This window comes from Neorhizobium galegae bv. orientalis str. HAMBI 540, assembly GCF_000731315.1.
Lineage (GTDB): Bacteria > Pseudomonadota > Alphaproteobacteria > Rhizobiales > Rhizobiaceae > Neorhizobium > Neorhizobium galegae.
This window is the reverse complement of the sequence record NZ_HG938353.1, coordinates 1,283,567-1,339,102: the sequence shown is the minus strand read 5'-3', so window position 1 is coordinate 1,339,102 and position 55,536 is coordinate 1,283,567. Positions and strand designations below refer to the sequence as shown.

At 60.8% G+C, this 55,536-nt stretch carries 59 protein-coding genes (2 of these 59 only partly in view); 14 read left to right on the top strand and 45 right to left on the bottom strand.

The window, feature by feature from the left end:
* The 33 genes from RG540_RS06870 to wrbA form a co-directional block, all read right to left on the bottom strand.
* On the bottom strand, positions 1 to 331 hold the beginning of the coding sequence (locus RG540_RS06870; protein ID WP_038585993.1) for a phage tail fiber domain-containing protein. The gene continues 2,117 nt to the left of window position 1, outside the view; 331 of the gene's 2,448 nt are visible here — the first part of the coding sequence; its start codon is at positions 329 to 331; the stop codon falls past the left edge of the window.
* Between the two features lie 78 nt (positions 332 to 409).
* A complete protein-coding gene (locus RG540_RS32750; RefSeq protein WP_162182797.1) occupies positions 410 to 4,171 on the bottom strand; it encodes a hypothetical protein in 3,762 nt (1,253 codons plus the stop codon).
* Positions 4,172 to 4,216: 45 nt separating this feature from the next.
* On the bottom strand, positions 4,217 to 6,505 hold the full coding sequence (locus tag RG540_RS06860) for a hypothetical protein (protein WP_038585988.1): 2,289 nt from the start codon (positions 6,503 to 6,505) through the stop codon (positions 4,217 to 4,219).
* Between the two features lie 2 nt (positions 6,506 to 6,507).
* Positions 6,508 to 6,975: a virion core protein, T7 gp14 family gene (locus RG540_RS06855; RefSeq protein ID WP_157884596.1), complete on the bottom strand. Its 468-nt coding sequence runs from the start codon at positions 6,973 to 6,975 to the stop codon at positions 6,508 to 6,510.
* A 63-nt stretch (positions 6,976 to 7,038) separates the two neighbouring features.
* Entirely contained in the window at positions 7,039 to 7,503 is a 465-nt protein-coding gene (locus tag RG540_RS06850; RefSeq protein ID WP_051909256.1) for a hypothetical protein, read from the bottom strand.
* 1 nt (position 7,504) lies between these two features.
* Positions 7,505 to 9,871, bottom strand: a complete 2,367-nt coding sequence (locus RG540_RS06845) for a phage nozzle protein (protein ID WP_038585984.1) — start codon at positions 9,869 to 9,871, stop codon at positions 7,505 to 7,507.
* Positions 9,868 to 10,449: a tail protein gene (locus tag RG540_RS06840; RefSeq protein ID WP_038585982.1), complete on the bottom strand. Its 582-nt coding sequence runs from the start codon at positions 10,447 to 10,449 to the stop codon at positions 9,868 to 9,870. Before RG540_RS06840 ends, RG540_RS06845 begins: the two co-directional genes overlap by 4 nt.
* Positions 10,450 to 10,543: 94 nt before the next feature.
* On the bottom strand, positions 10,544 to 11,515 hold the full coding sequence (locus tag RG540_RS06835; protein WP_038593205.1) for a phage capsid protein: 972 nt from the start codon (positions 11,513 to 11,515) through the stop codon (positions 10,544 to 10,546).
* Between the two features lie 315 nt (positions 11,516 to 11,830).
* On the bottom strand, positions 11,831 to 12,064 hold the full coding sequence (locus tag RG540_RS32325) for a hypothetical protein (RefSeq protein WP_157884595.1): 234 nt from the start codon (positions 12,062 to 12,064) through the stop codon (positions 11,831 to 11,833).
* Positions 12,064 to 12,264 carry a hypothetical protein gene (locus RG540_RS06825; RefSeq protein WP_038585976.1) on the bottom strand — a complete coding sequence of 67 codons (201 nt, stop codon included), beginning with the start codon at positions 12,262 to 12,264 and terminating at the stop codon, positions 12,064 to 12,066. Before RG540_RS06825 ends, RG540_RS32325 begins: the two co-directional genes overlap by 1 nt.
* 15 nt (positions 12,265 to 12,279) lie before the next feature.
* Positions 12,280 to 13,074, bottom strand: coding sequence for a capsid assembly protein (locus tag RG540_RS06820; protein ID WP_038585973.1), 795 nt, complete (start codon positions 13,072 to 13,074; stop codon positions 12,280 to 12,282).
* A gap of 227 nt (positions 13,075 to 13,301) precedes the next feature.
* A complete protein-coding gene (locus RG540_RS06810; protein ID WP_038585967.1) occupies positions 13,302 to 14,843 on the bottom strand; it encodes a portal protein in 1,542 nt (513 codons plus the stop codon).
* 10 nt (positions 14,844 to 14,853) lie between these two features.
* Positions 14,854 to 15,072, bottom strand: a complete 219-nt coding sequence (locus tag RG540_RS06805) for a hypothetical protein (protein ID WP_038585964.1) — start codon at positions 15,070 to 15,072, stop codon at positions 14,854 to 14,856.
* 221 nt (positions 15,073 to 15,293) lie between these two features.
* Positions 15,294 to 15,875: a deoxynucleotide monophosphate kinase family protein gene (locus RG540_RS31080; RefSeq protein WP_157884594.1), complete on the bottom strand. Its 582-nt coding sequence runs from the start codon at positions 15,873 to 15,875 to the stop codon at positions 15,294 to 15,296.
* On the bottom strand, positions 15,851 to 16,684 hold the full coding sequence (locus tag RG540_RS06790; RefSeq protein ID WP_038585958.1) for a hypothetical protein: 834 nt from the start codon (positions 16,682 to 16,684) through the stop codon (positions 15,851 to 15,853). Before RG540_RS06790 ends, RG540_RS31080 begins: the two co-directional genes overlap by 25 nt.
* On the bottom strand, positions 16,681 to 17,085 hold the full coding sequence (locus RG540_RS06785; protein WP_038585955.1) for a hypothetical protein: 405 nt from the start codon (positions 17,083 to 17,085) through the stop codon (positions 16,681 to 16,683). Before RG540_RS06785 ends, RG540_RS06790 begins: the two co-directional genes overlap by 4 nt.
* Complete coding sequence (locus tag RG540_RS06780; RefSeq protein WP_038585952.1) at positions 17,085 to 17,306, bottom strand: hypothetical protein; 222 nt, start codon at positions 17,304 to 17,306, stop codon at positions 17,085 to 17,087. Before RG540_RS06780 ends, RG540_RS06785 begins: the two co-directional genes overlap by 1 nt.
* A complete protein-coding gene (locus tag RG540_RS06775; protein ID WP_197560173.1) occupies positions 17,278 to 19,329 on the bottom strand; it encodes a DNA polymerase in 2,052 nt (683 codons plus the stop codon). Before RG540_RS06775 ends, RG540_RS06780 begins: the two co-directional genes overlap by 29 nt.
* A 54-nt stretch (positions 19,330 to 19,383) precedes the next feature.
* Positions 19,384 to 19,986 (bottom strand): hypothetical protein, encoded by a 603-nt coding sequence (locus RG540_RS06770; protein WP_038585949.1) that lies wholly within the window; start codon positions 19,984 to 19,986, stop codon positions 19,384 to 19,386.
* Between the two features lie 9 nt (positions 19,987 to 19,995).
* Positions 19,996 to 20,727, bottom strand: coding sequence for a hypothetical protein (locus RG540_RS06765; RefSeq protein WP_162182796.1), 732 nt, complete (start codon positions 20,725 to 20,727; stop codon positions 19,996 to 19,998).
* Between the two features lie 140 nt (positions 20,728 to 20,867).
* Positions 20,868 to 22,334, bottom strand: a complete 1,467-nt coding sequence (locus RG540_RS06760; protein ID WP_157884593.1) for a DnaB-like helicase C-terminal domain-containing protein — start codon at positions 22,332 to 22,334, stop codon at positions 20,868 to 20,870.
* Positions 22,335 to 22,509: 175 nt separating this feature from the next.
* A complete protein-coding gene (locus tag RG540_RS32320; RefSeq protein WP_157884592.1) occupies positions 22,510 to 22,653 on the bottom strand; it encodes a hypothetical protein in 144 nt (47 codons plus the stop codon).
* Positions 22,654 to 22,822: 169 nt separating this feature from the next.
* Positions 22,823 to 23,185 (bottom strand): hypothetical protein, encoded by a 363-nt coding sequence (locus RG540_RS06755; RefSeq protein ID WP_038585940.1) that lies wholly within the window; start codon positions 23,183 to 23,185, stop codon positions 22,823 to 22,825.
* 2 nt (positions 23,186 to 23,187) lie between these two features.
* Positions 23,188 to 23,400 (bottom strand): helix-turn-helix domain-containing protein, encoded by a 213-nt coding sequence (locus RG540_RS06750; protein ID WP_038585937.1) that lies wholly within the window; start codon positions 23,398 to 23,400, stop codon positions 23,188 to 23,190.
* A gap of 4 nt (positions 23,401 to 23,404) precedes the next feature.
* On the bottom strand, positions 23,405 to 23,587 hold the full coding sequence (locus RG540_RS06745) for a hypothetical protein (RefSeq protein ID WP_038585935.1): 183 nt from the start codon (positions 23,585 to 23,587) through the stop codon (positions 23,405 to 23,407).
* A gap of 103 nt (positions 23,588 to 23,690) precedes the next feature.
* A complete protein-coding gene (locus RG540_RS32315; RefSeq protein WP_157884591.1) occupies positions 23,691 to 24,341 on the bottom strand; it encodes an N-acetylmuramoyl-L-alanine amidase in 651 nt (216 codons plus the stop codon).
* Positions 24,338 to 24,754, bottom strand: a complete 417-nt coding sequence (locus RG540_RS06735) for a hypothetical protein (RefSeq protein ID WP_051909253.1) — start codon at positions 24,752 to 24,754, stop codon at positions 24,338 to 24,340. Before RG540_RS06735 ends, RG540_RS32315 begins: the two co-directional genes overlap by 4 nt.
* Before the next feature lie 2 nt (positions 24,755 to 24,756).
* Positions 24,757 to 25,431, bottom strand: a complete 675-nt coding sequence (locus RG540_RS06730; RefSeq protein ID WP_051909252.1) for an ssDNA-binding protein — start codon at positions 25,429 to 25,431, stop codon at positions 24,757 to 24,759.
* A gap of 547 nt (positions 25,432 to 25,978) precedes the next feature.
* Positions 25,979 to 26,212, bottom strand: coding sequence for a hypothetical protein (locus RG540_RS06720; RefSeq protein WP_038585931.1), 234 nt, complete (start codon positions 26,210 to 26,212; stop codon positions 25,979 to 25,981).
* The gene (locus tag RG540_RS06715) at positions 26,209 to 26,436 is read right to left on the bottom strand and encodes a hypothetical protein (protein ID WP_038585929.1); all 228 of its coding nucleotides are present in this window, start codon (positions 26,434 to 26,436) and stop codon (positions 26,209 to 26,211) included. The genes RG540_RS06720 and RG540_RS06715 overlap by 4 nt, the downstream gene beginning before the upstream one ends.
* A complete protein-coding gene (locus RG540_RS32310) occupies positions 26,433 to 26,579 on the bottom strand; it encodes a hypothetical protein (RefSeq protein ID WP_162182795.1) in 147 nt (48 codons plus the stop codon). The genes RG540_RS06715 and RG540_RS32310 overlap by 4 nt, the downstream gene beginning before the upstream one ends.
* Positions 26,580 to 26,659: 80 nt before the next feature.
* Positions 26,660 to 29,254 (bottom strand): DNA-directed RNA polymerase, encoded by a 2,595-nt coding sequence (locus RG540_RS06710; RefSeq protein WP_051909251.1) that lies wholly within the window; start codon positions 29,252 to 29,254, stop codon positions 26,660 to 26,662.
* 527 nt (positions 29,255 to 29,781) lie between these two features.
* Positions 29,782 to 30,381: an NAD(P)H:quinone oxidoreductase type IV gene (gene wrbA / locus RG540_RS06705; RefSeq protein ID WP_038585927.1), complete on the bottom strand. Its 600-nt coding sequence runs from the start codon at positions 30,379 to 30,381 to the stop codon at positions 29,782 to 29,784.
* Positions 30,382 to 30,629: 248 nt separating this feature from the next.
* On the opposite strand from wrbA, the gene RG540_RS06700 reads away from it, so the two are divergent.
* From RG540_RS06700 to RG540_RS06680, 5 genes are all read left to right on the top strand, one after another.
* Positions 30,630 to 31,415, top strand: a complete 786-nt coding sequence (locus RG540_RS06700) for a competence/damage-inducible protein A (RefSeq protein ID WP_038585924.1) — start codon at positions 30,630 to 30,632, stop codon at positions 31,413 to 31,415.
* 123 nt (positions 31,416 to 31,538) lie between these two features.
* Positions 31,539 to 32,378, top strand: coding sequence for a universal stress protein (locus RG540_RS06695; protein WP_038585921.1), 840 nt, complete (start codon positions 31,539 to 31,541; stop codon positions 32,376 to 32,378).
* 78 nt (positions 32,379 to 32,456) lie between these two features.
* Positions 32,457 to 32,954, top strand: coding sequence for a xanthine phosphoribosyltransferase (gpt, locus tag RG540_RS06690; protein WP_038593180.1), 498 nt, complete (start codon positions 32,457 to 32,459; stop codon positions 32,952 to 32,954).
* Between the two features lie 689 nt (positions 32,955 to 33,643).
* Positions 33,644 to 37,453 (top strand): vitamin B12-dependent ribonucleotide reductase, encoded by a 3,810-nt coding sequence (locus RG540_RS06685; protein WP_038585918.1) that lies wholly within the window; start codon positions 33,644 to 33,646, stop codon positions 37,451 to 37,453.
* A 465-nt stretch (positions 37,454 to 37,918) separates the two neighbouring features.
* On the top strand, positions 37,919 to 38,764 hold the full coding sequence (locus tag RG540_RS06680) for a class I SAM-dependent methyltransferase (RefSeq protein ID WP_038593176.1): 846 nt from the start codon (positions 37,919 to 37,921) through the stop codon (positions 38,762 to 38,764).
* A 250-nt stretch (positions 38,765 to 39,014) separates the two neighbouring features.
* On the opposite strand, the gene RG540_RS06675 is transcribed toward RG540_RS06680, so the two are convergent.
* The gene (locus RG540_RS06675; protein WP_038585915.1) at positions 39,015 to 39,599 is read right to left on the bottom strand and encodes a glutathione binding-like protein; all 585 of its coding nucleotides are present in this window, start codon (positions 39,597 to 39,599) and stop codon (positions 39,015 to 39,017) included.
* Between the two features lie 125 nt (positions 39,600 to 39,724).
* Here RG540_RS06675 and RG540_RS06670 point away from each other — a divergent pair, with 125 nt between their 5' ends.
* Positions 39,725 to 40,111, top strand: coding sequence for a winged helix-turn-helix transcriptional regulator (locus tag RG540_RS06670; RefSeq protein WP_038585912.1), 387 nt, complete (start codon positions 39,725 to 39,727; stop codon positions 40,109 to 40,111).
* Positions 40,112 to 40,579: 468 nt separating this feature from the next.
* Positions 40,580 to 41,212: a hypothetical protein gene (locus RG540_RS32305; RefSeq protein ID WP_038585909.1), complete on the top strand. Its 633-nt coding sequence runs from the start codon at positions 40,580 to 40,582 to the stop codon at positions 41,210 to 41,212.
* A gap of 114 nt (positions 41,213 to 41,326) precedes the next feature.
* Here RG540_RS32305 and RG540_RS06660 read toward each other — a convergent pair whose 3' ends face one another.
* From RG540_RS06660 to ftsZ, 4 genes are all read right to left on the bottom strand, one after another.
* Positions 41,327 to 41,956: an outer membrane protein gene (locus RG540_RS06660; protein ID WP_046601438.1), complete on the bottom strand. Its 630-nt coding sequence runs from the start codon at positions 41,954 to 41,956 to the stop codon at positions 41,327 to 41,329.
* A gap of 318 nt (positions 41,957 to 42,274) precedes the next feature.
* On the bottom strand, positions 42,275 to 42,976 hold the full coding sequence (locus tag RG540_RS06655) for a DUF1223 domain-containing protein (RefSeq protein ID WP_038585907.1): 702 nt from the start codon (positions 42,974 to 42,976) through the stop codon (positions 42,275 to 42,277).
* Between the two features lie 115 nt (positions 42,977 to 43,091).
* The gene (locus tag RG540_RS06650) at positions 43,092 to 43,877 is read right to left on the bottom strand and encodes a class I SAM-dependent methyltransferase (RefSeq protein WP_038585905.1); all 786 of its coding nucleotides are present in this window, start codon (positions 43,875 to 43,877) and stop codon (positions 43,092 to 43,094) included.
* A gap of 158 nt (positions 43,878 to 44,035) precedes the next feature.
* Positions 44,036 to 45,061, bottom strand: a complete 1,026-nt coding sequence (gene ftsZ / locus RG540_RS06645; protein ID WP_038585903.1) for a cell division protein FtsZ — start codon at positions 45,059 to 45,061, stop codon at positions 44,036 to 44,038.
* Between the two features lie 218 nt (positions 45,062 to 45,279).
* Between ftsZ and RG540_RS06640 the strand changes: the two genes are divergently transcribed.
* Together RG540_RS06640 and RG540_RS06635 are read left to right on the top strand one after the other, a co-directional pair.
* The gene (locus tag RG540_RS06640) at positions 45,280 to 45,498 is read left to right on the top strand and encodes a hypothetical protein (RefSeq protein WP_038542223.1); all 219 of its coding nucleotides are present in this window, start codon (positions 45,280 to 45,282) and stop codon (positions 45,496 to 45,498) included.
* Positions 45,499 to 45,578: 80 nt separating this feature from the next.
* Complete coding sequence (locus RG540_RS06635; RefSeq protein ID WP_038585901.1) at positions 45,579 to 46,580, top strand: ketopantoate reductase family protein; 1,002 nt, start codon at positions 45,579 to 45,581, stop codon at positions 46,578 to 46,580.
* Between the two features lie 94 nt (positions 46,581 to 46,674).
* Here RG540_RS06635 and RG540_RS06630 read toward each other — a convergent pair whose 3' ends face one another.
* Positions 46,675 to 47,616, bottom strand: a complete 942-nt coding sequence (locus RG540_RS06630) for an alpha/beta fold hydrolase (protein WP_038585899.1) — start codon at positions 47,614 to 47,616, stop codon at positions 46,675 to 46,677.
* A 333-nt stretch (positions 47,617 to 47,949) separates the two neighbouring features.
* On the opposite strand from RG540_RS06630, the gene RG540_RS06625 reads away from it, so the two are divergent.
* Positions 47,950 to 48,264 (top strand): DUF1883 domain-containing protein, encoded by a 315-nt coding sequence (locus RG540_RS06625; RefSeq protein ID WP_038585897.1) that lies wholly within the window; start codon positions 47,950 to 47,952, stop codon positions 48,262 to 48,264.
* An 18-nt stretch (positions 48,265 to 48,282) separates the two neighbouring features.
* Here the strand turns inward: RG540_RS06625 and RG540_RS06620 are convergent, their stop codons facing one another.
* Together RG540_RS06620 and RG540_RS06615 are read right to left on the bottom strand one after the other, a co-directional pair.
* On the bottom strand, positions 48,283 to 49,599 hold the full coding sequence (locus RG540_RS06620) for a replication-associated recombination protein A (protein ID WP_038585894.1): 1,317 nt from the start codon (positions 49,597 to 49,599) through the stop codon (positions 48,283 to 48,285).
* Positions 49,596 to 50,987, bottom strand: coding sequence for a DegQ family serine endoprotease (locus RG540_RS06615; RefSeq protein WP_407668897.1), 1,392 nt, complete (start codon positions 50,985 to 50,987; stop codon positions 49,596 to 49,598). The genes RG540_RS06620 and RG540_RS06615 overlap by 4 nt, the downstream gene beginning before the upstream one ends.
* A gap of 145 nt (positions 50,988 to 51,132) precedes the next feature.
* Between RG540_RS06615 and RG540_RS06610 the strand changes: the two genes are divergently transcribed.
* Both RG540_RS06610 and RG540_RS06605 read left to right on the top strand, forming a co-directional pair.
* The gene (locus RG540_RS06610) at positions 51,133 to 51,513 is read left to right on the top strand and encodes a YkvA family protein (protein ID WP_407668872.1); all 381 of its coding nucleotides are present in this window, start codon (positions 51,133 to 51,135) and stop codon (positions 51,511 to 51,513) included.
* A 37-nt stretch (positions 51,514 to 51,550) separates the two neighbouring features.
* Positions 51,551 to 51,910: a lysozyme inhibitor LprI family protein gene (locus tag RG540_RS06605; protein WP_038585885.1), complete on the top strand. Its 360-nt coding sequence runs from the start codon at positions 51,551 to 51,553 to the stop codon at positions 51,908 to 51,910.
* 6 nt (positions 51,911 to 51,916) lie between these two features.
* Here RG540_RS06605 and RG540_RS06600 read toward each other — a convergent pair whose 3' ends face one another.
* The 3 genes from RG540_RS06600 to ilvD all read right to left on the bottom strand — a co-directional run bounded on the left by RG540_RS06600 (position 51,917) and on the right by ilvD (position 54,419).
* Positions 51,917 to 52,273: a type II toxin-antitoxin system PemK/MazF family toxin gene (locus RG540_RS06600; protein ID WP_038585882.1), complete on the bottom strand. Its 357-nt coding sequence runs from the start codon at positions 52,271 to 52,273 to the stop codon at positions 51,917 to 51,919.
* Positions 52,260 to 52,475 (bottom strand): type II toxin-antitoxin system PrlF family antitoxin, encoded by a 216-nt coding sequence (locus RG540_RS06595; RefSeq protein WP_038585878.1) that lies wholly within the window; start codon positions 52,473 to 52,475, stop codon positions 52,260 to 52,262. The genes RG540_RS06600 and RG540_RS06595 overlap by 14 nt, the downstream gene beginning before the upstream one ends.
* Positions 52,476 to 52,583: 108 nt before the next feature.
* On the bottom strand, positions 52,584 to 54,419 hold the full coding sequence (ilvD, locus tag RG540_RS06590) for a dihydroxy-acid dehydratase (protein ID WP_038585875.1): 1,836 nt from the start codon (positions 54,417 to 54,419) through the stop codon (positions 52,584 to 52,586).
* Between the two features lie 140 nt (positions 54,420 to 54,559).
* Between ilvD and RG540_RS31075 the strand changes: the two genes are divergently transcribed.
* On the top strand, positions 54,560 to 54,826 hold the full coding sequence (locus RG540_RS31075) for a DUF1902 domain-containing protein (protein WP_244446630.1): 267 nt from the start codon (positions 54,560 to 54,562) through the stop codon (positions 54,824 to 54,826).
* A 1-nt stretch (position 54,827) separates the two neighbouring features.
* Here RG540_RS31075 and RG540_RS06585 read toward each other — a convergent pair whose 3' ends face one another.
* Positions 54,828 to 55,238 (bottom strand): DUF4112 domain-containing protein, encoded by a 411-nt coding sequence (locus tag RG540_RS06585; RefSeq protein ID WP_038585872.1) that lies wholly within the window; start codon positions 55,236 to 55,238, stop codon positions 54,828 to 54,830.
* A 209-nt stretch (positions 55,239 to 55,447) separates the two neighbouring features.
* On the opposite strand from RG540_RS06585, the gene msrP reads away from it, so the two are divergent.
* Positions 55,448 to 55,536 carry the start of a protein-methionine-sulfoxide reductase catalytic subunit MsrP gene (msrP, locus tag RG540_RS06580; RefSeq protein WP_038585869.1) on the top strand. It continues 856 nt past the right edge of the window, so only the first 89 of its 945 coding nucleotides appear in the window; it begins with the start codon at positions 55,448 to 55,450; its stop codon lies beyond the right edge, outside the window.

Genomic DNA, 55,536 nt, shown 5'->3' with positions numbered 1-55,536 from the left:
TCACGGCCATGGACGCCGCTCCCTGGTCGAACGCTTCCTGCGAAAGGAAGAACGACTGGAGGGTGGAGGTGTTGAGGTCGGATTGAACGAGCGTGGAGCCGTCCGTGAAGGTGACCAATCTGTCCTGGCGGGGGGTCGTGCGCCGGACCTCGACCACTGAGCCCGCAGGTGGGGCCGTGTTAGTACGGACGCGGTACGTATCGATCCAGGTGAAAGGAACAGCTACACCCTCAACCTTGACGGCCACATGGGACTTCGAGAGGTATTCGCAAGGGACATCGAAGTTTCGATTGCTGCCATCCCCCTGGGTATGGGCATATGAAAGAGGCATTTAAGTCTCCAAAACGAGAAAAGCCCCCGCCACGGGTTGCGTGACGAGGGCCATGAGGTTTGCTTAGGGTTGGCGTGGTTATTTCTTGGGGGACCACTCCGGGAGTGGACTGATCACCGTCGAGAGAAGCTGGGCGATACCGTTGAGGTTCTGGAACGGAAGGACGCGAGCTAGCGTTCGGGCATCCGCCTGGGAGAAAGCCTTCCCGTGTAGGGATTGACCGGCTACACCCAAGACCTTGATGCTGCTGTCCACGAGGTCCGCTGAGGGGTTACCGAAGATTGCATCGGAGCCCAGGCCGGTGGAGCGGGCATCAAAGATCGGATGCTCCTTCTCACGGAATGGAGAAGCGAGGGTGTCAATCGCCATCGGCATGACACTCGCCCAGGAGGAGTTCTGGATACCAGCAGCCGCGAGACTGCCCAGCGATAGCCGCTCCTCAAGATATTTCTCACGATCACTTCGACCGACCGAGCCTGCGTAGGTCCGCATCATGTAGGACATAGAGGCCGCGAACGTGGTGGTTAGAAACGCCGCTGCGGTAGCGGTATCCCGGAAGTTCAAGCCCTGTAGCGTCTGCTTCGTATAGGCTGCGAGGACGAAGGACCGGAACTGGAGGAACGTTCTTGCCAGAGGCGCGGACATCCACATGGCCATCTGGCCGATGTCATTCTCCTGGATGATCGACCGGCTCAGTCGGAACGCAGCCGTCTCGAAGTTTGCCACGGCTTCCCGGTCGGCCCACTTGTCGAGGTTCAGCGCCTTGAGCCGCCCTTTGTCGAAGGTCGCGTGATTGCGGATGTTCTCATAGATCGCCTCGGCCCTACGCTCATCCAGGGCGAGAGCCTCCAGGCGGCGGGGGTTCATCTTGGTGCGTCCCTGGGCCATCAAGGCGAACTTGTTCATGATTGACCGGCCAGTCCAACGCTGGAGCGCGGTGTTCACCGGAGCCATTCCGGACATCGCGGACACCGCCCGCTTGCCCTGGTGGAGGAAGTCATCCACCTTCTCCAGGACCGGGTTGTTCCAGGTATCGAGCGGGTTATCGAACACGTCCTCCCTGCGGTGGGTGGCATGGCGAACCCAGTCAGCACCGCCGCCCGTGATGTCCTCCCATTCCTGGGCAAGAGCATCATCAAGCTTCCCGGTCTTCGCATTGCGCCACATGGCACGGAACGAAGGGACGTTGGTGAAGGACGCTTTGAGCCCGAGCTGGGAGACCGTGTTCATGGCTTCCGAGAGCTGGGCGAAGCCGACTTGCCCCATGACGCGGACGAAGTTGTAGTCGCGGGCCATCCGGAGGAACTGGTTCCAGTCGGACCCCTCGTTCCAGGTGGGCTTGCCAACGATGGTGTTATAGACCCAGTTGAGCCGGTCAACGTCCTGTTTGGTCTTGCCCTGGATACCCTTCTGGTCCCCCACGTCGCGGACCTTATCCATCAGGGTATTCCATTCGCCATCCGAGGTTACCCCCTGGACGAAGTATTCATCCGCCATGTCGCCCGGTTGCCACTTCGGGTTCTTGATCTCCATCCTAGCCATGGCAATGCGGCCCGACATTTGCCGGGAGTAGCTGCGAAGGAGCGTATCCGCATCGTTGATGAAGAGGTCGGAGATGCGAACGAACTTTGCCCCGGTTTCCCCATTGGAGTACGGGAGCATCGCACCGAAGTTCTCATCATAGAACATGCGGGATTTACCGTGACGGCTCGCACCGTCCTTCTTCCCCGGCTTCATGTGACCGATGAGGGTATCAATATCGGCCTCGGAAAGGTCGGTGTCCTGGATGAGGTTCGCCTTGAGGGCGTCCAGGTCTTCCCCCGAGAACGCACGGGACATCTGCTGTAGCTCGCCTGCGGAAAGGGAGTGGAGCTTCTTGATGTAATTGTAGGCGAACGTGTCGGCCAGCTCTTCGGTGATCTCGTCGTTCACCTCTCTCATTGCCCGCGATACGAGGCCCGAGAGGGTCTTGTGCCCGAACTTCGTGAGGTGGTCCTGGATGGACCCGAGATCGAAGATGCGCGGAACGTAGTGGTCATTCCGGGTCAGGCCCTCGAAACCCCGAACGGCCCGCATGGTGCGACCGTCGATAACCCCAGGGTTCGCCGCAGTCTCGGCATAGGTGCCCAGGATATCCTTGAGGACCGCTCCCTGGGCTTTCACCGCAGGGTCATAGTCCACCATCAGGTCATGATCGCGAACGTAGGCTGTCACCTGTTGATGGAACTCATCCCGGCTCGCGTCCGGATTGCGCTCCCTAAACTGCTTCCAGTTGGCTTGATTGGAGGACGCCCATTTCGCCTCGGCCCTTCCGTGGAGGAGAGCCTGAACTTCGGACGCACCAATGGGGGTGATGCCGCTCTTGTTGCGGGCAGCATCCTCAACGATCACGTTCCCGATCATCGACGTGAGATCGTTCTCGGAACTCTTGAGCGAATAGGAGCTATCGAAACGGAGACCACCCGCGTCGAAGACATCAGGCCGTTCAGCGTCACGCACAATGTCAGCGGTATCGAGCCTCAGCGGTTCCCTGGGGTTCACCTGCATGGCACCCGCTGTCGAGCCACCGGGCGGCGACATGGCCGTGCCATTGTGCATGTTCCGGCCAATCTTCTGGAATTGCTGGGCTTCGGCCAGGGTCGCCGGGTTCTTCGCAAGGGCACCAAAGGCACCCCCGAGGAGCATGCCGGTCCCGACACCCCACCAAAGATCGGCTTCCTCGGCGGTGGGCTGGTTCGCATAAAGGATGCCTTCCGAAACGGCGGCACCGGCCCCACCCTCAGCAGCCGTTAGGGCTACCTGCCCGACCTTGCCGAACCTAGCGGCCACCGCAGCCGGTGCCCCGGTGCCAAGCGTAGCTGCGGAGATACCAGCAGCAGCGGCCCAGGCGAGCGGGTCAGTTACTCCTGCGGCCACCCTAAGCCCCACCCCTCCCCAACCGAGGGAGGCTAGGCGCTGCTCGGCTTCCATCTGCTTGACCAGGGAGTTCCTCATCCCTTCCGCATGGACCAGGGATTGAGCGTCACCGAAGCGGTCCCAGTATTGCTCCGGGATACCCTTGGTCAGTTCGTCCATCGTCTTCGGGTCGAGCCGGAAGTTAGGGTCAGGCTTCGCCTCGGGTTTGTCCTGCCAGATAGCCGAGAGCGACCAATCGGTGTTCACGGCGTCCTTCACGCCCTGCCAGATGGTCGTATCAGGCAAGGCATCCTCGCGGGCCTGGGCAGCAGCGCGGTCCTCCTCCATGGTGGTCGGAAGGACAGGCTGGGTGCTGCTCATGACGGACACGGTGTTCTCCGGAGAGCCCACGGTGAAGTTGGACTGCGGCTGGTCCGGCCCAGGGTTTGAGAAGGTGAGCCTCGTGGGCTCCTTGATCTCGGTCGCCGGGACACCGTGGAAGGCATCGCTGAGCCACTTGGGTGCATTGGCGCCATCGCCGTTAGCACCCCATACCGTGGGGGAGCCAAAGCCGATGTGCATGGAGCCGGGTTGCATGTAGCCCTGGCCCGCGCCGAAACCGGTTACGCCTGATGCCCTCGCCTTCCGGACGATATCCTGGAACACCGGGACATCCTCGGGCCTTGCCCAGTCGAGCTTCCTACCGTCCTTGTAGAAGAAGACATCAGCGGCACCGCCGTGGTCGTGTCGGACGGAGCCAGTACGACTACCCTTGCCTTGCGCGGCCTCAGCCTTGGTGACCTGCCCACCGCTGAAAACCTCCATCTGGATACCCATGTCTTCCAGGAAGCCGAGGGAGTTCACCAGCCGGGGGTCAAGCGGAAGGTTGCGCTTAGCCGCGCCGTTAGAATACCGGAGCCATGCCGGTGTGTTTGAACTTGCCATTAGGGTGTCCTTAGAAATGGAAAGGACCACCCGAAGGTGGCCCGATTAGGGGAAGGAACGCTTGCGCATGACCTCGATCCGCCGTGCCCGCTCCTCCTGGATAGCCTTGATGCTGTCCTGGGTTTCGGCCTGCTGATCGATCACGCCCTGCTTGATCTCGTCCTTCCTTTCCTGGTCGAGCTGGTAGAGTGAGCGGAGATCGATGTTCGCCCGGTCTGCATGCTCGACGGGATACTGGCCGGTTTGGTGGACGATCATCCAGCCGTTACCGTTGGTCGCTGGCCGGATGGTGAGGTCGTCGGCGTCAACGCCTTCCGTCTCCCCGAAATCCTTCACGTACTTGTCGATGGCGCGGGTCGCGAGTTCTGCGAAGTTCGGCGGGGTGTCCTTCCCAGCGGTGTAGATGAAGTTGCCCTTGACCTCCGTATGGGTGGCCTCGAAGCGTTTCTTGGCCTCGTCCAGGGCGTCATCTGCGCTCATCCCGTTCTGTGCATAGAACTTCCCGAGACGGCCGATTTCGTTGGCAACGTAGCCCTGGTTTTTCGGGGTGCTACCGAACCAACCGCCAATGCCGCCATAGGTGATCGACTTGACGCGGGTATCGATCTGATCAAACCGCTGTTGCGTCCCCGCCCCTTGGAACTTTGAGGGGTCGGAAGTCTGCATCATCGCGGTCTGCATGGCCTGCTCGGGCTTGAGCTTCCCGTACTGAGTGGCAACGCGATAGGCTTCATAGAAGTCCCGGTCTGCGCTGTCCTTGATATGGGTTTCGAGAAGCTTGGGGTTTGCAGCGTGGAGCTTCATGTAGAGATCAACGCTGTCCTGGAGCGCAGGCGGAACCTCGCCACCTGATAGGGTGAACTGGGTTGCCGACTTAGGCCCCGCGCTGAGGACATGCTCCCACTTTGGGTTCCTCAAGTTGCCGACTGAGAAGGTCTCCACCTGCATCCCGAAGGCTTGCTCGGGGGTCGCCTTGCCCTTCGTCACCAGCCATTCCGACTGATCAACAAGTCGCTTGGCAGCGGCTTTCTTCTGGTCCTCGACCGAGATCGTCCTTGTTTCGCCGGTCTTGGTGGGGACCGTGACTTCCTCGATATAGGCGCCCATGCCCTTGGTAACGGCCTCGACGTTCCGGGAGGTCACGTCTTCCTCGGCCTGGGTAGCGGCTCGTTCAAGAGCGATCTTGTGTTCGGCCTTGGCCAGCTCCCTCGCCTGCTGTTCGTTGTAGGTGTCATTCTGGTTGATCAGAGAAAGAACCTGAGCTTCCGAGAATGCACCCTCGTTCGCCCGATGCCAGGACAAAAGCTCATCACGGTCGAGCTGGCCCTGCCGAGCCTTGTCCCAAAATCCCATTCGGGCGTCACGGGTAGTCTCCTCGGCCTGCTCGTGGTTCTGCCTCTTGGCCATGTTCTGGATGCGGGTGGCATCCGCCTGGAACTCCCGGTTGGAAGCCAAGGTGCCCAGGACAGTGCCATCAGCGCCCTTCCGGTCGGAGTTCAAGATGGCGTTGACCATCTCGGTATCGCCCTTGGCGGCGAACGCCTCAGCCAGTCGGACCATCTCCCGGTCCTGCTCCTTGAAATCCACATGGAGCAGTGATCGGTTGCCTTCGTATTTTCCACGCAGGGCTGCAACGATCTCCTCGGGTGTCTTCTTCCCCTCGGAGCGGAGTGCCGTGGCCTCACCGTGGAAGGTGTCATAGACCCCGCTAACGGTGTCCTGCTTCACCTGCTCGGTCTTGTACTGAGCCTGGGCGGTGTTCGCCCTGGCGCTGAAACCGTCCATGACCTTGTTGTAAGCCCCGGTGAAGTGAGGGTCGCTCCCGTACTGCTCCAGGTCGGCCCCGGTGCGTTCACGGATGAGACCGTCGAGGTTGCCCGAGTTCTTGTCGAAGTTCGTCTCGTACTCGGTCGAAAGCTCATTGACGCGCTCGTAGGCAAGGCGTTCGCCGTACTGCTTCATGAACGCGGCCTTGAACCACGGGTTCTCCATCTCGGCCATCTTGCCGCTGTTCACGGCATCGCGGGCTTCCTGGAAACTCATGCCACCGATGCGGCGGTTCGCCCGGTCCTCGGCGTCCTTCTGCGCCTTGGCAGCGGTTACATCGAGGAAATTGGAGAGCCCTGGGCTGATCTGAGCGAGCGCCCCAGCCAACTGCTGGAGACCATTCGGCCCCGAAGGTGGGGCCTGAGGACGGCTATAGGTATCCACCGGGCGAGCCTGGGGTTGCAAGGCTACATCCCCGATGGGGTTCCGAACCTGGACACGGCCTCGGTTCGCACCACCCACCGATGGGCGGTCATCTTGTCGGGTCAATCCCGGTAGTTTTGTCATGGCTATTCCGTTGGCTTGTATTTGCTGTAGCTATTCAGGCCGATGCCACCGATCTTGAGGGCGGCTGCAAACGGGCTAGGGCCGGAAGCCCATGGCATGGAGTTGATGCGGTCTTTGGCCTTCGCCTTGAGACCGTCCATCTCGCGAGTGAGGTTCGCGGTGGTGAAGCCGGTGTTCTGCGATATGCGGTCCTTGGCCGTGGCCTCTTTACCGTAAACGTCTGCAAGCAGGGCATCGACCGAGAGGCCGGAAACACCTGCTTCGCCAGCAGCGGCCATGGTGGTCGCACGGGCGGCACGGGCTTCACGGGAGAGGTCTTGCTTCTGAGCAGCGGCGGCATCTTCTTCCTGGATTTGCCGCGTCTGAACGTCAGCATATTCCCGGACTAGATTTTCATTCGCAGCTCTTTGGTTCTGGCGAACCATGTCGTTCTGCTGCTTTGCCTGCTGCTGGGCACCGATGAACTCCATGCCCGTCTGAACAGCGCCAATCGCGAACGAACTCACCATCATTGTAATGGGGTCGCACATTGGTCATTCCTTTAATCGGACCACCTCGAAGAACGGGTGATCGCCTGGGCCGAGGCCCTTGGTGATGTTGATGAATTTGAAGCCACACCAGCGGAGCCAGCGGTGATGCACCGTATTTCGGCAATCGGTGTAGTTCATGAGGAGCTGGTATTTCTCGTGGAAGCGGTCCACGAAAGGCCGGGTCTTCCTGAGGAAGTCCGTCCGGTGCTTGTCGATATCATCGCTGGCAAGAAGCCAAATGCACCCCACCATTGGGGAGGCAGGGTGCGGTGCGGTGCCGAACATCAGGACGGCCCTGCCTTCCTCATCGATAGCGGTGAAGCAACCATCAGGTGACCTAAGGCCGTCCATCAGGCTCTCCTCCATGCAGACCCCACCAGCCGCCAGGACCTCCTCAACATCCTCCTTGCGGAGCCGAGGTGCCAGATAGGCGACATCCTCGGGCGTCGAGGGACGAGCTGAAAGCATGTTAGGTTCTCCTGGAACGGATGATGAAGGTCGCCTCCCACTCGGCTGAGAGGAGAGCGCAGGGAAGCGGCGTGTCGTTGATGATCTCGATCTTGGTGTCCTCGTTCCTCCCCGAGATCGCGAAGCGGTGGCGACCCTGCTCAAGAGAGGGTTGGCCGAGGATGTTATGTCCGGAGCCCAGGACGCGGCCTGAGAAGATCGAGCGGAAGGTGTCCCGCTGCATCGGCGTGACTTCGGCGCGGAAATAACCGGTGTCGTTGTAGGTGATGATCATCCGCCGAAGCTGCATGCGCCCAGCGCCGACCGTCATCTGACCACCACCTAACGCCTCCTCCTTGATCACCAGCTTCGAGAAGGTGTAGCGGAACTCATACGACCGCCCGATGATGAACTTCGTCACCTTCCCGTTCACGACAAAGGCGTTGTTCGCCCAGGTCGCCGGGATGACCTGACCACGCCGGTATGGGCCTTCATCCTGGCCGATGATCTGGAACTGTGATGGGGTATCCACGATGTACGGAAGGGTAATCCTGGTGGTGTCCGAAAGCGCATCATAGGTGACTGCGCACTGGCCTGCTTCCGCCCGCTGGTCGAGCAGGAACATGAACGGGATACCCTCGTCAAAGCGTCCAGCTTCTAGGCTAATCACCTCGAAGACGACTTGGCCATTTCGCTCCACCAGCATCCAAAGATCGCTTTCGATGAAGTCCACATAGAGTATCTTCGAGCCCGGTGGGAGCGTCCACTTCGACCACGCGGACTGTAGCTTTTCCAGCTCCTGCCAGTAGTATTTGTAGACGTAGAGGGCGTTGGGTTCCTTCGGCGTGAGCGCCACTAGGACATCCTCATTCGAGCTTGCGGCTAGCTTCGTGACGCCCCCAGGGATGTACTTAGGAACGTGAGCGGTGATGTCCGAGGCGTCATTCGTCTTGGTCTCCCCATCCACGTAATATTCCCGGATGCCGGAATAGGCCCCCTTGTTCATGGCGAAGTAGACGTTGCGCCCTGCCCCCACCGGCTTAGCCAGGAGCGATGCCTGGAACTCGGTGGTCTGGTTGATCGAGATCGTGAACGGGGTGAGCATGTCCGACGCACCAAGCATGAACTGGGTCTGATCGGAGAAGAGCAGCAGCGTTTCATTGAACGGAATCGCATGCCGGATAATGGATACCTTGGAATGGCTCACGGCCACGTCGATGGTGTCGGTGTCGAGGAGCTGGGTTGCCGAGGAGCGCCAAAAGCAGAAGAACTCACCCGACCGGGAGAACACAACGTTCTCGTCAGCGACAAGACCGAGGCGGTTCCGATGGAAGAAGAGGTCGTTCAACTGCTTCCCCACGAATGAAGGCGGGGGAATATTTTCGGCATCACCTACCTTGCGCTCATCCCAGGGGATTTGCTCGAAAGAAAAGGTGCCATTGGCGAGGCGCTTGAGCGCATAGGGGAGCGTTCCGCCGTCAAGCTGGTATTGCTCACCACCCTTGTAGCTCTCCTTCCAGACGCCGGTTGCGTTACCACCCGTTGGGTTATCGTATTCAACCCAATAGTTGTCGAAGCTGGATGAGCTGTCCCCGCGGATTTCCACACGGAAGCCATGGACCGACCTAGCCGGGAGGTCAGTGAACCGCTGGACATAATCCTTGCAAACCTTGATGCCCTGGTCGCCCAAGCCGTCCTTGGTTTCCACGGTAAAGTCGGTGTTCGTCTTCCGGACCACATGAAGGGTGGAGCCGTGGAGATACAGGTTATAGCTCGCGGTGAACGTCGCATCAGCGTTGAACTGATTGAGGAGCTGGTTCGCGATATAGTCTGTCGCCACCTGCTCGGCATGAGCGGCTGTCGAGCCGTCCGGTGTCTTGAATGTCTTCGAGATGCCGCCAATGGTGAGGGTATAGTTCAGGCCATAGGCCCCCTGGCGGACCCATACCAACGCTTCCCGTTGACGGGTGGGCGTGAGGGTCGATTTCATTTGGACGGTCACGGCCTTGTTGAGAAGGAACGTGTAGTCAGCCACCGTTACGGCGGTGAAGTGCTCATCGGGGGTGGCCGAGTTGAGGTAGGTCTTCCCGTTGGGGAACGCCACGGTGATCTCTGAGCCGTCCATTCGGAAGACCCTGAGGTTCCCGTTCGTGGCCACCACGACATACCGTTCGTTCACGTCGCGATTGATGGTGTGAATGTAGGCGCGGCCCAGGGACGTGTCGCTGATCTTGGCGATGAACCGGGCCGGTGGGCGCTTCTTGAGCCCCTCGACCACGGAGCTATAGCCGTTGAGCTGAGCTTCGGCCTGAGAGGAAAGCCGCAGGGAGTACGGCTGCTGGGAGACCCCATTGATGAGGTTCGGGATAGTCGAGCTGATCAATGTCATCGGGAGGTGACCTCACCGATGAAGGAGTTGTCCAGGATATTGAGATCAGCGGTTTCCCCCTCGGCATCCTCCAGGGCAAACAAGGCCATCTGCTCATCCCGCAGGGAGAAGTTGGAGAGCAGCTCGGAGCCGATCTGGCCTTCCTGGAAGCGGCGACCGGCCTTGATGGTGATGTAGGTGCGCGCCGCTTCCGGTAGCTCCTCGAAGGGGAGCAGGAAGACGATCTCGACCTTCACCGTCTTGCCGATCTCGAAGGTATGGTTCCTGCGGTCATAGAGCCGCTGCCCACGGACGACGAGATCAAGGCTCTTGTCGGCCCCGGTGGTGTCCACCTTGAGGGCGTTCCGGGGGAGCTTGATCTCACCCTCGGGATATGAGGGGGCAATCGGGTAGTCTTCTTCGGTGTTCCAGTGCCAGCCCTTGAGCTGGACCGCTCGGTTGACTGCGGAGAGCGCCTGGAGCGCCATCACAGCGTCGATGACGCCGCTGTCCTCCACGCTGTTGACTGGAGGTTCGCCAATGGTGGCGATGATCTGGTTCACAGCTTCGAGGACCGTAGTGGGGGTATCTGCCAGCATGGGCGGGCCTCCGGTCGATAGATGAAAAAAAGGGGAGCAAGCCGAAGCTCACTCCCCAAGTTGACGGTGGATATCTATCCGTATGTGGATAGGATTAGGCGGCAGAACGCACTTCGATGGAAGCCTGCGGGCGCAGGATGCCATGGCCTACGGCGTACTTCGAGATAACGAAGTGAGCCTGACGGCGCGGGTCGTAACCGGCGTCGAGGCCGAGATCGAGCAGCTTGACCGTACCGACCGCCTGCTTCTGCATGACGAGCATTGCCGTCTTGGAGAAGTCGCCAGCGTAACGGGCCGGTTCACCACCAGCCTCGACACCTGCTTCGATGAGGGTGCTGGGCAGGTTGTTGGTCTTGACGATCTCGATACCGGCTACGCGGTAGACCTTGCCGTCCGAGTACGCACCAGCGCCACCGAAGTCGCGGTTGATGGTCTTCTCGGCCTGGACCAGCTTGTAATACTGGGCCGGACGGACGAAGGCGTAGCGGTCTTCTTCCGGAACGTCCTTCTCATCGAACTTCTGCGCAGCAGCGAAGAGAGCAGCGGCGAGATGGTCACCGTTGGCGAGGAAGTCAGCCGACTGGGGCATGCCGCTTTCGGTCGGAAGGACAACGGAACCACCCGGAAGGCCCGAGACCGCGTTAGCGGCACGAGCTGCCAGGACGCCGACCTGGAGGATATGACGGTCCATGACCTGGGCGAGCTTGCGGCCCTGCTCGGTCGTCACGATGGAACGCATGTCGTAGTGGTTCTTCGCTTCATCGATGTTCGCGAAGTAGGCATCCGAGACCAGGAGGTCATCGATATGGATGAGGACTTCGTTCTGGTTCACCTTCTGGCCCAGCAGCTCCGCACCCGGAGTATGGTAGAAGGCGTCGATGAGACCGGTCGCCGGGAAGGCAGCGGACTTGCCCGAAGAGATGGAACGGGTCATGTGGCGGTCAGCCATCACCGTCGCCTTCTCAAAGGCCGTCAGAACTTCACCGGCATAGATCTTTGCGAAAGTCGCATCGACGGAACCGGCACCGTTGATCTGGCCAAGGCGCGTGATATTTGCATCAGTCATTTTGGATTTCCTGTGATGAGCTTGGAAGTTGATCAGGCTGTCCAGCGAACTCGTCACAAGCAGAGCCAAGGTTATCCTCCGCAGAGGGCAATGGGTCGGCGTGTGTTGTTCTCGGGATTTACCTTTGCGTCACCGCGCATATCTTTGAGCGCAGTGTGACTAGCTTCATCATCAGGATGGAGACCGGCCCGAAGGCCGATCTATTTCTTGCAGAACTTCTCCCACTTCAAATTGTAGGAGAAGACTTCTCTTTGGGTCCCCTCGGTGTCGGCCTCATGCCAACTCAAGGGTTTGGCTATGGAGCAGAACGAGGGTTCAGGGGGTGGACCGCTGGTAGTCGCGCATCCGCTCGCGGAGAGCATCAAGCTCGCCAGTAAGAGCATCAGCGTCGATCTGGTCAGCAGCTTCCTTAGCGGCCTCATTGATTTGCTCCTGGGCTTCACGAACCTCATCCCTGCCCTCCTCACGGAGCCGGGTTTCGCGGTACGTCTCAAGGAGACGCAGAACGATATTCAGGATGAGAGTGAGGAGGGAAAAGGCTGTGGTCATTAGGTCTTAGCCTTGACCTCGGGCTTCTTGGCCAGGACCGAGGCGAGAACCTCAGCGACCTTATAAGCCTTTGCCAGGACTGCATCGTCCTTCGGCGTGGGGGTGAGCTTCACGATCAGGGCGGCAAGCGCCAGGACTGCGAAGACGATGTTGAGTAGCTCGCTGGAGTTAGCGACTACCCAGGCGAATACGTCTGCCATGGGTTTCCTTTCGGGTTAGAAGACGTTCGAACGCCCGATCTTCGCCTGGACATCAGCACGGTAGGCTGCGTCCTTGGCATAGCGGGGGTCGGACATTGCTGCGGTGATTTCTGCGGTGGACCGGAAGGCATCGCCCTGGTCATCGCCGTTGCCACCATTGAGGAGGCTCGGCTCGTCACCGACTGCGGACTTGTACTTGGCCTGGAGGCCGGTGATCGCAAGCTTGATGCTATCGACATCGCCGCCATCCATGACCTTGTTGAACGCGGTGATTTCCTGCTTCGACATATTGGAAGCAGCCCAGCCGACCATCTGGCTGTAGCCTTCGGCACCGCCGAACTGGCCCTGGATATCGGTGATCATCGCCTGGGCCTGGGCTTCCTGGCCAGCGATGTAGGCATCCACGATCTCCTTCGGCACACCGGCTTTTTCCAGCGCGTCGTAGGTCGCGGTGGAGAGTTCGCCGTTCTGTGCGTACTCGGTCGAGAAGGCATTGAAGTCGAGACCCATAGCTTCGACCTGAGCCTGGGCTTCCTGGGCATTGGCCGGGAGTTCCGGAGTACCCTCAGGCTTGCCGCCTTGCTTGGCCTCAAGGGCAGCATAGGCATCAGCCATGGCCTTCATCGGGTCTTCGGCGGAACGGAACTTCTCCGGAACCCAGTCCGGGATTTCCTTTGCACCAGCGGCGGGAGCTGCCGGTTGCTCACTTGACGGCGGCGTCAGAGCTGCATCGGCCTTGGCGAGCATAGCAGCTTCGTGGCCTTCGGGTGCGTTTACCGGCATTGCATTTGAAGTGGATGGGGTCGTCATCAATAGTCCACGATGGTGAAGCCCGTAGACCATGAGGTGCTGGTCGAGGGCGGGGTTACGGTTTCGGGGGTAGGCTTGGGGGCCTCCTCCGTTTTCTTGGTTCGGACACGCTTCGGCTTCGGAGCTTCCACCGGGGCCACCTCAGCGGTGACCTCGGGAGAAACTACGGGTGTGGCCACGGGCGTCTCCGGTGTCGCCACTGGGGCGACCTCGGGGTTTTCCATGGGTTATCCTTGGGCTTCGGGTTTGAGCTGGTCGCGGACGGCTCCAGCCATTTCCGGGACGAACTGAGATGCCATCGCCTGCATCTGCTTCTGCTGGCGGGCCTGTTGAACTTCCTGATCGGAGCGGACAAGGCCGGTGGCTTCGATGCCGATGGCGGTTGCTGCTCGCTTGATGTAGTCGCTCACGTTCAGGTACTCGGCAATCACCTCCGGACCCAACGGGGCGAGGCGCTGGAGTAGGCTGTCGAGCTTCATCTGATCATGACCACGGCCAAGGGCTTCGAGGCCCGTGGTGATCGCTGGCTTCACCACACCCGAGGGAAGCGTGGGGAGTTTCCCAGTGCGCTCCAGGGAGAACATGATGCGAGACACGAGTGGGAGCTGGAACTCCTGGGACAGGATGGAATAGACGCCACCCAGGGCATCCTCCAGCTCGCCCGCCATGTAGCGGATTTCCTCGGCGGTCACTCGCTCACCGGACCGCTGGATAGCGGAGTTGAGGAGGAAGGCCATGGCAAGCCGCTGGCTGATCTCGCTCATCGTCTCTTTGGCGATGCGGAAGTCGGCGTACTTGTCGAGCTGGAGGAAGGTAACATCGGAAGCGTCACCGGAACGGACGGCCCCATTCGGAGCCTCGGCAATGGTCTTCTTGCTGGTGGTGCCATTCGGCTTGACCAGGATGAGGATTTTGGCGGCGGCTGCGGAGCCTTCGACAATCGCCTTCGTCAGGACTTCTAGCGACTTGAGATCGCCATAGTATTCCTCGACGTAGCCACGGCCATAGTCTTCGCCGTCGATCTTGGTGAACCGGAGCGGAATCCAGGCAGACTTACCCTTAGGATAGCTGCCTTCCGTACCGGGAACCTTGACGCCCTCGACCTCCTGGTAAATCCGCCATTGCCCGTTCACGAGCTTGACGTGGGTGTAGAGGTCCATGGTCTTATCTGCCGAGAGAGCATTGTTATACTTCTGGCGGGCATTGGGACCGAGCTTCGATACGAACGCCGGGGGCAGCGTATCAGGGGCTACGGTTTCCTTGGTGATATGCTCCAGGACGTTACCCATCGGGTCACGCTTGACCACAAAACGGTCTAGCCGGAATGCCCTCATGCCACCCTCGGGAGGGAGATAGAGGAGGACGTTGCCGGAAATGATGAGCTGCTTCAACGCCTCAAAGGCGGTGACGCGGATAGCTGCTCCCTCGATCTGCGTCATCACGGCGCGCTCGACTTTGCCGAGGGCTTCCTCAACGAGCGCCTTCATGCCTTCCTGCTTCGTGAGTTCTTCAATCGTGAAGTCGTCAATGAGCAGCCGGAAGATCGGAGCGTTCGGTGGGAAAAGTGCCAGGAGAAGCTTGGAAGCCAGGTTGTTGACGCCTCGTGCCCCGATGCCCTGGAATGGGGTCGGGAGAGATGCGTCACCGGAGTGGCCTTCGGGAGGGAGCAGCGTGGGAATGGTTAGTTTCGCTGCGCTTCGGGCTCTTGATAGGAACGGTTCACGCAGCCGCATGAGCTGCGAATAACGCGCAGCAGCGGTCTTTGCCATGTTGGGTTCCTTAGGCTTGCGGGATATTCAGCCCGGTAGCGCCGCCCGTGTTTCCAGCATCAAGCTTGATACGGAGCGAGTTGCGGCCCTTCTTGCGGGCCTTCTGGACGGAGGTGTCGTTGTCTTCCTCGCGGACGACATCGCCCTGGGCCGTAGCAGCCGAGGGTGCAGGCGGGGCCGGAGCTGGCGCGGCTGGCTCAGACTGCGGGGGTTTGGGGGTCTTGCACATTAGGGTGACCTTTTCAGGCGTCCCTTGTTCTGCTCCTCAAACTGGAAGCGGAGGAACTGGACCACCCTGCCTTCACCGGCCTTCGCCCAAAGCTCTCGCTCGGATTGCTTTAGGTCGGGGTAGGACGGCGGGAAGTTTTTCTCCAATTCCGTAAGCAGAACTTCGGGAATGGGTGGGAAGGATTGAGACATTGGAAAGTAGCCTCCTATGGTGGGCTGTAATCAGAAGCGGGTAACCGCCTCCAATACTTGTTGCTCCAGCTCCGGGATGGTCCCGTCATTGATGAGCGCCTTGTCGAAGGCGTGATTGGAGAGCAAACCCTCAGAGGGATGATCGGAAACCGAGATTTCTACTCGTGGGTTGTAAACGCACCACGTCTCACCACCCATCGCCTTGATGAGGTCGTACTCGTTCGGGAAGCGCATATCGTCAATGATCACGCGCTTGCCCCCATCGATCAGTTTGCGGACCTTTCGGCCAGCAATGGTAATCCAGAGGTTTGTGTCGAGGGCCTTCCGGCCAGCCTCGGTGCCCATCACCTGCTGGATGCGGCGAGAGCTGAGAGCGTCGAAACCGTACTCGGCCAGGGATGTCTCCTTGAGGTGGCCTTCCAGGTAGTCCGGGAGTTGTTCTTCGGGGACGCCCATCTCCTTGAGGAACACGGCAGTGACCGCTTTCACGGGACCGGCGAACTTCACCAGGGAGAATCCCAGCCCCTCGATAAGGAACTGGGATGCGGTGGACTTCCCCATGCGGGATGCAGGCGAATAGAGCCCGATCAGGTTCGGGGTTTTGGAGACCAAAGGATTGGTTCCTTCTTCTTGAAGTCATAGTCGGAAGCGCGGAGGATGCGGGCAACGCGGGCCTGCTGGAGGGCATCAGCTTCGGTGAGACCGGCTCGATTGAAGGCTGACACAACCGAGGCCCACGGGTCGGCGGTGATGCTTTCATCCCAACGGGTTTCGATCTGGCCCTTACGAGCGCCACGGGTGAGCATGTGTTCGTAGGGGATGAAGAGCAGGCCCTCATCAAGGATGCGCTTGGCTTCCACCGGGCCGACCCCAGGGCACCCGGAGTAGCCATCCGTGGTGTCCCCCGTGAGCGTCTGGAAGAGATGCCACCAGTCGGCCTCGGCCTGGGAGATTTCCATGATGCCGTCATCAAGGCGATGGACGAACAAGCCTGGAATTGTCTTCATATCCTTGTCGATGGATACGATGACCTTCTCACCCTTGATGACCGGGGCGGTCGCCAAGATGCCCATGCAGTCGTCACCTTCGAGGCCAGGACGGAAATAGGCATCATGTTCGTCAATGAGCCACTGCTTGATGGTCTTGAGGACCAGGGGCTTCTTCACGTTCTTGCGGTTGCCCTTGTAGGAAGGCAGGACACCGAACCGGAAGTTACCCTCGCTGTCGGTCAGGCAGAGCTTCATGGCGGTGCCGTTCAGCTCATCCATGTAGCGATCGAGCATTTCGAGGACGGCTGCTTTCACGGCCTCCTCGTCACAGTGCCAAGTCCAGTAGCCGTCACCCCAGTGGGTGGCGACCTCCTTGGACGCGGCAGCGTTATAGGCCACCACGTCCGCGTCAATCAGTAGGGTGCGGCTCATCGCATGCCCCTCCCGAGGGAGTAGAGGTGAGGCACGAGTTGACGAAGGATTTCTTCGGTAATGCCCTCAGCGATCTTTCGGTAAACGACGATCTCGCCGCGCTCGCCCCTGACCTTTTCCATCTCTTCAACCTCGACGCGGGCTTCCATGCCCTTGCCGTTGACCTTGAAGAGGACCAAGAAATTATCCTTGAAATGCAGAACCGAACGTTCGGCATGGAGCTTGACGAACTCAGCCTTGATGCTGTCGAGCTGCTCGTGGACGACCCGTTTTACCTTGGCTTCGGCCTTGGCTTCGACCTCGCCGTAGAGCCGAGCAGCATCAGCGGCGTCATGCGGCTGTTGTTTTATGTGGGTCGAGGAGGAGTAATGGTCCCCTCCCCGGTAACTGCGGTCAAACATCAGGCTTCACCTCGCAAGGTGTGGAGGTGTTGGATGCCAGCGGCGGTGATGCGCCACTCCCGGCCGTAGAGACCGGTGGCGATGCGGGTGGTGATGAAGCCGTCAGATGCGGCCATGCCGATGAGGTCGGCGTGTTCTCGGGCGAAATCGCTCTTGGTCTTGAAGGGACCGTGCCAAGCGCGGCTGAGAACGTCAGTGAGTTTCTTTCCAGTTGTTGCCAATTTTGAACTCTCCGTCGATTGGGCAGCGGAACTTGAAGTGAGCGGTGCAATCCCTCATCGCCTGGACGAGGACTTCACCGACTTCGGTTGCGATTGCTTCGCGGGCATCGACCTGCATTTCGTCGTGGACATGCGCCACGAAGGCATAGTCACGGCCGAATACATATCCGCGCCTGGATAGCTCCAGATACGCGAAGACGGTCGCCTGCTTGGCGATGAGGGCACCTGCGGATTGCAGGAGGGTGTTGAGGGCAGCATGTGCCGACCGGATGTGAAGCTTGCGTCCATCCAGGCCGATGAGGTAGCCGCGCTCAGCGGCCTTAGAGACGGCCTCACGAAGCTTCGCGATAGCCGGGGTCTTGTCCAGGAAGCTCTTCTTGAGGCGCTTCCCTACCCGCTTGAGGTCTTCCTCAGTTGGGCTTGGGTTATACCCCAGCTCGTTCTTGGCTGGGAAATACTTCTTGTAGACCGAGCAGCCTAGTCCGTCGCGGACCTCGCGCATTGCGATGTCTGCCACAATAGACCCGGCCTTCGCATCACCGGCACCGTAAAGGAAGCCGTAGATGAACGTCTTGGCCCCACCACGGAAGAGCTTGTGGATTGGGAACCGATCTTCATCTCGCTCAGTCCCGGCAGGGACGAAGCCAAGGGCGAGGACATTGACCCAGTGGATGTCTCCTTCGAGGAGCATTCGGCCATATTCGCCGTCATCGTATCGAGCCATGAAGTGGGCAAGGCATCGCAGCTCAAGGCCCGAGAGGTCGGCACCAACGAGCTTGCGCCCTTTACCGACACCGAACAGGGCTCGGCAGTCCTCACCGTAGGGGGCACCCACTGAGGGCACCTGGGCGACATTAGGGCGGGAATGGGTGCAGCGCCCGGTAACGGCACCGTTCGTATTTACGCCACCATGGATGCGGCCCTTGCGCACAAGGCGAAGCCACGCTTGATCACCCTCGGCAAGCTGGCCGATGCGTTTCTCGATGAGGAAATGGTGAGCGAGAACCTTAGCCTCAGGCCAAGGCAGCTTAGAGAGAATCGTCTCATCGACCTTTGGCTGACCATTAGGGGTGAACTCCTCAGGCTCCCAGCCGAACTCCTTCAATCGCTGGGCGATCATCTGGCGGCTGGAGGGGTTGAACTCTACGAGTTTCTCTTTGAAGGTCGGGACGCCTTTGACGTACCCCATCTTCTTATTGTTCGCCTTGGGGACGAACGGGGTCCGCACCAGGACAGGCGGGAAGGAAGCCTTGAGCTTCTCTGCGATTTCCTGGCGCTTGGCGATTAGTGTGGCATAGAGCTTGGCTGCTTCTTCTTCATTGAAGCCGAAGCCGTACCGCTCCTGCATAGCGATGACAGTGGCGAAGGCATGCTCCAGCTCGATGGACTGAGGGGCATACTGCTTTGCATCGATACGCTTGAGCAGTTCACGGGTGACCGCGATGTCCTGCTCGCAATAGGTCTGCATCTCGGGCGACCAGTTGGCCCAGGGGTCGAGCCCCTGTTCCTCCATCATCTTCGAGTAGTCGCCCTTCCATTCCCCGAGGCGGAGGCCCCAGGCTTCAAGGCCGTGGGAGCCAATGAGCTTGCCTGGAAACTTCCCCTTGCGGGATTGCTTCGCGTCCCAGTCCCCGAGATTGGAGAAGATGAGACGGGACAGAACGAGGGTGTCCGTGATGATGCCCTTAGGCTTGAACCACGGGTAAACCTTCTGGATTGCCGGGATGTCGAACTTGATGATGTTGTGGCCGACGAGTTCCCCGGCCTCCATGAGCAAGCGCACGGCCTGCTCAATGGTGATGGTGATCACAATACCCGCTGCTTCGTTCGGGTTTTTCCAGGTGTCGGCGTGATCATGGGCGGAATACATGACCCCGGTTTCGAGGTCTTCCATGCAGACCGAATGGATGCGGTCCATGGTTTCAAGCAGCCCGTTGCTCTCAATGTCGAAGTTGTAACGGGAGCCTTTGATCGTCAGCGGCGAACCATCAGGGTTACGCCAGATAAAGCTTGGGGTTTCCAAGGGGATGTCCTCTCGCGGGAGTGACACCCACGAGCAAGAAAAAACCCCCTTCGATTAGATCGGAAGGAGGTTCGTCGTGGGGGTAATGTGGGGAGTGACCAGCTTGTGGTCGGGGTACTTTTCCTTGAGCCGCTCGAAGCGGCGCAGGCTACGGGCCTCATCGCCCTGGCGAAGCAGGGTGAAGGAGTTGCCCAAGGCGTCCGTGAGGAACGCGGTGGTGTAGTCGAAGGACCAGCCGCCGAACTCATTGATCCACGCGGCGATCTGGCAGATGCCGAAGTCATTCCGCTGGGCGACACCGAGCGGCGAGAGATCGACCGCGTTGTCCAGGAAGATCACGTTGAGGTCGATCTCCCCGAACTTCGAGTAGCCGACCACGGCGACCACCTCACCAAGACCTTCGCAGGACGGCGGGATGTTCTGGACACGGGCATAGCCCCTGCCCTCCAGGTATTCGTTGAGGGAGTTGAGGGCGTCCATCGACCACGGGATGAAGATATCCAGGTCTTTCACTGGGGCTCCAAGGAAGTGGTCCCTAAGCGCCCCACCGGAGAGAACCGGGTTCGTGCTGGTGGCTTGCCCGATCTCGTCAAGGACTTTCCTCCAGTCAGCCGGAAGCGGCCCCGAGGCGGGGAAGATATTGTGCAGGTTGTTCATGGGGTTTCCTTAGAAGCCGTAGACGTCGAACGAGCGGTCGCTCTGCTGCTGGCGCTGGTAGTTGGTCAGTCGGTTGAGGCGGGCTTTGGAGATGTCATCGTGGGTTACCTGTTCGCCACGGAGGGCTTCCAGGATTGCCAGTTCCATCTTGTGAGCCACCTGCCTTGCGGCATCCTTCGCCATTTCGGCATGAGCGAGGAGATCACGGCGATGCTCGGGAGCAATGCGGAGAGACATGCCGAGCTGGCGAACTTCCACTTGATCCATCCGGTAGGTGTGGTTCTTTCCTGCGTGGACGACCACACGGAACGGCGCGGGCTCGGTGATGATCTGGAATGGGAGCGGCTGGCCATCCATCATTCGGTCGATGGATGCTTCGAGCTTGTCGTTCTTCGCCATCAGCTCCGTTTGCTGAGCGATCATCTTGCTCATCTGCGTCCGGAGAATTTCATTGGCGGCTTCCGCCCGCTCCGCTCGGTCCAAGGCTTGGCCCAGGTAGGACTTGAGATCGCTGATCTTCTTCTGGAGTGCCCGCTTAACGAGCCGGGTCTTGCGGCCTTGGTTCTTGAGGAACTCGACATTGTATCGCTCCAGGGTGACCTCGGCTTCCAATGTGGAGTTGCGCTCACTGAGCGTCCGAATAGTCGCAGCCTGCTTCGCTGCTCCCTCAATGAGGAGCTGGTTGTTACCTTCCAGGGTGGCAACGTGCTGCGCGGTCATGTGCAGCGAGTTGATGGCCATCTTTACGTGCTGGTTCATGGGATAGCTTCCGGTTGTGGATATGAGAACAAAGGTAGAACATTGCCCTGCTCCCCGGCAAGAGGGAAATAGGACAATGTTCCTATGCTGTGGATGACTGGGGGTAGATAAGGATAACATTCCTAGAAAGGAATATCCCCGCACGTCTCGTCTTGGAACGTTTTCTCGTCCGGAAGCTCGGTCTCGAAGAGCCTGCCGGTGTCTTTCTCGTACCCCAGGTAGATGACTTGGCCGGTAGCTTGGCCGGTGTATCTGTCCTTGAGGACGCGGAACGTGGTGATGGACCTCATCTCCTCGTTCTCATGCTGCTGGTCGCGCTCCAGGCCGAACATGTAATGGCACCAGAAGCCGATGCTCCGGGAACCTTTGAAGTGCCTGATCATGACCCGGCCACCTTCCTCGTGGGGCTTGCCCTCAGGGGTTGCTAGGTGGCTGATGAGGATGATCATGCAGTCCAGCTCTTTCACGAGACCGCCGATCTCAGACATGATGACCTCAAGCGCCTTCCGCTCGTCCTCCTCCGCAGCGGCAAGCGCCGTGAGGTGGTCGAGGTAGAAGATGCGGACGCCCTCAGACTTGTTGAGGAAGCGCATGGTTTCCCGGATGACTTCCCAGTCGGTCGCCCCGAAGCTGTCGTAGAGGAAGAGCTTGCCGCCAGCTTCGAGCTGGTCCACGGCCTGGGTCAGTTCGTCATTCGTCCATCCCGAATCAGGGACATGGAAGCGACGACCGGCAAGCTTTCCAGCTACCCGGCGTCCGGTCTCTTCGGGCTGCTGCTCCAGGAAGAACAGGCCCACCGGCTGGTTAAGCTCGGTGATGTCGAAGACGATCTGCTGGGTGAGGAAGTCGGTCTTGCCAATCCCGGTGCCAGCGCCCAGGGCATACAGCTCGCCATAGCGGCGACCGTAGGTGAGCTGGGTGAGAGACCCGAGCCACCAGGGAAGGCCCCACTCGATTGGCTTGAGGAGCTTTTCCTTGATGTCCCCGAGGGTGACGATGCCGTCCGGCCGGTGCGTCTTGGCGTTCCAGATGGCTTGAACGATCTTGTCGCCCTCACCTGCCAGAAGCATCTCATTGGCATCCTTGCGGGGAAGCTCGGCAATCTTGACCTTGCCCGAGGGGAAAAGATCGAGGCAGGCTCGGGTTGCTTCCCTCCCCGGCTCGTCCTGGTCGAACATGAGGACGACTTCCTCAAAGCTGTTGAGCCATTCCAGGTTCTTGGCCAGGGACTTCTTTGCGCCCTGGGCACCGTTCGGGATGGAGACCACCGGCCACTTGTTGCCCTGGACCTGGGAGACCGACATGGCATCGATCTCGCCTTCCGTGATCACCACGCGGCGACCACCGGACGGCCATAGGTGTTGCCCAAAGAGCTGGGCATCACGGGAGGAACCGATGAAGGAAAAGTTTTTGTCGGCATCGCGGGTCTTCTGGCCCACGAGGTTGCCGTCCTCATCGTAATAGGGTGCGGCCTGAACGGTCTTGCCATTCTTATTCTGGCCGACCAGATAGCCGAACTTCCGGCACGTCTCTTCTGTCAGCCCACGCTTGGGCAAAGCGCGGTACTCGCCCTGGATGGGGTCAAACATTGTGGTGCCTTTGGGTTTGGTTTGGATGGGTGGGGAGCCATCGCCGGGCTCGTGGTAGCCGCAGCCAAAGCAATGGCCGTGGCCGTCCGAGTAGCGCCCGAGGTTGTCTCGGGAGCCGCACTTCGGGCATGGCTCCTTGTGAAGAAAGGAGCTGTCTTCTTGCATGGTGGAGGGGTTAGCCCTTGGGGAGCTTGTGGACGCCTTCGAGCATCAGCACGTTGGCGTGGTCGATGATGTCGGCCGCTTCCGCAGTCGTCAGCTCACCGCGACCGACCGCCCCAGCCAACGCCTGGGCGTAGCTGGTGACGATCATGGTCATGATTGCGTCGAGGGAGACGATAGGGAGGCGCACCAGTGGAGGCCGCCGGTCACCCTTCATCGACCCACCAGGAGCCAGAGGTCTTGACCTGGGGGTTGATAGGTGACGCAGGAGGAGAGGATGAGGAGGAGAGCGATGGTGACCGGGAGGAAGATGATGAGAGGCACGATCACTCCCCAGCGAAAGCACGGAGGAGTGCCAGGGCTACGGCGTTATCGCCCAGCATGACCTCATCGCGAACCCGGTTAGCCTCAGCCTTTATAGCTTCGACCCCCGGCAGATAGTCGTCATTCACATGTTCGAAGTTGATGTATTCAGACACATCGAACAGGTCGGACACCGCCACGGTGTGATAGCGGTCACGCTTGATCTCCGTCTTGGCCGGGAGCTTCCCCTCCATAAGGAGCCGCTGTAGCTCTTCATCAGAGATCGCCTTGGCCGGGACAGTGCAAGCCTTCTTGAGGTCTTCTAACTTCCGCTTCTCGATAGTGTCGATGCGGGCCATGGTGTATTTGACTTGCTGCTGGTTCATGATCAGCGGACCCGTGCCGACCGAAGGCGATACTCAGCATACGGCGAACCGTTCGGGTCTTCCTTCATGAGGGTGTCGATCTTCATACCCTGGGCCTTGAGATCGTGGACGCGGGCAGCGAGGCGAAATGCACCATAAAGCCCGATGGCTTCGAGCTGGGTGAGCGAGCGGCCAGAGAGGAAGTGCTGGCGGATGCGTTCAATCTTCGTGGTCAATGTCTCAGGCTCCGTGCTGGAGGAAGTTGCGGAGAAGGCCCAGCTCAGCGGAGACCTTGCCGGACTTGATTGCTGCGGTCGCGGTGGCAGCGAGGGAACGCTTGACGCTCACCTTGCGGTAACCCTTGGTCGGGTGAAGGACGCGCTCGGCGGTGGAGGAGATCGGGCGCTTACGGGAAACGGGCATTGGTTTTCCTATCGGTTATCGATTGCGCATTGGCGCTGGGAACACAGAAGCCCCCGGCCCGTGAGGACCGAGGGTTTGTGAGGGTTGCTATGGTGGGTTCTAATCAGCGGACGCGGATGGTCTGGCCGATCTTGAGAGCCTTGATCTTGATGCCGGGATTGAGCGCCGTGATCTGATCGACCGAGACGCCGCACTTGCGGCTAAGGGCAAACAGGGTGTCACCCTCGACAATCGTATGGTAGGCCCAGCCGTTGTCCTTCGGCGCTGTCTTCGGGGTTTCCGGGACCGGCTTCGGGTTCACTGCTGGCTGCTTCGTGACGAACACGCCGGTCTGGTTGATCCAGTTCCGAACGTCGAAGCACGGGCAGTCCTTGGCCACCTTCGGGAAGTCGCGGTGACCCTGGATGGTAGCCTTCGGGTACTTGGCCTTGAGCTGGATGAGCAGCTCGGCCAGGGCGGCGTACTGGGCTGAGGTGAAGTTGTCTTCGCTGTGACCCTTGGCATCGACGCCACCGACTAGGCAGATGCCTACCGAGATGGAGTTGTAGCCTTCAACGTGAGCGCCGATGGCATCGACCGGGCGACCGATCTCAACGCGGCCATCGCGGCGAATGACATAGTGGTAGCCGATCATCAGCCAGCCTTTGGCGCGGTGCCAGCGGTCGATGTCGGCGCGGCCAATGTCCGCAGAGGGAGGCGTGGCCGCACAATGCACGGCGATGTAGTCCGTGCGGGTACGGGATTTCATGCTCATGGGGTTTCCTTGATCCACCCCAGGGGGATGGTCTTGTCCGCGAACTGGAAGCCGTACTTGCGGCACCAGTCGGCATAGGTCGTTGCGGATGTCTTGGAGATTTTCGCCTTCGAGTTTGAGAAGACGAAGCGGATGTCCAGCTCGGGATGCTGGGCCTTGATGAGGATATGCTTCTGGCGGTCGGCGGTAACGAAGCGGCCTTTGGTTTCGATGATGATGCCGTTCGGCAATTCGAAATCAGGGGTGTAGGTCGCAGCTCGGGCAGGCTTGGTGTACTTGACCTTGCGCTGCTCGAACTTCACTTCGATGCCCAAGGCTCGGAGCTGGTCAGCGACCTTCTCTTCGAGCCCCGAGCGGAAGCCATTCCGAAGTGCATGCTCCCGCATCTCACTGGTGAGGGTGCGGGCTACCATGCTTAGAACTCGACCTCTTCTTCACCAGCCGGTGCTTCACCCTCGTCACCGGAAAACGGGCTCTCGCCGTCTTCGTCCTTGGTGTATTCGTAGCCGTCTTCTTCACCGAAGCCGTAGGCCGATGCGGACTTGTCGCCGAACTGGCGAAGCTCGATGATCTGCACCGCTTCGAGCGCCAGTTTGCAGGACGCACCCACGGTCGTGGTCGGGGCATAGGGGATAATCTGGAAGCTGATCTTGCCGATGGTGCCACCACCGATCTCGACCTCGCCCTTGATCGGCTTGCCCTTGGCATCGAACAGGGCGGGCTTGCGGGTCCACGGCTTGCCGGTCTTCTTCGAGACGCCGGACGCCTTCATCGTGAACTTGAACTCGACATCGCCGGTCGGCTCGCCAGTCTCGTCATCCTCGACGTGGGCATACGGGAGGTATTTGGTCTCCCACTTCTTCGCCTCGGCTGCGTTCTTCGCGTTGGCCTTGGCCTCCTTGAGGCTGTCGGCTGCTTCCTTGTCGCACTTGCTGATCAGGTCAGCCACGCCGGGGGCATCGGATGCGACGATGAGTTTGACCGAGTATTCACCCTCGGCTTTGAACTTGGTGTCCGGAGTGGTGAGCTTCGGGAATTTGAAAGCGCCCTTCGGGGAGTTGAGGGTCGGGCGCTGTGGTGCTTTTGCCATGATGTTTCCGTTGGCTTGAGCCCAAACAGAAAAACCCCCTGGCCGAGGTGGCGCAGGGGGCGAGCTTGGGTGGATTGTTAGGATTGCTATGGTGGGTTCTAATCGGTCAGCGGGGACGCTTCCGGGGAACTAAGGGAGGCAAGCTACGGCCTCGGGTCCATGGATAGGTGACGACCTTTCCGCCTGTGCATCCGCACATCCAGGAGTGACCAGTGAGGAATGGCGCCCTCTGGCCATTGGGCAGCATGAGGATGATGCTATCGCTGCGGAGCGTGTGGAAACCCTTCCCATCGCAGCGGGGGCAATCGACTATGCGCTCCACTTTGTCGCGGTAGCGGAGGTAGATCATTCGCTTTTCCTAGTTGTCAGGTGCGCTCGACCAGCTTGAAGCCAGCCCGTACCTGGGCGGCTGCGTGGTCCATGTTGCGCTTTGCGTATTGGATACTGAGTGCCGTCTGGTGACTGCGGGTTCGCCTCAGCTCTTCGCGAAGGAGAGCCAAGGTCCGGCAGCAGGAAGACACGGTGCTTGTCGTAGGGGTGTCCTGGTTCACGGCTTGATCGCCTCCAGGGTCCAGACCGTCTTGACCGAGAGCTTCTCGGCCTCGACTTCCTTGGGCCACTTCGTGCGGAACTCCCGCCAGTTGTCCCAGGTTATGGGGCGGACCGGCCGGTCGTTCTTGTCGAAGAGCATCAACGCCCGCTTGCGACGGTAGGCGGTGATGGTGGTTACGAACGGTCCCTTGGTGATGAGGAACTGGGTCTTGGCGAGGTCGTAGCTCATGGCTGGACCTCCTCGAAGCGGTCGGCGGTGAAGTAGTTGCCTGGCTTCTCGACCAGTTCAACACCGGGGGTATTCTCCATGCCCGGGATACAAGGCTCGCTGCCGTCAGGCGCACCATGGAAGGTCCGCTTGACGGTGTAGGTCTCGCCCTCGGTGATTGGGATGCCTGCTTCCGGGGCGCGGATGCAGAGGACGGGCTGTCCCTTCTTGAATGGATGGCTCATCGGCGGTGTGCCTTGGCCAGAGCGGCTACGTCATAGCCCTGCTCACGAAGCTCGGTGCCCATAGCGAACGTGATGTTCCGGCCCGACCGCCAAATGGCGATAGCCTTGCCAAGGGTGGACTGCATTTCGTTGAGGTTCGTCATGGGGATTTCCTTTGTCGCGTTGTGAGGATTTCTATGGTGGGTTCTAATCATCTGAGGGAACCTATGCGCAGGTGGATGAGTTAGGCGAAAAAGAAAGGACTCTCCAGGACTTGAGACAAATCCAGAGAGCCCTTCTTGGGCAGCGTTGGGAGGGCTTCGTGATCGACACCGAGCATCATGGCGATCTCCTCCTTGAAGGATTGGAGGACATCATGGTCCCCGTACATGCGGACGAACTCTTCCCGGAGGAACTGGGCCATTGCCCAGGCGTTGCCTGCATGGGTGCCGTAGCTGTCATGGATGAGCGAGAAGGAGCGGATGCCTTCATCATGGCAGCGGGAAACCGTGAGCTGCATATGAGCTGCGTCCATGGAGTGGACCCAGTTGGGAGAGATACCGCTCCCCTGCTTCCGCTTGTCGATCTTCTTCGTCGCCACGTCGAGGGACAGGCGCATGCGCACCTTCTGGAACGTCAACGCGATGCGCTTCTGTTCGCTGGAGGTATACTCCTGCATGACCTTGAGGCCGGTCGGGGTGTTCCAGATAACCGGAAGCCCTTCCTTGGCGGCAATCTTCGCGACCTCCTGGAGCCAATCCATGGCCCCACGAGCAGCAACCACGACTTCGCCCACGCAATCCCAAATGAGGAGACCGAGGAAGGATGCCGCTGAAAAGCCAGTGCCCTCGAAGGGGAACGCCTCGCCTGCACTCTGCTTCCAGGGGGTTACGGTGTCGGTGAACACCTGCTCCCGGAAGCCGAACTCCGACGCCCCATAGGCCAGCGTCATGACCGGGCGCTTGGTCACCTTGCGGGTGATGCCATACGCCAGCCATTTGCGGGCCATGGAGCCATCGCTCTCAACGATGATGGTCTTCGGCTCCTTCGTCTCCTTGTCCAGCACCTCCTTGGTGGTGGTGTCCTCAGGGCAAGCCTCGGAAATCTCCTGGAGCTTCTTGATGAGAACCTCAGCGACCGTGGCATAGATGTCGTTCGGCTTATCCCCCGGCACGAGGTTGACCGCAGCCCCCCCGATCTCGTCCAGGAGCATGGCCGAGAAGTTCTGGAGACCGTTACAGGTGCCGTCCATCTGGACCGGGAGGTGGCTCTCATAGGAGTAGCCCTCGGCCCGATAACCATCCCACTCATGGCAGAACGCAAGCGCCTGCCAGGGCTTCTCAGCGGTGAGCCAGAAGCGGTTATCGTAGGGGTCGGATGCGGACGCGAGGATGCCTTCCTCATTATCCTTCACCCACTGGACACGCTCCTCCATCGAGCATTTGTCCACACCCCAGAGACCAGCGCCGTGGATGGCGAGCCAATTGGCCCCCTCCTCATCGCCAATCGGAACCGAGTTGGCGAACTGGAGGAGACCGTGGGCAGCATCATCACCCTGCGGATTGAGGAACAACGGCACGGCATAGACCCGGCCACGGAAGTCCATCTGGTGAGGAAAGAAGAACTCTTCCTCATCCTTGAACCGCTCGGCCACCCAAAGCATGCGGGAGAAGGCCAGTCGCTTGGACACGGCGCGGGCGTTGGCTTCATAGATGGCCGTCCGCTCGGACTTCCAGCGCATAAACTGGTCCACCTGCTCGACCGTCATGTCCTCCCTCTTCATTTCCGGGGTGAGCCACATGGGCTTCTCGGGAAGAGCGATGTCGTCAGCCTGGGGTAGGCATGCGAGGGTGGATCGATTGTCCCAAAGCGAAGTCATCACGTCATAGACGCGACGGTTGATGGTCCAGGCCGTGTTCTGCATCGCGTTGACCGAGTGATAGACCTTGGGCATGTCGATGCTGTCCAGGTCGGTGAGGTACTGGCGATTGCCGGTTTTGATGAGCCGCAGGTTGCGGACGCGACCGGACCAGTAGCCACCCCGGAACGGTGAGGTCCACGGGCGCGGCGGGAGGAGGGTCGGAAGGTAGACCGGGGATAGAGGGGCAAGCCGGGAGTTCTCCGTGGCCAGCCATTCCATGGTGTCCTTCGTGGCGACCACGTAGATGTTGGTGTTGTTCACGCCTTCTGACTGACGGACGGTTTCGAAGAGGCCGGTGGCCTCGACCACGATCTCAATGAGCTTGAGGCCCACCGCAGTCTTGCCCTCGACCGACCAGTCCTGCCACTCCGCACCCTTGTGCTTGGCATGCTTGGTCATGGCCCGCTTCTGGTGGACGGCATTGTGCGTCTGCTCACCGATCTTCTTACGGGCAAACTCGTAGGCATCCTTGTCCTGGTCGCGGAACGCATTGAAGAACATCTCGTCCTCGATCATCGACGCGATGCGGATAGAGAGCGGGGTGATCTTCGTGCGGGTCGAGACGCAATCGAACAGGTTCCGGAGGGCGAGGTGCGCGACGACATCCAGGTCCGCGTCACGAAGGTAGGCCACGGCGGTGTGCTTCTTGCCTGCCTTGCCCGAGCTGGCCTCTTCCAGGAACGCCTTGATACCAGCCACCACCATCTCATGGGCGTGGATGATCATGCGGCGGGATGAAAGGTTGCTGCTCTCATTGCCCCTAGTCTGGTTCTTCTCCAGTGCCTTCTCGAAGCGGGCGATACCAGCCGACCGCATTTCATCTTCAAGTGCGATCTGCTTTTCCCAGCCGGGATGCTCGGTCGGGAGGCAACCGTGAGCGGCGAGGAAGAGTTCATTGGTGAGGTCGTGAGAGGTCATGGAGAGCCTTCCAAAAAGAAAGGCCCGGTCCCGGAACACCTAAGTAAGTGAACCGGAAACCTGGGCCTATGGTGGGTTGATTTGTGAGAAGCCTATGGTGGGCTGTAATCGGGAGGTGGCTGCTGCCACTTCCTCAATAGTGAGGGGTAACTCCCCCCTTGGGCGGTCATCCCTGCCACAAGTCCTGCCACACGCCGGAAGCAGCACTATGTATAGGTGACCAGTTATGCACTAGTGGATAGTTAGGGCGCGCAAAAAGGGCGCAAAACCGGGAAGTCCTGCGCCCCGTTAGTCTTGATCTATCCACCTTAGACTATGCCGGAGATGATCTTTTAAGTCTCTTGCGTCTACCAGTTTCGCCACGTCCGCATGGGCGTCCTGTTTCTTGAACTTGCGCGACGCCGTCAAGCACCGAAATTGCGGAAGCGGTTCGCGGTCACGAAAAAAGCGAGACGGCCGGATGGGCGGGATGCGAAAAGGGCGCGGAGATCTCTCGCCGCGCCCTTTCGGAAATTACCGCAATTCGATCAGCCGGCGAGCTTGGCGGCCAGCTTGGCGACGTGGGCGCCCTGGTACTTGGCGCCTTCGAGTTCGATTTCCGAAGGCTGGCGCGAGCCGTCGCCATTGGTGATCGTGCTGGCGCCGTAGGGGGAGCCGCCCTTGACTTCTTCGGTGCCCATCTGGCCGGCAAAGGCGTAGGGCAGGCCGACGACGGCCATACCTTGGTGCAGGAAGGTGGGGATGAAGCCGAGGATGGTGGATTCCTGGCCGCCGTGCTGGGTGGCAGACGAAGTGAACATCGAGCCGATCTTTCCGACCAGCTTGCCCTGTGCCCAGAGGCCGCCTGTCTGGTCCCAGAAATTGCGCATCTGCGAAGCGACCGTGCCGAAACGGGTGCCGGCGCCGACGATGATCGCATCGTATTCGGTGAGTTCGTCAACGGTTGCGATCGGAGCCTGCTGGTCCATCTTGTAATAGGAAGCCTTGGCGAGCTCGTCCGGAACCAGTTCCGGAACGCGCTTGACCGTCACGTCGGCGCCTGCCGACTTTGCGCCTTCCGCAACGGCATAGGCCATCTTTTCGATGTGGCCGTAAGCGGAATAATAAAGCACGAGAACCTTCGCCATGATCTTCTCCATTCGATGTCTGGTGTGTGAACAAGGCCGTCTGCGGCCAGAACCGGGTTCACATGTAACGGGTTCGCCCGTGAGCGACAGCCCCCGTCGGGTCTACGCACTGTTCAACATCTGGATACGATATTTCGCTTTACGATCATAAATTCACAACGGAGACCATTTCAGCGTTCATCACGACAAAATCGCTTCTGCCTTCAAAAAATTGGGCTTAGGAGTGTGGCATTTACGGAGGAATACCGATGCCTGAAGCGCCGCAACCATCCTTGATCGTCACCGCCGCCATGCTCGCGATCGGCGACGAACTTTTGTCCGGCCGGACCAAGGACAAGAATATCGGTCATCTCGCCGATCTGCTGACGCTTTCCGGCATCGACCTCAAGGAAGTGCGGATCGTCGCCGACGAGGAGGATGCGATCGTCGAGGCGCTGAACGCGCTGCGCGGCCGTTACGACTACGTCTTCACCTCGGGCGGCATCGGGCCTACCCATGACGACATCACCGCCGACGCAATCTCCAAAGCCTTTGGCGTGCCCTGCATCCACGATCCCGAAGCGATGAGGCTGCTTGCCGACATGTACAAGCGCCGGGAGATGGAATTCACCGAGGCGCGCCAGCGCATGGCCCGCATGCCCGAGGGCTCCAGGCATATTCCCAACCCGGTCTCGACCGCGCCGGGCTTTATCATCGGCAATGTCTACGTGATGGCCGGCGTGCCACAGGTCTTCCAGGCGATGGTCGACAACGTGTTGCCGATGCTGCGCTCGGGCACAAAAATGCTGTCGCGGGCGCTCCCCTGCCCCTATGGCGAAGGCGATATCGGCACGCTGCTGTCGGCCGTGCAGAAGGCGCATCCGGAGACCAGCATCGGCTCCTATCCGAAGTATGACGGGCAGCGGTTCTCAACCGAGATCGTGGTGCGCGCCCGCGATCCGCGGGTTCTCGATGCGGCTGCGCAAGCCGTGGCAGAGATGATCGCCGGCATCGACCGCGCCAAGATCGCCACCAATCCGACAGCCGACGCCTGACCTGCTGCACTCTGTTTCCTCATTGCCGGGGTACGCTCCTTGACCGGGATCAAGGTGCGACACACGTATTTATCTGACACTGGTTCCCAATTCCGTGGAACCAGTTGATGAGGAGACACAGCCATGGCCTACAAGACCATTCTCGCCGTTCTCGACACCCCTCAAAACGCCAGGCAGATCACCGATTTCGCGATAGCGCTCGCCGAACGGTTTTCCGCCCACCTGATCGGCGTGCATGCCGAAACGCTCGCAGCCGTGCCGCTGATCGCGCCGATGGAAATTCCCGACCCATCCGCCGTGCAGATCCTCCAGGACGCCGCGCAGAAGGAAACCGCCGAGGTCGAGCGGATTTTCAAGGACCAGGCGTCTCGCGATGGTCTTTCCATCGAATGGCGCAGCTTCATGTCGTCGGCCGGTTACGGCTGCCACTCGGTGATGGATACGGCCCATGCTGTCGACCTGATCGTCGCGAGCCAGAGCGATCCGGCCCATGCGGATCATCGCGCCGATATCGAAACATTCCTCTTCGACAGCGGCCGGCCGATGCTGCTCATCCCTTACACGATGAAGGTGCCGCAGCCGATCAAACGGGTGCTGGTCGCCTGGAACGGTTCTCGGGAGGCGGCGCGGGCGACCTTCGATTCGATGCCGTTCCTTAAAGCTGCCGAAAGCGTCGAGGTGTTCTGCGTCGATCCGAGCGACCGTGGCGGCCAGACGCCGGAAATGGCGGGCGCCGAGATCGCTGCCACCCTTGCCCGGCACGGTGTCAACGTGACGCTGTCAACACAGGGAAAAAGCGGCATCTCCGCCGCAGCGGCGATCGAGAACCACCTCTCCGAGGGCAGCGTCGATCTTCTGGTGATGGGCGGCTACGGCCATTCGCGCTGGTGGGAAATGCTGTTTGGCGGCGTCACCCGCAACCTGCTCGATTCGATGACGGCGCTGACTTTGCTTTCCCGCTGACAAATCCTTGCGTCGACCGGGGAATTGCCGCTATTAGCGAGAGCCAACAATATGCTTTCGCAAATGGTGGCCAGCCCTATGTCTCTTCCCGAAAAAGCCTTCCCCGTTTCCTGGGACCAGTTCCACCGTGATGCCCGGGCACTTGCCTGGCGGCTCGCCGGCCTTGGCCGGGAATTCCGTGCCATCGTCTGCATCACCCGCGGCGGCCTGGTGCCGGCGGCGATCATCTCGCGCGAACTCAATATCCGCCTGATCGAGACGGTCTGCATCGCCTCCTACCACGACTACGTCAACCAGGGCGAAATGAACCTCCTGAAGGGGATCACGCCTGAACTCACGGTCGACGAAGGCGCCGGCGTGCTGGTCATCGACGACCTGACCGATACCGGCAAGACAGCGTCGGAAGTGCGCGCCATGCTGCCGAAGGCCCATTTCGCCTGCGTCTATGCAAAACCCTCCGGTGTGCCGACTATCGACACTTTCGTCACCGAAGTCAGCCAGGACACCTGGATCTATTTCCCCTGGGACATGGGCTTCACCTATCAGGAGCCGATCGCCAAGGGCGCCAAAGGCTGATTCCTTCCAGCCCTTTTCAAAAATCTCGGCCCTTGTCACCAGCCCGCCCGGTTAAAAATCCGCGCGGGCTTGTCTATTACTAGTGGGTGCAGATTCTTGATATGTCTCAATATGGTACGGCCGAGCCTTCAAAACCGCGCTGAACCGGGCTTCTGGCGCCGGCAGCCGCTCACGAAATATTTCTCGGCCTCGCAACAAAAGTTTCAGGCCATCCCCGCAACTGCCTGAGAATCCTCGGCTATTTCTTCATCCCCGTTATCCACAGCCAAGAACCACAATATCTTGTGGTTATAAAAGCGTTGCAATCTACGCCTTGACGAATCTCTCGGCTCGTTCGACAGTGCCCCTTACGTTGCGGCGGCGACTGGACCGGAATTACGAGGCCGGTTCTTCTTCGAGTTTGACGGGAAAAGATCACGCAGTCCGGCTATGAGGGGCGGGCTGCTATCAGGGTCTCCGTGCCTGCTCGATTTTCCGCTCCGAAACAACGGCTGGGACTGGCGGAAAGATTCTGTTAATACTATATGTAGTAGTGTTGCAGCCGTTATCACCACAACATACAGGTTGGCATCTACGGATGACTCACCTGGGATCGGGAACATTCAACCGGCTGCGCGCGTCGAACGTGTGGGCTGGAGCGGCACATCTGCGCCTTATCATCAGGCGCCAACGGACGAGGATTTAAGGCAATGCGCATCGAACGTCGTTTCACCAAGCCGGAGACAGGTGCTTACGGGGAAATCGAATTCCGCAAGGGGATCAGCGAGATCCGCAATCCGGACGGCTCGATCGTCTTCCGGCTTGCCGATATCGACGTGCCGGCGCAGTTCTCCCAGGTTGCGACGGACGTTCTGGCGCAGAAGTATTTCCGCAAGGCCGGCGTTCCGAAGTTCCTGAAAAAGGTCGAGGAGAACGACGTCCCCTCCTTCCTGTGGCGCTCTGTAGCTGACACGGAAGCGATGAAGGCTTTGCCGAAGGAAGAGCAGTACGGTTCCGAAACCGATGCGCGCCAGGTCTTTTCGCGCCTTGCCGGCACCTGGACCTACTGGGGCTGGAAGGGCGGCTATTTCACCTCCGAAGAAGACGCGGCCGCCTTCATGGACGAGCTCGCCTACATGCTCGCCACCCAGCGCGTCGCCCCGAATTCCCCCCAGTGGTTCAACACCGGCCTGCATTGGGCCTATGGCATCGACGGCCCCGGCCAAGGCCATTTCTATGTCGATCCCTTCACCGGCAAGCTCACCAAGTCGAAGTCGGCCTATGAGCATCCGCAGCCGCATGCCTGCTTCATCCAGTCGGTCGAGGACGATCTCGTCAACGAGGGCGGCATCATGGACCTGTGGGTCCGCGAAGCCCGCCTGTTCAAATACGGCTCCGGCACCGGCTCCAACTTCTCGATGCTGCGCGGCGCAGGCGAAAAGCTGTCCGGCGGCGGCCGTTCCTCCGGCCTGATGAGCTTCCTCAAGATCGGTGACCGCGCTGCCGGCGCCATCAAGTCGGGCGGTACCACCCGCCGTGCGGCCAAGATGGTCGTCGTCGACATCGACCATCCGGATATCGAGGAATACATCAACTGGAAGGTCAAGGAAGAGCAGAAGGTGGCGGCCCTCGTCACCGGCTCTAAGATCGTCTCCCGCCACCTGAAGGCCATCATGAAAGCCTGCCTGAACTGCGAAGGCGGCAGCGGCGACGATTGCTACGACCCACTCAAGAACCCTGCCCTGAAGCGCGAGATCAAGGCTGCCAAGAAGGATCAGGTTCCGGAAAACTATATCGGCCGCGTCATCCAGTTCGCCCGCCAGGGCTACAAGGACCTGGAATTCAAGACCTATGACACGGACTGGGATTCGGAAGCCTATCTCACCGTCTCCGGCCAGAACTCCAACAACTCCGTCTCGCTCAAGGACGACTTTTTGCGCGCTGTCGAGCAGGATGGCGACTGGAACCTGACCGCCCGCAAGGACGGCCGGGTGATGAAGACGCTGAAGGCCAAGGATCTCTGGGAACAGATCTCCTACGCCGCCTGGGCGTCCGCCGATCCAGGCATCCACTTCAACACGACGATGAACGACTGGCACACCTCGCCGGCCGGCGGCCCGATCCGCGGCTCGAACCCGTGCTCGGAATACATGTTCCTCGACGACACGGCCTGCAACCTCGCCTCCATGAACCTGCTGCAGTTCAAGGACAAGACGACCGCCCGCATCAACATCGCCGATTACGAACATGCGACGCGCCTGTGGACCGTCGTCCTCGAAATCTCGGTGATGATGGCGCAGTTCCCGTCGCGCCAGATCGCCGAACTTTCCTACCAGTACCGCACGCTCGGCCTCGGCTATGCCAATATCGGCGGCCTGCTGATGTCGACCGGCATCGCCTACGACTCTCCGGAAGGCCGCGCCATCGCCGGCTCGCTGACCGCGATCATGACGGGCATTTCCTATGCGACGTCCGCCGAAATGGCTTCCGAACTCGGCCCCTTCCCGAACTTCGCTCCGAACCGCGACAGCATGCTGAGGGTCATCCGCAACCATCGCCGCGCCGCTCACGCCGAAACCTCCGGCTACGAACAGCTGTCGGTCAACCCGGTGGCGCTGATCCATTCGGAAAACCCGGACCAGGATCTGGTCGCCCATGCCAAAGCTGCCTGGGACAAGGCGCTTGTCCTCGGCGAACAACACGGCTACCGCAACGCGCAGGTCTCGGTGATTGCCCCGACCGGCACGATCGGCCTCGTGATGGATTGCGACACAACCGGCATCGAGCCCGATTTCGCGCTCGTCAAGTTCAAGAAGCTCGCCGGCGGCGGCTACTGGAAGATCATCAACCGCGCCGTTCCGGAAGCCCTGCGCACGCTCGGTTATTCGGAAAGCCAGATCGCCGAGATCGAGGCATATGCCGTCGGCCACGGCAATCTCAACCAGGCGCCTGGCATCAACCCCGGCTCGCTGAAGGCCAAGGGTTTCACCGACGACAAGATCGAAGCCATCAACGGCGCCACCAAAGCTGCCTTCGACATCAAGTTCGTCTTCAACCAGTGGACGCTTGGTGCAGACTTCCTGAAGGGCACGCTGAAGGTCACCGACGAGCAACTCGCCGACGTGAGCTTCAACCTGCTCGAACATATCGGCTTCTCCAAGAAAGACATCGAAGCCGCCAACATCCATGTCTGCGGCGCGATGACGCTCGAAGGCGCCCCCTTCCTGAAGAACGAACATTTGGCCGTCTTCGATTGCGCCAATCCCTGCGGCAAGATCGGCAAGCGTTATCTCTCGGTCGAAAGCCATATCCGCATGATGGCGGCTGCACAGCCGTTCATCTCGGGCGCGATCTCCAAGACGATCAACATGCCGAACGACGCGACCGTCGAGGATTGCGGCTCGGCCTACATGCTGTCCTGGAAGCTCGGCGTCAAAGCGAACGCGCTTTATCGCGACGGTTCGAAGCTCTCCCAGCCGCTCAACTCGTCGCTGATTGCCGATGACGATGCGGAAGACGCCGTCGAGGAACTGCTGGCTCAGCCGACAGCCGCCCAGGCGGTGACGATCACCGAAAAGATCGTCGAGCGGATCATCGAAAAGGTCGTCCGCAGCCAGGAAAAGCTGCCCGGCCGCCGCAAGGGTTATACCCAGAAGGCGAAGATCGGCGGTCACACCATCTTCCTGCGCACCGGCGAATACGACGACGGCCGTCTCGGCGAAATCTTCCTCGACATGAACAAGGAAGGTTCGGCGCTGCGCGCCTTCATCAACAACTTCGCGATCTCCGTCTCGCTCGGCCTGCAATATGGCGTGCCGCTCGAGGAATATGTCGATGCCTTCACGTTCACCAAGTTCGAGCCGGCGGGCATCGTCACGGGCAATGACGCGATCAAGAACGCCACGTCCATCCTCGACTACGTGTTCCGGGAACTGGCGATCTCCTATCTCGGCCGCCACGACCTCGCGCATGTCGATACGTCGGACTTCTCCAACACCGCGCTTGGCCGCGGCGTCTCGGAAGGCAAGGCGGATGTCGTCTCCAAGGGCCTGACCCGCGGTTACAAGCCGACGCTCGTCTCCGGCACCGGCGGCGACCGCCCGGCCGACATCAAGGGTGCGGCGACCGCCGCCCCTGCCCGCGCCTCGGCCGGCACCAACGTCACCGCCTTTGCCGGTGCCGCCGCCCGCAAGCTGGAACCGACGGTTGCCATCTCCACCTCCGAAATCGTCTCCTTCAAGCGGGACTACGAGGAGCGCGCCAAGGAACTCGCCGAAGAGATCGTCGAGGAACTGACCGAAGAACAGGCAGCCACCACGGCCCTCTTCTCCGACAAGGCCGCCGACGAGGCCGCGACCGCCAAGACGGAAGCCAAAAAGGTCGAAAACGAACGCCGCATGCGTTCGATCGCCCAGGGCTATACGGGCAACATGTGCGGCGAGTGCCAGAACTTCACGATGGTCCGGAACGGGACTTGCGAGAAGTGCGACACGTGTGGGGCTACGAGCGGCTGCAGCTGATGAATGTGAATGGCTGATCGTAGAAACGATCGGTTTGTCCAGAATCAGCCTCAACGAGAACTTTTCAGGCACTCCGGTGCCTGAAAAACTATATGCCTTTGCAAGATCCGGTGCGTAAGATTGCGCAGCAGGCGGGCGTGAGGCCGATCGACTTCGGGATCTACGTCGAACGTCGAAGATCGTGGGATTGAAATGATCCCGGGCCGTCCGAGGTGGACGAAAGCCAGCTTTGCCCGGCGTGCCAGCACATCTGAGCCAGATAATTCCGACACTTGAGATCAAAACCCATTGGCCGTGTAGCGCTATGGCAATTTTACGCCGTAAGCGGCCATCGCCCGCGCAGGTCAGAGCGCCCGCAAAAGCGTGCACCCCGTTACGGCATGTATTCGATTGCAAGCTGGTTCAGAGCGCTCATAGTGTGTCACCCGGCCGACCGGGAGGTCTATCATGGAAGGAGCGACGGGCATGCCTGGAAACCTCGATGATATCCGCGACCAGCAGCGCGACACATGGGATCGTTTTTCAGCGGGCTGGAAAAAATGGGACGAGCCGGTTCTCCGCTGGCTTGCCCCGTTTGGTGATGCGATGCTGCGGCTCGCGAACTTGCACGAGCACTCGCATGTCCTTGACGTTGCCGCCGGCACCGGCGAACCTGGCCTTACTGCGGCAGCTATGGTGCCGCGTGGAAGAGTGACGGTAACCGATCTCTCCGAGCGCATGCTGGCGGTGGCCGCCGAGAATGCGGCGCGCCGGCATCTGACGAATTTCGAAACCAAAGTCTGTGACGCGGGAGCGCTGCCATTTCCCGACGCACATTTCGACAGCGTTCTGTGCCGCTTCGGGTTCATGTTCTTTCCCGATATCTCGCTCGCGGCTCGAGAATTTGCCCGGGTGGCGAAGCCAGGGGCACGCATCTGCGCGGCCGTCTGGAGTGGGCCTGACAGCAACCCCTGGGCAACGACGATCATGTCAACGATCGCTCGTCACGTGGAGATGCCTGCGCCGCCGCCCGGATCGCCGGGGCTCTTTCGTTGCGCCCCGTCTGGATTGATGCGCAGCGCCTTCGAGGGAGCCGGTCTGAAGGACATAAACGAGGAGGAAGTGTCGTCCGTCATGACCCACGAGTCACCGGAGAGGTATTGGGACTTCATGACAGACATCGCAGCCCCCGTCGTGGCGGGACTTGCGAAAGCCGACCCGGAGACAAAAGCGAAGATCCGCGAAGAGGTACTCACGCTGGCACGGCAATCCGTTCGGGACGGACAGGTGCAGCTTCGTTCGACCGCGTCTGTGATTGTCGGTACGCGGTAGATTGTAGTCCCGCAGAAACGGAGGTGGAGAGCGGGAAGGCCTGGCCGACGATTGGCTCGGTTGAAATGCGCCCATACAGGGGGTCACGCGGACCTGCTGATCGGCTGGCTATGCGCCGCCCCATGACGAGATCTCAACGCACCAAAAGCAGCCATCGGCCCCATCGTGCGATTTCCAGGCCAAGCGGACCGCCTATCGAGGTACGCTTGGCCACTGAACGTTGTGTGCTCAGTTCGGGACAGCGCTCCGATCAACCCAGTCCTTCCTCGGCGAGCGCCTGGATCACGGAGGGCAGCGCCCGCATGCGGTCGAAGGCCTTGCGGAGGTTTTCCGGCAGCTCGACGCCGCTCTTGGGTGCAACCATCAGAACCCAGAACAGGTAACAATCTGCAATCGTCATCTCGTCGCTGACGAGGAATTTCTTGTCGCCCATCTGGTCGGCGAGGATGGCGAAGGCTTTCACAAGCTTTTCGCGGGCGCGCACCTTTTCCGGCTCGGGGAAATCCCTGAAGAAGGGCTGGTAACTTGCATGGATTTCGGATGCCATGAAAGCGAGAGACTCGAGCGTCCGCCACCGGATCATGCCATCCTTCGGAAGAAGCTTGCCGCTCTTCTCGGCGATGTAGTTCAGAATGACCGGGTTCTCCGTGAGAAACACGCCGTCTTCCAGCTCGAGGGTTGGAATATAGCCCTTTGGGTTGATGGACAGGAAATCCCGGCCGTCCTCGGTCTTTCTCTCATGGTTGATGCTCAGGAGCTTGTAGGCGAGCCCGGTCTCGATGAGCGCGATGTGATCGGCCAGACTGCAGGCGGCGGGATAATAGAAGAGGTTCATGGTGGTCTCCCTGTAGTGGACCCGTCTCCGCGTTTCTTTCCAAAGACAAGGTCTACAATGTTGACCACAACCATTTATGTGACCTAAAAATACCCGTCAAAAGCATATCTTTGGGAGTTGGTCAGATGGATGTGACTGTTTCGCACGCGGAAGCCGATTGCAGGGGAGTGAGTGAAATCCTGAGCCGCGTCGGCGACAAATGGACGATCCAGGTGGTCGTGTCGCTTCGGCTGGGTGCCCGACGGTTCAACGAGCTGAAGCGGCAGGTAGGCGGTATTTCGCAGCAGATGCTGACACGGACGCTCAAGACGCTGGAACGCGACGGCCTGGTCGATCGAACCGTCCATCACAGCACACCGCCTCAGGTCCAATATACCTTGACCCCGCTTGGGCATTCCCTGTCGGAAACCGTGCGGCAGCTCGCCGAGTGGGCCGTCATGCATCGGGGAGCGATCGAAGATAACCGCCTTCAGTATGACGCCAGCGGAAAGCTGCAAGCTTTTCCGACTTAACGATTTCTCCGCACCCCCGGACACCGCGCGGGACTAGCTCGGCATCCCGATGCCGCGGAGGATGAGGTCGATCCCGGCGACAAAGTCGGCACGGTCGTCATGCTGTGGCAGATAGAGGGCGATGCTTCGCGCGAACGGGAACTCGTCCGGATCCAGCCTGGACCACTCGTCGGCGACCTCCTCCAGGAATTTCGATCTACGGATTGGGCTCTTAGATAAGTCAGCTGGACGGACCTCGCCATTTGCCGGCAGACACAGGACAGACCACCGCGTCCGCCGCCGCTCGGGAACGGGCCCTTGAGACCAAGGTCCCCGCCCCCACCCGACCTTGGTCCCGAAGGCGGGATCATTGGTCCTAGTCCCATGGATTTATATCCGCCGCTGCTCCAGAATGTGCGACATCTGAAAAGCCCCGAAGCGCGGAGCGTCTCCCGGCTTTGTCAGGGCGTATGGAGGAGATCGGTGAATATGAACAAGGTCCTCAAGAACGGCATCGTTGTCCTGGCGCTTGCTGCAGTCTCCGTCGGCGGCGGCGTAACCGGATTTTCGGGCCTCGCTTTCGCCAAAGACGGAAATGGTGGCGGAAACGGCGGCGGCAATGGTGGCGGCCATGGCGGTGGAAACGGCGGCGGCAGCGGCACCGATCGCGACAATCTCTCGAACCATGGCCATTCCGGCAAGAGCCGGTCGACGTCGGCCAGTCTCGGCTCCGGCAAGGAGCGGACGAAGAAGGATGCTGGCCGACAGGTCTCGAAGGTGACGCCCGCCGAGAAAGCTAAGCCGCAAGCCTCGGAGCTGGCCGGCCTCAACTCGCTGCGGCGCAACTTCCACGCCTATCTCAACACCAGCGATCCGCGGATGGCCTCGCTTTCGGCCTATGTGACGGCCTATGCGCAATACGAGAAGACGAACGGCATGGCCCCGGCAGCCACGGATCCCGAGCTCGGCGAAGCCGCACTGCGCGATGCGCTGAAGGATTTCGCAGGCGCTCCGGTGAGCGACGAAGCTTTCGGATGGGCGCAGGACGAGCTTGGCGTCGGTCCGTCGGTCGGCAAGATCGATCAGCTCCGCGACCATCTCGACACGCAGGCGGTTCGCTGAGAACTGCCCCTATAAACCGACAGCGCCGTACGCCTTTTTTGGCGCACGGCGCTTTGAAGTTTCTCGAGCCGAGAAATCCCGCTACCAGATCCGACCGATCCGGTGGTTTGCGTCCTAGAACTTGTAGTTCACGCCAGCCTTGAGCGTCTGGTCGCGCACGTCGGTCCTGGAGGAGACGCCGCCGGAGGTGCTGCGGACGTCGTTGGTCATGGTGTAGTTGTATTCGACCCGAGCCGACAGGTTGTCGGTGAGCTTCTGCTCGACGCCGGCGCCCAAAACCCAACCCGGCTTCCAGCCGTCCGGACCGGACGTACCGTTCTTGCCGCCGAAGCTGGTGAGCGCGGCGCCTGCGGTGCCGTAGACAAGCGTCTGGTTGAAGCCGACGCCGGCCTTGGCCTTGGCGGCGACCCGGCCCTTTTCGGTGATCTTGCCACCGGGCACGCGGCTTTCGACGTTGCCGAGATGCGAGGCTTCGATTTCCGCGCCGACGACGCCGGAATCGAGGTCGATGTTGTAGCCGCCGTGACCGCCGAGAACGAGGCCCTTGTCGCCATCGAACGGGTTCAGCTTGCGGGATGCCATGCCGAGATCGGCACCAACATAGGCACCACCCCAGCCCGCCTTCGGCGCGCCGGCAGGTTCGTTATAGGTCGGCGGCTCGGAATAAGGCGCCAGGTCGGCAGCCCAGAGAGGCGTGGCAGCGAATGCGGCGAGGATCGCCAGGGCGAATGGCTTGTTGTTCATGGTCTTGGTTTACTCCGTACAGCGCCTGCATCTCAAACATCAGCAGGCGGTTACTCAAAGGTTACACACCGCGCGACGGTCACGTTCATCCCACCCAAGCCCCTGAGGCCCGGACCGCCGGCAAGTTTCCATTCATTTTTCATGAATTCATAAACACTTCCTTAATCCGCAGGCCACGAGTGCCCAATAGCCGATCAACAAGTGTAACAGTCTCGGGAGCAGGCCTCCGTGCCGGCGAGATATGAAGCGGCATCGCCCGGAACCGCTCGATCCGGATGAGGCAGATATCAATAGGCTTCAGAGCCCGTCTGCGCCTCGTCAATCCGTTGCAGCCGCGAGAATTTGGCCGCCGTTGCGCTCCTGAACGAGCAGAGCACGTTTCTCGTTGGGCTTTGCCGGCGGGATCGACCGGCTTTGTGGCTTGCCGTTCCACAGCCCAAGATGCGTCAGTTCGCGCACCACATGCGCATGGGGCAATGTCTCGCCGGCATTTTCGCCGCGTGCGACCGGAACTTCGACAAGGCCCGCATCATAACGGACCAGCCAGATATCGGCAGGCGATGCCGGTTTGCCACCGCCATCGATCGCAGCCGTATCGCCTTTCAGGCGCACCGCAGGTCCGGCAAGCGGCTTTTCTGCTGAAATCAGGTCGTGGACTTCACCGAGATCCTGGCCGACCGTCGAAGTTCGGCCATTGATGACCATCTGCGGCGTGAACGGGCTCGACTGACCCAGCGCCGGTTCGTAGGTCACCTGGCGCTGCGTAAATTCCTCCCTGCCGAAAATGTCCTTCCAGCCGAGATAATCCCAATAGGTCACAGCGAAGCTGAGCGCCAGGATGTCGGGCTCGCTGCTCAGCTTGACCAGATTGGCATTGGCGGGCGGGCAGGACGAGCAGCCCTGGCTGGTGAACAGCTCGACCACGACCGGATTTCGCGTGCCGGCCAGGGCGGGTGCTGCACCGATCAGGCCAAGCGACGCAGCGGCGATCGCGATACGAAACGAATCCAGGTTCTTCACGGGGGTGCTCCTTGCAGCATTGCCATCGCACCTTCATTCGCGGCGACCCGCGCCCCGGTTACAGGCTCACGGTTTAGTGACCTCCCCCCGGACAGCGTGGCCGCTCTTTTCGCGTCTAGGGTTTACCGGCGCGGATATGCAGGAAGATCGGCGCCACGCGGGTGTCGGCGACGACCGGTTCGGCCCTCGCCACCTCTTCGGATGCCATCGGCTCGCCGAAGGCCTCGATCACCAGTCCGGCGCCGACGACCATCGACACCCAGGTGGTCAGCGTGCGGTGAAAACGCGGCACCGAAAACGGCGTCAGCTTCGCCCGCTCTTCGGCCGGAATTTCGGAAAACAGCCAGCGTTCGATCCGCCCGTCCGTCTCGTCGAAATAATCGGCAATCTGCACCGCCACCGCCTCGCCCCTCTCATCGCGGATATTCTTGCGCGTCGGCGGCACGAAACAGGGATGCAGGATCGAGAACTGCAGGAAACCGCCGGGCTTCAGGATGCGATGGACGCCCTTCAGCACTTTGCGCTGATCGGCCATGTCCATCATCGACATGAAGGCCGTGACGAAATCAAAACTCTCGTCCGGAAAGTCAATCCCCTGCCCGTCGCCGAGCACGTAGGCGATGCCGAGCGGGTCGGCCGCCTCAGTCTCGCGAGCATAGCGGATGAAGGTCGGGGCGATGTCGAGCCCGGTCATCTCGGCGCCGAGCCGGGCGACTTCGCGGGTATTGGTGCCCTCGCCGCAGCCGAGATCGAGGCCTTTCAACCCGACAACCGGCGGCAGCATGTCGAGAAAGGCCGGGGTGTTCAACGCATCCCGGTATTTGTCGTAACCGGCCCGCGAATAGATCGTCCAGGTCTCGGCATTGCTCTCCCAATGGGAGCCGACATCAGTCGCATCCATGCTCTTCCTCCTCTCAATCGTCGAATGGGCGGCGAGCTATATCCGCGACGAATGACAATGGAAAGATGTTGGAACCCGGAAAACAGAAGCCTTCCGGCAGCAAGAACCGCCGGAAGGCTTCTGTTGGAACGGATCTTCTGGCCCGGAGGCCCGGCCCGTTACTGCAGCGTGCGCTGGAAAGTCTGCATGTCCGCCGGAGTGCCCGGAGCGACGCCGGCTTCGCCGCCATCGAGGCCGGTCGCGACGACCGAGACGCGGAACTTGCCGTCGAGATTGCGGTCGAAGATCGCGCCGACGACGATGTCGGCATCGTCCATGACCTCGTCGCGGATGCGGCTTGCGGCTTCGTCCACCTCGAACAGCGTCATGTCGGAACCGCCGGAGATCGAGATCAGCACGCCCTTGGCGCCCTTCATCGAGATGTCGTCGAGCAGCGGGTTGGCGATCGCAGCTTCGGCGGCGAGCAATGCACGACCTTCGCCGGAGGCTTCGCCCGTGCCCATCATCGCCCTGCCCATGCCTTTCATCACCGATTTTACGTCGGCGAAATCGAGGTTGATGAGGCCTTCCTTGACGATCAGGTCGGTGATGCAGCCGACGCCGGCAAACAGCACCTTGTCGGCGGTCATGAACGCGTCGGCGAACGTGGTCTTGGCGTCGGCGATGCGGAACAGGTTCTGGTTCGGGATGACGATGACGGTATCGGCGGCGCGGCGCAGTTCCTCGATGCCAGCATCGGCCGTCTTCATGCGGCGGTTGCCTTCGAAGGTGAACGGCTTGGTGACGACGCCGACGGTCAGGATGCCGGCATTGCGGGCCGCCTGGGCGATGACCGGTGCGGCACCGGTGCCGGTGCCGCCGCCCATGCCGGCCGTCACGAAGCACATATGCGAGCCGGACAGGTGATCCATGATCTCGTCGATCGACTCTTCTGCTGCAGCGCGGCCGATTTCCGGAAGCGAACCGGCCCCGAGGCCTTCGGTCACGTGAGCGCCGAGCTGGATGCGGCGGGATGCCTTGGAGGTCGCCAGAACCTGCGCGTCGGTATTGGCGGCGACGAAATCGACGCCCGCCAGCTCCTCGGCGATCATGTTGTTGATGGCATTGCCGCCGCCGCCGCCTACGCCGATCACGGTGATCTTCGGCCGCATTTCGGTGATCTGGTATTTCTTGCCGTCCGTCATCGCAATCTCCTTGGCATCGGCACCCGCCGGCCGGGCGGCCTGGTGGCACCCGAATCACATGTATTTTAGCTGGGCAACAAGGCAGAGGCTTGGCGAAAGAACAAGCTACAAGGCGCAGAAAGCGTCCAAATGAAATTTTCCACAAGTTGCGTGGAACTTTTTGCGTTCACAGCAATTGTGAGGATTCGATCACAAAAGAGAGAGGAGCCCAGCGTATCATGCCTACGTCCGCTGCACGTACGTCCATCGCCCCGCCGGATGAGCATATCCTCACCGTTCAGGAGGCTCTCGAACCGCTCTTTCTCGCGCTCGAAGAGGAAGCGGAGATCAAGATGATCGCCGCCGCCGTCAAGGCTGGCTGGTCCGTCGAAGACGCCGTCACCGCGATCGACGAGCTTCGCCGGACAGAGCTCGTATCCGCAAGCTGGGCCCATTGACCCATCACAAAAACTCGTTCGCCTGAACTCCGAAGATGTCCTAAATCTATCGCACTGCATATAAGCGTTGCGAGGACATAATGACCATCAGGAATATCTGCATCTATGGTGCGGGCGCTCTCGGGGGCACGTTTGCGACGAAGATCGCCAACGGGCTTGGCCCTGAGGCGAACGTCTCCGTCGTAGCGCGCGGCGCACATCTCGCCGCCATCCGCGACAAGGGCCTGACCGTCGAGCCGGGTGGCGATGCCGCGCCGCTGCATGCGCGTGTCACCGCGACCAGCGATCCGTCGGACCTGCCGAGCCAAGATCTGATCATTACAGGTCTCAAAGGACACCAGCTTGCGGATGCGGCCGAGGGCCTTGCCGGCCTTCTCGAGGAAGGCACTCGGGTCATCATGATCCTGAACGGCATCCCGTGGTGGTATTTCCACCGGGATGCGGAAAGCGGGCATGCGGAACGCCAGCTTTCCGAGCTCGATCCCGAGGGCAAGCTGTGGCGGCTCGTCGGGCCGGAACGGGTGATCGGGTGCGTCGCCTATCAGGGTGCCGAGGTAATCGAGCCCGGCGTTATCCGTCTCAACGGCGATGGCCGCTTCTTCCTCGGCGAACCCTCGGGCGAGCTCTCGCAGGACCTCCAGTCGATCTCGGCGCTTCTCGGCCGCGCCGGTCTCAACATCCTGCCGACCCAGCGGATCCGGGATGCGATCTGGACCAAGCTGATGGGCAATGCCGCCTACAACCCGATCAGCGCGCTCACCGGCGGCCGGATGAACAGCATCATGGAAAACGCGGCGCTGGTCGAACAGGTCGGCAAGGTGATGACGGAGACGAGAGCTGTCGGCGAGGCGCTTGGCGCGGTCTTCAGCGGAAGCGTCGAAGAACAGCTCAGCCGGTCGGGCGGTTTCGGCCCTGTCAGGACCTCGATGCTGCAGGATCTGCTTGCCGGCAAGGCGCTGGAGATCATGCCGCTGACCGGTATGGTGGTGGCGCTCGGAAAGCTCGCCGGCGTGCCGACGCCGACCTGCGAAACGGTGTTGGCGCTGACCCTCCAGCTCGGCCGCGAAAACCTTAGAAACTGATTCAAGGTTTTATGAATCAGAATCCGAAAACCCACACAAACGCTTGAAAAGATGAGGCGATGCCGGCTTTCGACCGGCATCGCGTTTGACGATTTCACTTCTTGACCTGTTCCGCCCAGTTCGGCGCATTGCTCTTGCCATCCAGGAAGGGCAGCACGGTCGGCACCAGGGCCGGCGATGCGAAGGCCTCGTAATGGGTAAGATCGGGCAGGATCGCCAGCCGGTTCTTCGGCATGTTCTCGCGCATCCAGCCCGCATCCTTCAGGCCACCGCCGAGCTTGTGATAGAATTCGACGATGTGCTCCGGGCGGATCATGTCGCTGTCGCCGAAGACCAGCATGACCGGCATGGTCAACCTGGCGACCGCATCGGAGAAATCGTAATCCCGGCGCATCAGGTCGCCCATCGCGTCGAGGAGCCGCGGGAATTCGGAGACATCCGGCGCCACCGCCTTGTAGGAGATGAACATCGGCGTGTCCTTCATCATCTCGGCCATTGCAGCGCCGACGGCTTCCTGCTGGGGGATCATTTCCGGAAAGAACCCGTTTTTGGCGAAGGGTGCCGAGGCGATGACGAGCCGCCGCACCTTTTCGGATGACTGTGCGGCCATCTGCAGGGCGACGCCGCCGCCCATGGAATAGCCCAGCACATCGACCTGGCTGTAGCCGAGTTCGGAGACGATCTTGCCCATGTCGGCGCCCATGGCTTCCAGGCTGAACGGCCGCTTGCCGAGCGACGTGCGGCCATGGCCCTGGAGGTCGACGCCGATGACCTGGCGGTGCTGCGTCAGCGCCGGCATGATCGGCGCGAACATGTCGACGGAACCGAGACCGCCATGGAGCAGCAGCAGCGGTTCGCCTTCCCCGCGGATCTCGTAATAATAGTTGATGCCGCCGACCTCGACATAGCCCTTCTTCGAGGGCTCGGCGGCGATCGCCTGGGGTGCGGCCGCTTTCGGTTCCTGCGCTTCGGCCGGAGCCGGAACGAACGATGCGGCGACGGCTGCAATTGCGGTGGCCAATATCCTGATCGACATGATGTCCTCCTCGATGGATTGGTTGGTGATGCCCCAAGGACGAAGAGGAAGAGCCTGGGCCTACAATCCCCGCCCAAAAATCTTCATGCAAAAAGAAAGTCCCGCCGCGAGGAGACGGCGGGACAGGTAGATTGGAGGTCAAAAAATTATTCTTGTGCGGCGGCTGCAGGGGACGAAAGCCGCCTGATTGTCTTCGGCTCAGCATGGGGATGGTGCCGGCTGAAGCTGGTCTTCAAGGAAGTAAACCCATAGGGAACTGCAAGGTTCCACTATTCGTTAACGACATATTGTTAAGATTGATGAACTTCTATGCTGGCATTAATGAGGCAGAGGATGGCCGTTCCGAATTTCCGCTTTACCCACTACGATCTGAAACCGCAGCGCGCGGGGACGACGATCGAGGTGACGTTGAATGCGGTCAACAACGTCCGCCTGATGAACGCCGCCAATTTCCAGCGCTTCACGGAACTGCTCGATTTCAAATATGTCGGCGGCATCGCCAAACGATCCCCCATCCGCCTGGTGATCCCGGAGGCGGGCCATTGGCACGTCATTGTCGACATGGAAGGCCATCACGGGCTGGCGGAATCCTCCGTCAGGCTGATCGGAGCGCCGGCCAACGTCGTGGCTCAGAAACACGCCTCCTGATCGGCTGCCAGAAGAGCTTCATTTCGGATTTCGTTCCTTGCGAAGCTTGGCCCACCAGTCGAGCCGTTTGCGGATGTCGCGCTCGAAGCCGCGTTCCGGCGGATCGTAGAACGTCTGCCGGCCCATCTTTTCCGGAAAATAGTCCTGGCCTGAAAAGGCGTCCGGCTCGTCGTGGTCGTATCGATAACCCTCGCCATATCCCTCGCCCTTCATCAGCTTGGTCGGGGCATTGAGGATGTGCTTGGGCGGCAGGAGCGAGCCGTTTTCCTTGGCGGCGCGTGTGGCCGCCTTGAAGGCGGTATAGACCGCGTTGGATTTCGGCGCGGTCGCCAGATAGACGCAGGCCTGTGCAAAGGCCAGTTCGCCTTCCGGGGAGCCGAGATAGTCATAGGCATCCTTGGCGGCATTGCAGACGACGAGCGCCTGCGGATCGGCAAGGCCGATATCCTCGACCGCCATGCGCACCAGCCGGCGGCCGAGATAGAGCGGGTCCTCGCCGGCATCGAACATCCGCGCCAGATAATAGAGCGCCGCGTCCGGATCCGAGCCGCGCACCGACTTGTGGAGCGCCGAGATCAGGTTGTAGTGGCCGTCCTGCGCCTTGTCGTAGACCGGAGCGCGGCGCTGGACGATCTGGGTGAGACCCGTCGTATCGAAGACCTCCCCCTCCCGCGCGGCGCGCCAGACCTCCTCGGCGAGCGTCAGCACGGCGCGGCCATCGCCATCCGCCATGCGGATCAGGCTGGCGCGCGCATCCTCGTCGAGCGGCAGCGGCTTGCCTTCGGCCTGTTCGGCGCGGATGAGAAGCTCGCTCAGGCTTTCCTCGTCATGGCTGCGGAAGGTCAGCACCCTGGCACGCGACAGGAGAGCGGCGTTGAGCTCGAAGCTCGGGTTTTCGGTGGTCGCGCCGACCAGGATGACCGTGCCATCCTCCATGACGGGCAGGAAACTGTCCTGCTGGGCGCGGTTGAAGCGGTGTATCTCATCGACGAAGAGCAGCGTCTGGCGGCCGTCCATGCGGCGCAGGCGCGCCGTCTCGAAGACTTTCTTCAAATCGGCGACGCCGGAAAAGATCGCCGAGATCTGTTCGAAGGCGAGCCCCGCCTCGCCGGACAGCAGCCGCGCCACCGTGGTCTTGCCGGTGCCGGGCGGGCCCCAGAAGATCATCGAACCGAGCGATCCGCTATCGATCATCCGCCGCAGCGCGCCGTCCTCGCCCGTCAGATGCGGCTGTCCGGTGACCTCGGCAAGCGACTTCGGCCGCAGCCGGTCGGCAAGCGGCCGCCGGTTGGCGATCTCTTCGGGAACCTTCGGCGCGAAGAGATCACCGCTCATCGAAAGAACTGCCTGATACGCTGGCCGCCACGCTCGATCTCCACCCGCCAGAAGCCCGGATCGTCGTCGAGCATGGTTTCCATGCCCTTGGTGCTGGTGACGGCAGTGCCGTTCAGGGAGATCAGGATGTCCTTCGGCTCGAAACCGAGGCGGGCGGCGGGAGAGTTGCGCGTCACGTCGGTCACGACCACGCCGGTCTTTTCAGCCGGGATGCGCAGTTCGGTCGCGAGCTTCGGCGACAGGTTGGCAACGCGAAGGCCGGCAAACGGGTTGCGCCCCTCGATCAGCCGCTCGTCGCGCGGCGTGGTTTCGGGGGCGGTGTTGAGCGCCAGGTTCACCTGCCGCTGGCCATCGGCGGTCTGGACAGTCAGCACCGCCTGTCTGCCGAGACCGGCGGTAGTCAGCCGGTAACCGAGAGCATCGGGATGCTCGACCGAAATGCCGTTGACGGCGGTTACCACTTCGCCGGGCTTCAGGCCGGCCTTGTCCGCCGGTCCGCCTTCGACAACGCGTGTCACCAGCGCGCCGCGGGCGGTCTTGAGGCCGAGCGCTTCGGCCACATCCGAATTGACAGCGTCAAAGCTCGCGCCGACGAAGGGGCGTTCGAAGCTGGTCTTGCCCTCGGAGGCGGCGGCCAGGAAGACTTTCACGAGATTGGCGGGGATCGCGAACCCGATGCCGTTCGAGCCGCCGCCGCGCGAAAAGATCGCGGTGTTGATGCCGATCAGCTCGCCGTTCATGTTCATCAAGGCGCCGCCGGAATTGCCCGGATTGATCGAAGCGTCAGTCTGGATGAAAAAGCCGAAATCGCCCGTGGTGATCTGGTTGCGGGCAAGCGCCGAGACGATGCCGCTCGTCACAGTCTGGCCGACGCCGAACGGATTGCCGATCGCCAGCACGAGGTCGCCGACCTCGACGCGATCGGAATCGGCGACCGGCAGCACCGGGAAGTGCTCCTTCGACTTGATCCGAAGTACCGCAAGATCGACGCTCTCGTCCTTCAGCACGACATCGCAGGGGAACTCGCGGCCATCGGCGAGCGCGATCTTGATGTCGTCGGCGCCTTCGATGACGTGGTTGTTGGTGACCACGAGGCCGTCTGCCGCAAGGATGACGCCGGAGCCCAGCGACGACTGCTTTTCCGAACGGTTCGGCATGCGCTGGCCGAAGAACTGCTCGAAGAAGGGGTCGCCTGCAAAGGGATTGAGGCGCTGCACGACCCGTTCGGCATAGACGTTGACGACGGCGCCGGCGGTCTGCTTGACCAGCGGCGAGAAGGAGAGCTGCATTTCCTGGCGGCTCTGCGGCACCACCTTGTCCTGTGCAACCGCCGCAACGGGCATCAGGAGAGCGAGAGCGAGAAAGCCGGTCGTCACGCATTTCGGCATGGTCAGCATATAAGTCCTCATTTGAGAAAATCCGGATCGATTTGTAGCGTGGAAAACTAGAAAGGAAAGGTGGCGGAACAACGGAGATTGTGGCGAAAACCGTCAAGCTTTTTCCCTATACAGGGTCGAGACCGGGAGAAAAACATTGAACTGGCTGGCAGGCATGAAAGGCTGGGCGAAACGGCTGAAACGCGACGTTCTGGCGTTGTGGCTCGCCGCCCGCGACCGCCGCGTGCCGTGGCATGCCAAGCTGGTCGCCGGCGCGGTCGCGGCCTACGCGCTGTCGCCGATCGACCTCATTCCCGATTTCATTCCCGTTCTTGGTTATCTCGACGATCTGCTGATCGTGCCGCTCGGCATCGTGCTTGCCATCAGGCTGGTCCCCGCGCCGCTGATGAGCGAGTTCCGCAGCCACGCCGAGCGTTGGGCCGAAAGACCCACGAGCCGCACCGGCCTCGCCTTCATCCTTTTCATCTGGTTCTCTTGTCTCGTCTTCGCTCTGTGGAGCCTCTGGGAACTGAGCTGACCTCCAGGCGTTGCGACTGGAGATCAGGAGTGCAGTCATGAGACGTTTTTCCATCGCCATCGCCTTGACGAGCCTTCTCGGCCTGACGCTCTCAGGCTCGCCCCGAACTGCCGCTGCTGCGAGTTTCGACTGCGAGCGGGCAGACCTTGCGGCCGACGAGAAGGTGATCTGCGACACCCGCACGCTCAACGATGCCGACGTAAAAATGGTCACCACCTTCGACATCCTCACCAGCCTGATGGCGATGGGAAACCGCGGCAAACTGCAGGACGAACAGAGCGCCTGGCTGAAGAGGCGGCAGGCATGCGGCGAGGATGTCGAATGCCTCCGGGCGGCCTATGGCGAGAGGCTGAAGCAGTTGGATGAGGCCTACAAGAATTTGAACCGGCCGCTTTGAGCAGGCCTACACATCAGCGCGCGGCGCTATGGATAGAATTCCTGCGATGCGACGAATGACCGATTGCCTGATCTCATCAGGCAGCTTGCCGATCGGCTCGACATGGCGGGCCTCAACTGTGGCTATCTTGACTGGACGAACAACGGAGGGTGCCGGAAGTCCTGCACTGCCATGATCCGAGATTGCGATGTCGTCGGTCCAGGGGCGGTTCTCGGCGGAGGTAATCATGACGACCCATAGGAGCGCCGCCTCTTCACCAAGGTCGCCGGACGACACAACGAGCGCCGGCCGACGTTGTCGCGTATCCCGATCCGTATATGGAAATGGTACCCGGACGATATCGCCCTGCTCAAAGGTCGGCATAGGCCTTCCGATCAGCATCGCTATCCCACTCATCGAATGTGGCAAACGGATCGTCGACCGGCTGGGAAGCACGGGAGATCAGCACGCGGCCGTCCGGTTCGAACGTGTAAACGAGCTCATCGCCCTCCCGCAGTTTGAGGGCGTTGCGAACGGGCTGAGGAATAGTCGTTTGTGATTTACTGGAAAGCCGGCTGGTAATCATCGACGCACCTCCTTCAACCCCATTGTAAGGAAATTCCTTACCGAGACAAGGCCAGTCATGAACCGGGAACCTGCCGGTCGCCTTGACGACGGCCGGCTGTCGCTACCCTTACTCCGGCAAGATCCGCACAGCGCCCTTGTCGGCACTCGCAGCAAATGCGGCGTAGGCCTTCAGTGCCGTGGTGACGTTGCGCTTGCGGGGCTGCGACGGCTTCCAACCGAAAGCGTCCTGCTCTTTGCGGCGCTCGGCGAGGACGGCGTCCGAAACCGCGAGATTGATCGTGCGGTTCGGGATGTCGATCTCGATCATGTCCCCTTCCCGCACCAGGCCGATCGTGCCGCCGTTTGCCGCTTCCGGCGAGGCGTGGCCGATCGACAGGCCCGAGGTGCCGCCGGAGAAGCGGCCGTCGGTGATGAGGGCGCAGGCCTTTCCGAGGCCCTTCGACTTCAGATAGCTGGTCGGATAGAGCATTTCCTGCATGCCCGGGCCGCCCTTCGGGCCTTCGTAGATGATGACCACGACATCGCCCGCGACGATCTCGTTGGCGAGGATCGCCTTGACCGACGCATCCTGGCTTTCGAAGACGCGGGCCGGACCGGTGAACTTCAGGATCGAGTCGTCAACGCCGGCCGTCTTCACGATGCAGCCGTCAACGGCGATATTGCCCTTGAGGACCGCCAAGCCGCCGTCCTTCGAGAATGGATGTTCGACGGAGCGGATGACGCCTGCCTCGCGGTCGGTGTCGAGCTCGTCCCAGCGCGCTTCCTGGCTGAACGCCACCTGGGTAGGGATGCCGCCGGGTGCTGCGCGGAAGAAGTTGCGGACCATCTCGCTGTTGGTGCGGGTGATATCCCAGCGGTCGATCGCATCGCCGAGCGTTTCGGCATGGACGGTAAAGCACTCGCGGTTGAGCAACCCGCCCTTGTCCAGTTCGCCAAGGATCGACATGATGCCGCCGGCACGGTGGACGTCTTCCATATGCACGTCGGCCTTGGCCGGCGCGACCTTGGAGAGGCACGGCACGCGGCGCGAGAGCTGGTCGATGTCGTCAAGGTTGAAATCGACCTCGCCTTCGTAAGCAGCGGCAAGGATGTGCAGGACGGTGTTGGTGGAGCCGCCCATGGCAATGTCGAGCGTCATGGCGTTCTCGAAAGCCTGTTTGGTGGCAATCGAGCGCGGCAGGACGGAATAGTCTTCCTGCTCGTAATGACGGCGGGCGATATCGACGATCAGATGACCGGCCTCGACAAACAGGCGCTTGCGGTCGGCATGGGTTGCCAGCACCGAGCCATTGCCGGGCAGCGACAAGCCGAGCGCCTCGGTGAGGCAGTTCATCGAATTGGCGGTGAACATGCCCGAGCACGAACCGCAGGTGGGACAGGCCGAACGCTCGATGACCTTGACGTCCTCGTCGCTCATCTTGTCGTCGGCGGCAGCGACCATGGCGTCGATCAGGTCGAGCGAATGGGTCTTGCCCTTCAGGACGACCTTGCCGGCTTCCATCGGACCACCAGAGACGAAGACGGCCGGTATGTTGAGGCGCATCGCTGCATTCAGCATGCCGGGGGTGATCTTGTCGCAGTTGGAGATGCAGACCATGGCGTCGGCGCAGTGGGCGTTGACCATGTATTCGACCGAGTCGGCGATGATTTCGCGCGACGGCAGCGAATAGAGCATGCCGTCATGGCCCATGGCGATGCCGTCGTCGACGGCGATCGTGTTGAATTCCTTGGCGACGCCGCCGGCCGCTTCGATCTCGCGGGCGACGAGCTGGCCTAAATCCTTCAGGTGCACATGGCCGGGCACGAATTGGGTGAAGGAGTTGACCACCGCAATGATCGGCTTGCCGAAGTCGCTGTCCTTCATGCCCGTCGCGCGCCAAAGCCCGCGCGCGCCGGCCATATTGCGGCCGTGGGTCGTGGTTCTCGAGCGGTAAGCTGGCATGGTGTTGTCCTCGATCTCTTCTTGCGGGCCGGCACAGTCTACCGCTTTCGGGAGACGCGCGCAAAAAGCCCGTGGTTTTGTGGCTTTCCTAGCGCAAAGCGCCCGGAGTGTCACTATCACGACAGGCCAAAGCGGTACGGTTGGAAGACCTGCAGAAACCGAAATTGTGTTCCCGATCCCAAACCTCTATATTAATTTCAACGCCGCCTGGAGAAAGCAATGACCTCCATCATGTCGATCATCGTTCACGCACCTGGGACGAGGAAGCCTCCGTGTGGGTCGCGACGAGCAACGATATCGAGGGATTGGCTGTTGAAGCCGATACCATGGAAGAGCTTGAACCAAAGGTGAAAGCCGCGCTCGCCGACTTGATTGAGCTCAACGGCACCTCATCTCCGCTTCACTAGTTCACCTCTCCCGCAGGTCATCCGGATGGATGTCGAAGTGGTCGAGGATCATCTTGACGTTGCGGCGGTGCGATTTGAAGAAGAGGTCGAAGACATCGCCCGCCAGCGGTACGCTGCCGAGCAAGGAGTCCGCGGCGATATTGCCGAGCATCCGGGTGAGCTTTGCGGGCGGCAGGCCGAGCTTTCGGGCTTCGTTGACGATGTAAAGGCCGACCAGCGCACCGCCCGCATCCCCCACGAGCGGGATGAGGCCGAAGACGGAATCGGCGCCGAAACGGATGCGGGTGCCCGGAATGCCGATTGCCGTATCCATCAGCCGCGCAATGCCCGAAAGGCGGCGCAAGCGCCGTAATCTCTCAGTGCGATCGGCGAAGGTTTCGTGGCTTCCGGCATCCCATGTGCGTGCCGTCATCTGCAATCTCCTCTTGTCGGGCGAATGGCCCTGCGATGAGAACTGAAGAACTCGAAATGGGGTTCCATCGACGGCATTTCCATCCGCAAACCTCCGGTTTTTCACGCAAACGTGGTTCGAACCAATCTTCCTGCCGCTGTGAAACCTTGCGGTTCCGCGTTACGTATAGGTGCAAGAAGGCACTTGTTGCCGCAGAGGAGATTTTCGACATGCCCGCCTATCGTCCGCCGCATATTCCGGCTTCCGAAATCACCCCCCGCGATATCTACATGTCGCGCCGGAATTTTATGGGCGCTGC

Excerpts from the sequence above, each read along its gene's own strand:
- RG540_RS06810 (WP_038585967.1), bottom strand. The coding sequence starts at position 14,843 with ATGGCAAAGACCGCTGCTGCGCGTTATTCGCAGCTCATGCGGCTGCGT.
- RG540_RS06770 (WP_038585949.1), bottom strand. The coding sequence starts at position 19,986 with ATGAACAACCTGCACAATATCTTCCCCGCCTCGGGGCCGCTTCCGGCT.
- RG540_RS06785 (WP_038585955.1), bottom strand. The coding sequence starts at position 17,085 with ATGTTTGACCGCAGTTACCGGGGAGGGGACCATTACTCCTCCTCGACC.
- RG540_RS06605 (WP_038585885.1), top strand. The coding sequence starts at position 51,551 with ATGAGACGTTTTTCCATCGCCATCGCCTTGACGAGCCTTCTCGGCCTG.
- RG540_RS06835 (WP_038593205.1), bottom strand. The coding sequence starts at position 11,515 with ATGACTGATGCAAATATCACGCGCCTTGGCCAGATCAACGGTGCCGGT.
- RG540_RS06735 (WP_051909253.1), bottom strand. The coding sequence starts at position 24,754 with ATGGTAGCCCGCACCCTCACCAGTGAGATGCGGGAGCATGCACTTCGG.
- RG540_RS06855 (WP_157884596.1), bottom strand. The coding sequence starts at position 6,975 with ATGGAGTTCATCGGTGCCCAGCAGCAGGCAAAGCAGCAGAACGACATG.
- RG540_RS06680 (WP_038593176.1), top strand. The coding sequence starts at position 37,919 with ATGCCTGGAAACCTCGATGATATCCGCGACCAGCAGCGCGACACATGG.
- RG540_RS06585 (WP_038585872.1), bottom strand. The coding sequence starts at position 55,238 with ATGACGGCACGCACATGGGATGCCGGAAGCCACGAAACCTTCGCCGAT.
- RG540_RS32310 (WP_162182795.1), bottom strand. The coding sequence starts at position 26,579 with ATGACGAACCTCAACGAAATGCAGTCCACCCTTGGCAAGGCTATCGCC.
- RG540_RS06675 (WP_038585915.1), bottom strand. The coding sequence starts at position 39,599 with ATGAACCTCTTCTATTATCCCGCCGCCTGCAGTCTGGCCGATCACATC.
- RG540_RS06600 (WP_038585882.1), bottom strand. The coding sequence starts at position 52,273 with ATGCCGACCTTTGAGCAGGGCGATATCGTCCGGGTACCATTTCCATAT.
- RG540_RS06825 (WP_038585976.1), bottom strand. The coding sequence starts at position 12,264 with ATGGCAGACGTATTCGCCTGGGTAGTCGCTAACTCCAGCGAGCTACTC.
- RG540_RS06695 (WP_038585921.1), top strand. The coding sequence starts at position 31,539 with ATGGCCTACAAGACCATTCTCGCCGTTCTCGACACCCCTCAAAACGCC.
- RG540_RS06670 (WP_038585912.1), top strand. The coding sequence starts at position 39,725 with ATGGATGTGACTGTTTCGCACGCGGAAGCCGATTGCAGGGGAGTGAGT.
- RG540_RS06860 (WP_038585988.1), bottom strand. The coding sequence starts at position 6,505 with ATGACAAAACTACCGGGATTGACCCGACAAGATGACCGCCCATCGGTG.
- RG540_RS32305 (WP_038585909.1), top strand. The coding sequence starts at position 40,580 with ATGAACAAGGTCCTCAAGAACGGCATCGTTGTCCTGGCGCTTGCTGCA.
- RG540_RS06630 (WP_038585899.1), bottom strand. The coding sequence starts at position 47,616 with ATGTCGATCAGGATATTGGCCACCGCAATTGCAGCCGTCGCCGCATCG.
- RG540_RS06840 (WP_038585982.1), bottom strand. The coding sequence starts at position 10,449 with ATGCTGGCAGATACCCCCACTACGGTCCTCGAAGCTGTGAACCAGATC.
- RG540_RS06635 (WP_038585901.1), top strand. The coding sequence starts at position 45,579 with ATGACCATCAGGAATATCTGCATCTATGGTGCGGGCGCTCTCGGGGGC.
- RG540_RS06820 (WP_038585973.1), bottom strand. The coding sequence starts at position 13,074 with ATGACGACCCCATCCACTTCAAATGCAATGCCGGTAAACGCACCCGAA.
- RG540_RS06620 (WP_038585894.1), bottom strand. The coding sequence starts at position 49,599 with ATGAGCGGTGATCTCTTCGCGCCGAAGGTTCCCGAAGAGATCGCCAAC.
- ftsZ (WP_038585903.1), bottom strand. The coding sequence starts at position 45,061 with ATGACGGACGGCAAGAAATACCAGATCACCGAAATGCGGCCGAAGATC.
- RG540_RS06615 (WP_407668897.1), bottom strand. The coding sequence starts at position 50,987 with ATGCCGAAATGCGTGACGACCGGCTTTCTCGCTCTCGCTCTCCTGATG.
- RG540_RS32315 (WP_157884591.1), bottom strand. The coding sequence starts at position 24,341 with ATGAGCATGAAATCCCGTACCCGCACGGACTACATCGCCGTGCATTGT.
- RG540_RS06715 (WP_038585929.1), bottom strand. The coding sequence starts at position 26,436 with ATGAGCCATCCATTCAAGAAGGGACAGCCCGTCCTCTGCATCCGCGCC.
- RG540_RS06720 (WP_038585931.1), bottom strand. The coding sequence starts at position 26,212 with ATGAGCTACGACCTCGCCAAGACCCAGTTCCTCATCACCAAGGGACCG.
- RG540_RS06660 (WP_046601438.1), bottom strand. The coding sequence starts at position 41,956 with ATGAACAACAAGCCATTCGCCCTGGCGATCCTCGCCGCATTCGCTGCC.
- RG540_RS06745 (WP_038585935.1), bottom strand. The coding sequence starts at position 23,587 with ATGCCCGTTTCCCGTAAGCGCCCGATCTCCTCCACCGCCGAGCGCGTC.
- RG540_RS06760 (WP_157884593.1), bottom strand. The coding sequence starts at position 22,334 with ATGTTTGACCCCATCCAGGGCGAGTACCGCGCTTTGCCCAAGCGTGGG.
- RG540_RS06765 (WP_162182796.1), bottom strand. The coding sequence starts at position 20,727 with ATGGCCATCAACTCGCTGCACATGACCGCGCAGCACGTTGCCACCCTG.
- RG540_RS06640 (WP_038542223.1), top strand. The coding sequence starts at position 45,280 with ATGCCTACGTCCGCTGCACGTACGTCCATCGCCCCGCCGGATGAGCAT.
- RG540_RS06685 (WP_038585918.1), top strand. The coding sequence starts at position 33,644 with ATGCGCATCGAACGTCGTTTCACCAAGCCGGAGACAGGTGCTTACGGG.
- RG540_RS06650 (WP_038585905.1), bottom strand. The coding sequence starts at position 43,877 with ATGGATGCGACTGATGTCGGCTCCCATTGGGAGAGCAATGCCGAGACC.
- RG540_RS06730 (WP_051909252.1), bottom strand. The coding sequence starts at position 25,431 with ATGGCAAAAGCACCACAGCGCCCGACCCTCAACTCCCCGAAGGGCGCT.
- RG540_RS32325 (WP_157884595.1), bottom strand. The coding sequence starts at position 12,064 with ATGACCACAGCCTTTTCCCTCCTCACTCTCATCCTGAATATCGTTCTG.
- RG540_RS06850 (WP_051909256.1), bottom strand. The coding sequence starts at position 7,503 with ATGCTTTCAGCTCGTCCCTCGACGCCCGAGGATGTCGCCTATCTGGCA.
- RG540_RS06790 (WP_038585958.1), bottom strand. The coding sequence starts at position 16,684 with ATGAGCCGCACCCTACTGATTGACGCGGACGTGGTGGCCTATAACGCT.
- RG540_RS32320 (WP_157884592.1), bottom strand. The coding sequence starts at position 22,653 with ATGACCATGATCGTCACCAGCTACGCCCAGGCGTTGGCTGGGGCGGTC.
- ilvD (WP_038585875.1), bottom strand. The coding sequence starts at position 54,419 with ATGCCAGCTTACCGCTCGAGAACCACGACCCACGGCCGCAATATGGCC.
- RG540_RS06710 (WP_051909251.1), bottom strand. The coding sequence starts at position 29,254 with ATGACCTCTCACGACCTCACCAATGAACTCTTCCTCGCCGCTCACGGT.
- wrbA (WP_038585927.1), bottom strand. The coding sequence starts at position 30,381 with ATGGCGAAGGTTCTCGTGCTTTATTATTCCGCTTACGGCCACATCGAA.
- RG540_RS06595 (WP_038585878.1), bottom strand. The coding sequence starts at position 52,475 with ATGATTACCAGCCGGCTTTCCAGTAAATCACAAACGACTATTCCTCAG.
- RG540_RS06625 (WP_038585897.1), top strand. The coding sequence starts at position 47,950 with ATGGCCGTTCCGAATTTCCGCTTTACCCACTACGATCTGAAACCGCAG.
- RG540_RS32750 (WP_162182797.1), bottom strand. The coding sequence starts at position 4,171 with ATGGCAAGTTCAAACACACCGGCATGGCTCCGGTATTCTAACGGCGCG.
- gpt (WP_038593180.1), top strand. The coding sequence starts at position 32,457 with ATGTCTCTTCCCGAAAAAGCCTTCCCCGTTTCCTGGGACCAGTTCCAC.
- RG540_RS06805 (WP_038585964.1), bottom strand. The coding sequence starts at position 15,072 with ATGTGCAAGACCCCCAAACCCCCGCAGTCTGAGCCAGCCGCGCCAGCT.
- RG540_RS06700 (WP_038585924.1), top strand. The coding sequence starts at position 30,630 with ATGCCTGAAGCGCCGCAACCATCCTTGATCGTCACCGCCGCCATGCTC.
- RG540_RS06845 (WP_038585984.1), bottom strand. The coding sequence starts at position 9,871 with ATGACATTGATCAGCTCGACTATCCCGAACCTCATCAATGGGGTCTCC.
- RG540_RS06755 (WP_038585940.1), bottom strand. The coding sequence starts at position 23,185 with ATGAACCAGCAGCAAGTCAAATACACCATGGCCCGCATCGACACTATC.